Source organism: Bacillus sp. FSL K6-0923 (assembly GCF_038630825.1).
In the GTDB taxonomy this organism is placed as follows: Bacteria; Bacillota; Bacilli; order Bacillales; family Bacillaceae; genus Bacillus; species Bacillus pumilus.
In genome coordinates this window covers 574,989-627,959 of record NZ_CP152044.1, presented here as the reverse complement: position 1 = coordinate 627,959, position 52,971 = coordinate 574,989, and the positions used below count along the sequence as shown (strand labels likewise).

Annotated in this window: 67 protein-coding genes, 4 tRNA genes and 3 rRNA genes (2 of these 74 running past the window's edge); 14 read left to right on the top strand and 60 right to left on the bottom strand. The window is 41.5% G+C overall.

Going from position 1 to position 52,971, the window contains the following annotated elements; translation table 11 throughout:
• The 33 genes from MHI16_RS03210 to MHI16_RS03050 form a co-directional block, all read right to left on the bottom strand.
• On the bottom strand, window positions 1–465 hold the 5' portion of the coding sequence (locus tag MHI16_RS03210; RefSeq protein WP_342498072.1) for a phage minor head protein. Its footprint begins 453 nt before the window's first position; the window shows 465 of its 918 coding nt (coding positions 1–465); its start codon is at window positions 463–465; its stop codon lies beyond the left edge, outside the window.
• Complete coding sequence (locus MHI16_RS03205; protein WP_342498071.1) at window positions 452–1,855, bottom strand: phage portal protein; 1,404 nt, start codon at window positions 1,853–1,855, stop codon at window positions 452–454. The genes MHI16_RS03210 and MHI16_RS03205 overlap by 14 nt, the downstream gene beginning before the upstream one ends.
• A gap of 4 nt (window positions 1,856–1,859) precedes the next feature.
• On the bottom strand, window positions 1,860–3,062 hold the full coding sequence (locus tag MHI16_RS03200) for a PBSX family phage terminase large subunit (protein ID WP_342498070.1): 1,203 nt from the start codon (window positions 3,060–3,062) through the stop codon (window positions 1,860–1,862).
• Entirely contained in the window at window positions 3,049–3,780 is a 732-nt protein-coding gene (terS, locus tag MHI16_RS03195) for a phage terminase small subunit (RefSeq protein ID WP_342498069.1), read from the bottom strand. Before terS ends, MHI16_RS03200 begins: the two co-directional genes overlap by 14 nt.
• Window positions 3,781–3,828: 48 nt before the next feature.
• Window positions 3,829–4,056 carry a hypothetical protein gene (locus MHI16_RS03190; RefSeq protein WP_342498068.1) on the bottom strand — a complete coding sequence of 76 codons (228 nt, stop codon included), beginning with the start codon at window positions 4,054–4,056 and terminating at the stop codon, window positions 3,829–3,831.
• A gap of 137 nt (window positions 4,057–4,193) precedes the next feature.
• The gene (locus MHI16_RS03185) at window positions 4,194–4,856 is read right to left on the bottom strand and encodes a hypothetical protein (RefSeq protein ID WP_342498067.1); all 663 of its coding nucleotides are present in this window, start codon (window positions 4,854–4,856) and stop codon (window positions 4,194–4,196) included.
• Between the two features lie 75 nt (window positions 4,857–4,931).
• The gene (locus tag MHI16_RS03180; protein WP_342498066.1) at window positions 4,932–5,429 is read right to left on the bottom strand and encodes a hypothetical protein; all 498 of its coding nucleotides are present in this window, start codon (window positions 5,427–5,429) and stop codon (window positions 4,932–4,934) included.
• Window positions 5,430–5,597: 168 nt separating this feature from the next.
• A complete protein-coding gene (locus tag MHI16_RS03175) occupies window positions 5,598–6,053 on the bottom strand; it encodes a sigma-70 family RNA polymerase sigma factor (protein ID WP_269794391.1) in 456 nt (151 codons plus the stop codon).
• 17 nt (window positions 6,054–6,070) lie between these two features.
• On the bottom strand, window positions 6,071–6,193 hold the full coding sequence (locus MHI16_RS03170; protein WP_342498065.1) for a hypothetical protein: 123 nt from the start codon (window positions 6,191–6,193) through the stop codon (window positions 6,071–6,073).
• A gap of 242 nt (window positions 6,194–6,435) precedes the next feature.
• Window positions 6,436–7,500 (bottom strand): arginine deiminase family protein, encoded by a 1,065-nt coding sequence (locus tag MHI16_RS03165; RefSeq protein WP_200964054.1) that lies wholly within the window; start codon window positions 7,498–7,500, stop codon window positions 6,436–6,438.
• Between the two features lie 99 nt (window positions 7,501–7,599).
• Window positions 7,600–7,983, bottom strand: coding sequence for an ArpU family phage packaging/lysis transcriptional regulator (locus tag MHI16_RS03160; protein ID WP_058015869.1), 384 nt, complete (start codon window positions 7,981–7,983; stop codon window positions 7,600–7,602).
• Between the two features lie 136 nt (window positions 7,984–8,119).
• Window positions 8,120–8,545 carry a hypothetical protein gene (locus tag MHI16_RS03155; RefSeq protein ID WP_106071402.1) on the bottom strand — a complete coding sequence of 142 codons (426 nt, stop codon included), beginning with the start codon at window positions 8,543–8,545 and terminating at the stop codon, window positions 8,120–8,122.
• A gap of 2 nt (window positions 8,546–8,547) precedes the next feature.
• The gene (locus MHI16_RS03150) at window positions 8,548–8,718 is read right to left on the bottom strand and encodes a hypothetical protein (protein ID WP_268467585.1); all 171 of its coding nucleotides are present in this window, start codon (window positions 8,716–8,718) and stop codon (window positions 8,548–8,550) included.
• Entirely contained in the window at window positions 8,715–8,981 is a 267-nt protein-coding gene (locus tag MHI16_RS03145; protein ID WP_268467586.1) for a hypothetical protein, read from the bottom strand. Before MHI16_RS03145 ends, MHI16_RS03150 begins: the two co-directional genes overlap by 4 nt.
• A 1-nt stretch (window position 8,982) precedes the next feature.
• A complete protein-coding gene (locus MHI16_RS03140; protein WP_268467587.1) occupies window positions 8,983–9,357 on the bottom strand; it encodes a hypothetical protein in 375 nt (124 codons plus the stop codon).
• A complete protein-coding gene (locus MHI16_RS03135) occupies window positions 9,357–9,752 on the bottom strand; it encodes a hypothetical protein (RefSeq protein ID WP_268467588.1) in 396 nt (131 codons plus the stop codon). The genes MHI16_RS03140 and MHI16_RS03135 overlap by 1 nt, the downstream gene beginning before the upstream one ends.
• Window positions 9,753–10,346: a dUTP diphosphatase gene (locus MHI16_RS03130; RefSeq protein WP_268467589.1), complete on the bottom strand. Its 594-nt coding sequence runs from the start codon at window positions 10,344–10,346 to the stop codon at window positions 9,753–9,755.
• 28 nt (window positions 10,347–10,374) lie between these two features.
• On the bottom strand, window positions 10,375–11,634 hold the full coding sequence (locus MHI16_RS03125; RefSeq protein WP_268467590.1) for a DNA cytosine methyltransferase: 1,260 nt from the start codon (window positions 11,632–11,634) through the stop codon (window positions 10,375–10,377).
• Window positions 11,631–11,879, bottom strand: a complete 249-nt coding sequence (locus MHI16_RS03120; protein ID WP_268467591.1) for a hypothetical protein — start codon at window positions 11,877–11,879, stop codon at window positions 11,631–11,633. The genes MHI16_RS03125 and MHI16_RS03120 overlap by 4 nt, the downstream gene beginning before the upstream one ends.
• 16 nt (window positions 11,880–11,895) lie before the next feature.
• The gene (locus tag MHI16_RS03115) at window positions 11,896–12,099 is read right to left on the bottom strand and encodes an XtrA/YqaO family protein (protein ID WP_268467592.1); all 204 of its coding nucleotides are present in this window, start codon (window positions 12,097–12,099) and stop codon (window positions 11,896–11,898) included.
• Window positions 12,100–12,186: 87 nt separating this feature from the next.
• Window positions 12,187–12,342, bottom strand: a complete 156-nt coding sequence (locus MHI16_RS03110) for a hypothetical protein (protein WP_162842487.1) — start codon at window positions 12,340–12,342, stop codon at window positions 12,187–12,189.
• Between the two features lie 190 nt (window positions 12,343–12,532).
• Entirely contained in the window at window positions 12,533–12,967 is a 435-nt protein-coding gene (locus MHI16_RS03105) for a RusA family crossover junction endodeoxyribonuclease (RefSeq protein WP_268467593.1), read from the bottom strand.
• A gap of 91 nt (window positions 12,968–13,058) precedes the next feature.
• The gene (locus MHI16_RS03100; protein ID WP_322000695.1) at window positions 13,059–13,235 is read right to left on the bottom strand and encodes a hypothetical protein; all 177 of its coding nucleotides are present in this window, start codon (window positions 13,233–13,235) and stop codon (window positions 13,059–13,061) included.
• Window positions 13,236–14,168, bottom strand: coding sequence for a DnaA/Hda family protein (locus MHI16_RS03095; RefSeq protein WP_322000697.1), 933 nt, complete (start codon window positions 14,166–14,168; stop codon window positions 13,236–13,238).
• Entirely contained in the window at window positions 14,071–14,712 is a 642-nt protein-coding gene (locus tag MHI16_RS03090) for a DnaD domain protein (RefSeq protein ID WP_322000698.1), read from the bottom strand. Before MHI16_RS03090 ends, MHI16_RS03095 begins: the two co-directional genes overlap by 98 nt.
• A gap of 161 nt (window positions 14,713–14,873) precedes the next feature.
• On the bottom strand, window positions 14,874–15,713 hold the full coding sequence (locus MHI16_RS03085; RefSeq protein ID WP_322000699.1) for a recombinase RecT: 840 nt from the start codon (window positions 15,711–15,713) through the stop codon (window positions 14,874–14,876).
• Window positions 15,713–16,663: a lambda-exonuclease family protein gene (locus MHI16_RS03080; protein WP_268383855.1), complete on the bottom strand. Its 951-nt coding sequence runs from the start codon at window positions 16,661–16,663 to the stop codon at window positions 15,713–15,715. Before MHI16_RS03080 ends, MHI16_RS03085 begins: the two co-directional genes overlap by 1 nt.
• A 2-nt stretch (window positions 16,664–16,665) precedes the next feature.
• Window positions 16,666–16,845: a hypothetical protein gene (locus MHI16_RS03075; protein ID WP_025207059.1), complete on the bottom strand. Its 180-nt coding sequence runs from the start codon at window positions 16,843–16,845 to the stop codon at window positions 16,666–16,668.
• A 205-nt stretch (window positions 16,846–17,050) separates the two neighbouring features.
• Window positions 17,051–17,335, bottom strand: a complete 285-nt coding sequence (locus MHI16_RS03070) for a YqaH family protein (RefSeq protein ID WP_241503487.1) — start codon at window positions 17,333–17,335, stop codon at window positions 17,051–17,053.
• Window positions 17,332–17,901 (bottom strand): helix-turn-helix transcriptional regulator, encoded by a 570-nt coding sequence (locus MHI16_RS03065; RefSeq protein ID WP_251191596.1) that lies wholly within the window; start codon window positions 17,899–17,901, stop codon window positions 17,332–17,334. Before MHI16_RS03065 ends, MHI16_RS03070 begins: the two co-directional genes overlap by 4 nt.
• A 58-nt stretch (window positions 17,902–17,959) precedes the next feature.
• Window positions 17,960–18,706: a Rha family transcriptional regulator gene (locus tag MHI16_RS03060; protein WP_098676746.1), complete on the bottom strand. Its 747-nt coding sequence runs from the start codon at window positions 18,704–18,706 to the stop codon at window positions 17,960–17,962.
• Entirely contained in the window at window positions 18,703–19,017 is a 315-nt protein-coding gene (locus MHI16_RS03055) for a hypothetical protein (protein ID WP_024720071.1), read from the bottom strand. Before MHI16_RS03055 ends, MHI16_RS03060 begins: the two co-directional genes overlap by 4 nt.
• A 12-nt stretch (window positions 19,018–19,029) precedes the next feature.
• Window positions 19,030–19,257: a helix-turn-helix domain-containing protein gene (locus MHI16_RS03050; protein WP_342498064.1), complete on the bottom strand. Its 228-nt coding sequence runs from the start codon at window positions 19,255–19,257 to the stop codon at window positions 19,030–19,032.
• Between the two features lie 143 nt (window positions 19,258–19,400).
• Here MHI16_RS03050 and MHI16_RS03045 point away from each other — a divergent pair, with 143 nt between their 5' ends.
• The 4 genes from MHI16_RS03045 (at window position 19,401) to MHI16_RS03030 (ending at window position 23,062) form a co-directional block, all read left to right on the top strand.
• The gene (locus tag MHI16_RS03045; protein WP_024720069.1) at window positions 19,401–19,772 is read left to right on the top strand and encodes a helix-turn-helix domain-containing protein; all 372 of its coding nucleotides are present in this window, start codon (window positions 19,401–19,403) and stop codon (window positions 19,770–19,772) included.
• A 244-nt stretch (window positions 19,773–20,016) separates the two neighbouring features.
• Window positions 20,017–20,937: an SHOCT domain-containing protein gene (locus MHI16_RS03040; RefSeq protein ID WP_322000703.1), complete on the top strand. Its 921-nt coding sequence runs from the start codon at window positions 20,017–20,019 to the stop codon at window positions 20,935–20,937.
• A 441-nt stretch (window positions 20,938–21,378) separates the two neighbouring features.
• Window positions 21,379–21,858 carry an ImmA/IrrE family metallo-endopeptidase gene (locus tag MHI16_RS03035; RefSeq protein WP_322000705.1) on the top strand — a complete coding sequence of 160 codons (480 nt, stop codon included), beginning with the start codon at window positions 21,379–21,381 and terminating at the stop codon, window positions 21,856–21,858.
• Window positions 21,859–21,862: 4 nt separating this feature from the next.
• Window positions 21,863–23,062, top strand: a complete 1,200-nt coding sequence (locus MHI16_RS03030) for a tyrosine-type recombinase/integrase (protein ID WP_322000707.1) — start codon at window positions 21,863–21,865, stop codon at window positions 23,060–23,062.
• A gap of 89 nt (window positions 23,063–23,151) precedes the next feature.
• Here the strand turns inward: MHI16_RS03030 and groL are convergent, their stop codons facing one another.
• Entirely contained in the window at window positions 23,152–24,786 is a 1,635-nt protein-coding gene (gene groL / locus MHI16_RS03025) for a chaperonin GroEL (protein ID WP_034320371.1), read from the bottom strand.
• A 55-nt stretch (window positions 24,787–24,841) separates the two neighbouring features.
• The gene (gene groES, locus MHI16_RS03020; protein ID WP_003214120.1) at window positions 24,842–25,126 is read right to left on the bottom strand and encodes a co-chaperone GroES; all 285 of its coding nucleotides are present in this window, start codon (window positions 25,124–25,126) and stop codon (window positions 24,842–24,844) included.
• Window positions 25,127–25,356: 230 nt separating this feature from the next.
• Between groES and MHI16_RS03015 the strand changes: the two genes are divergently transcribed.
• From MHI16_RS03015 to MHI16_RS03005, 3 genes are read left to right on the top strand one after another with little or no spacing between them, the layout of a single operon-like run.
• Entirely contained in the window at window positions 25,357–26,091 is a 735-nt protein-coding gene (locus MHI16_RS03015) for a CPBP family intramembrane glutamic endopeptidase (protein WP_058015560.1), read from the top strand.
• On the top strand, window positions 26,088–26,282 hold the full coding sequence (locus MHI16_RS03010) for a YdiK family protein (protein ID WP_061406964.1): 195 nt from the start codon (window positions 26,088–26,090) through the stop codon (window positions 26,280–26,282). The genes MHI16_RS03015 and MHI16_RS03010 overlap by 4 nt, the downstream gene beginning before the upstream one ends.
• 57 nt (window positions 26,283–26,339) lie before the next feature.
• The gene (locus MHI16_RS03005; RefSeq protein ID WP_342498063.1) at window positions 26,340–26,963 is read left to right on the top strand and encodes an NUDIX domain-containing protein; all 624 of its coding nucleotides are present in this window, start codon (window positions 26,340–26,342) and stop codon (window positions 26,961–26,963) included.
• 42 nt (window positions 26,964–27,005) lie between these two features.
• Here MHI16_RS03005 and tatC read toward each other — a convergent pair whose 3' ends face one another.
• Genes tatC through moaC form a run of 4 tightly spaced genes read right to left on the bottom strand, consistent with a single transcriptional unit; the run spans window position 27,006 to window position 29,144 of the window.
• Window positions 27,006–27,770 (bottom strand): twin-arginine translocase subunit TatC, encoded by a 765-nt coding sequence (gene tatC, locus MHI16_RS03000; protein WP_268497766.1) that lies wholly within the window; start codon window positions 27,768–27,770, stop codon window positions 27,006–27,008.
• A 6-nt stretch (window positions 27,771–27,776) separates the two neighbouring features.
• Complete coding sequence (locus MHI16_RS02995) at window positions 27,777–27,956, bottom strand: twin-arginine translocase TatA/TatE family subunit (RefSeq protein WP_058015564.1); 180 nt, start codon at window positions 27,954–27,956, stop codon at window positions 27,777–27,779.
• Window positions 27,957–27,983: 27 nt separating this feature from the next.
• Window positions 27,984–28,637: a redox-sensing transcriptional repressor Rex gene (locus MHI16_RS02990; protein WP_012009076.1), complete on the bottom strand. Its 654-nt coding sequence runs from the start codon at window positions 28,635–28,637 to the stop codon at window positions 27,984–27,986.
• Window positions 28,638–28,652: 15 nt separating this feature from the next.
• Window positions 28,653–29,144, bottom strand: a complete 492-nt coding sequence (gene moaC / locus MHI16_RS02985; RefSeq protein WP_058015565.1) for a cyclic pyranopterin monophosphate synthase MoaC — start codon at window positions 29,142–29,144, stop codon at window positions 28,653–28,655.
• A 139-nt stretch (window positions 29,145–29,283) separates the two neighbouring features.
• Between moaC and MHI16_RS02980 the strand changes: the two genes are divergently transcribed.
• Window positions 29,284–31,206: an ABC-F family ATP-binding cassette domain-containing protein gene (locus MHI16_RS02980; protein WP_058015566.1), complete on the top strand. Its 1,923-nt coding sequence runs from the start codon at window positions 29,284–29,286 to the stop codon at window positions 31,204–31,206.
• A gap of 270 nt (window positions 31,207–31,476) precedes the next feature.
• On the opposite strand, the gene tsaD is transcribed toward MHI16_RS02980, so the two are convergent.
• The 12 genes from tsaD to MHI16_RS02920 all read right to left on the bottom strand — a co-directional run bounded on the left by tsaD (window position 31,477) and on the right by MHI16_RS02920 (window position 40,763).
• Complete coding sequence (gene tsaD / locus MHI16_RS02975) at window positions 31,477–32,505, bottom strand: tRNA (adenosine(37)-N6)-threonylcarbamoyltransferase complex transferase subunit TsaD (RefSeq protein WP_058015567.1); 1,029 nt, start codon at window positions 32,503–32,505, stop codon at window positions 31,477–31,479.
• Window positions 32,498–32,926: a ribosomal protein S18-alanine N-acetyltransferase gene (rimI, locus tag MHI16_RS02970; RefSeq protein WP_003214231.1), complete on the bottom strand. Its 429-nt coding sequence runs from the start codon at window positions 32,924–32,926 to the stop codon at window positions 32,498–32,500. Before rimI ends, tsaD begins: the two co-directional genes overlap by 8 nt.
• 25 nt (window positions 32,927–32,951) lie before the next feature.
• Window positions 32,952–33,641 carry a tRNA (adenosine(37)-N6)-threonylcarbamoyltransferase complex dimerization subunit type 1 TsaB gene (gene tsaB / locus MHI16_RS02965; RefSeq protein ID WP_058015568.1) on the bottom strand — a complete coding sequence of 230 codons (690 nt, stop codon included), beginning with the start codon at window positions 33,639–33,641 and terminating at the stop codon, window positions 32,952–32,954.
• On the bottom strand, window positions 33,622–34,089 hold the full coding sequence (tsaE, locus tag MHI16_RS02960; RefSeq protein WP_058015579.1) for a tRNA (adenosine(37)-N6)-threonylcarbamoyltransferase complex ATPase subunit type 1 TsaE: 468 nt from the start codon (window positions 34,087–34,089) through the stop codon (window positions 33,622–33,624). The genes tsaB and tsaE overlap by 20 nt, the downstream gene beginning before the upstream one ends.
• Before the next feature lie 22 nt (window positions 34,090–34,111).
• Complete coding sequence (thiL, locus tag MHI16_RS02955) at window positions 34,112–35,089, bottom strand: thiamine-phosphate kinase (RefSeq protein ID WP_058015569.1); 978 nt, start codon at window positions 35,087–35,089, stop codon at window positions 34,112–34,114.
• Window positions 35,090–35,364: 275 nt separating this feature from the next.
• A tRNA-Asp gene (locus MHI16_RS02950) sits at window positions 35,365–35,441 on the bottom strand.
• A 47-nt stretch (window positions 35,442–35,488) separates the two neighbouring features.
• A tRNA-Met gene (locus MHI16_RS02945) sits at window positions 35,489–35,565 on the bottom strand.
• Window positions 35,566–35,583: 18 nt separating this feature from the next.
• Window positions 35,584–35,699, bottom strand: a 5S ribosomal RNA gene (gene rrf / locus MHI16_RS02940).
• 61 nt (window positions 35,700–35,760) lie between these two features.
• Window positions 35,761–38,691 (bottom strand): 23S ribosomal RNA (locus tag MHI16_RS02935).
• A 182-nt stretch (window positions 38,692–38,873) separates the two neighbouring features.
• Window positions 38,874–40,422 (bottom strand): 16S ribosomal RNA (locus MHI16_RS02930).
• Together the 16S, 23S and 5S rRNA genes with 4 tRNA genes alongside form the textbook arrangement of a ribosomal RNA operon.
• 179 nt (window positions 40,423–40,601) lie before the next feature.
• Window positions 40,602–40,675, bottom strand: a tRNA-Gly gene (locus MHI16_RS02925).
• Between the two features lie 11 nt (window positions 40,676–40,686).
• Window positions 40,687–40,763: transfer RNA gene (locus MHI16_RS02920), tRNA-Arg, on the bottom strand.
• A 369-nt stretch (window positions 40,764–41,132) separates the two neighbouring features.
• Between MHI16_RS02920 and gltP the strand changes: the two genes are divergently transcribed.
• Window positions 41,133–42,383, top strand: a complete 1,251-nt coding sequence (gene gltP / locus MHI16_RS02915) for a glutamate-aspartate/proton symporter GltP (RefSeq protein ID WP_058015452.1) — start codon at window positions 41,133–41,135, stop codon at window positions 42,381–42,383.
• 36 nt (window positions 42,384–42,419) lie between these two features.
• Here the strand turns inward: gltP and MHI16_RS02910 are convergent, their stop codons facing one another.
• Together MHI16_RS02910 and MHI16_RS02905 are read right to left on the bottom strand one after the other, a co-directional pair.
• A complete protein-coding gene (locus tag MHI16_RS02910) occupies window positions 42,420–43,439 on the bottom strand; it encodes a S66 peptidase family protein (protein WP_058015448.1) in 1,020 nt (339 codons plus the stop codon).
• Between the two features lie 72 nt (window positions 43,440–43,511).
• Window positions 43,512–44,387: a DMT family transporter gene (locus MHI16_RS02905; RefSeq protein ID WP_342498062.1), complete on the bottom strand. Its 876-nt coding sequence runs from the start codon at window positions 44,385–44,387 to the stop codon at window positions 43,512–43,514.
• A 293-nt stretch (window positions 44,388–44,680) separates the two neighbouring features.
• Between MHI16_RS02905 and MHI16_RS02900 the strand changes: the two genes are divergently transcribed.
• Both MHI16_RS02900 and MHI16_RS02895 read left to right on the top strand, forming a co-directional pair.
• Window positions 44,681–45,406 (top strand): AzlC family ABC transporter permease, encoded by a 726-nt coding sequence (locus MHI16_RS02900; RefSeq protein ID WP_342498061.1) that lies wholly within the window; start codon window positions 44,681–44,683, stop codon window positions 45,404–45,406.
• A complete protein-coding gene (locus tag MHI16_RS02895; protein WP_342498060.1) occupies window positions 45,403–45,723 on the top strand; it encodes an AzlD domain-containing protein in 321 nt (106 codons plus the stop codon). The genes MHI16_RS02900 and MHI16_RS02895 overlap by 4 nt, the downstream gene beginning before the upstream one ends.
• 36 nt (window positions 45,724–45,759) lie before the next feature.
• Here MHI16_RS02895 and MHI16_RS02890 read toward each other — a convergent pair whose 3' ends face one another.
• The 3 genes from MHI16_RS02890 to MHI16_RS02880 all read right to left on the bottom strand — a co-directional run bounded on the left by MHI16_RS02890 (window position 45,760) and on the right by MHI16_RS02880 (window position 47,899).
• Window positions 45,760–46,422 carry an O-methyltransferase gene (locus MHI16_RS02890; RefSeq protein WP_342498059.1) on the bottom strand — a complete coding sequence of 221 codons (663 nt, stop codon included), beginning with the start codon at window positions 46,420–46,422 and terminating at the stop codon, window positions 45,760–45,762.
• 148 nt (window positions 46,423–46,570) lie between these two features.
• Entirely contained in the window at window positions 46,571–46,756 is a 186-nt protein-coding gene (locus tag MHI16_RS02885) for a CsbD family protein (RefSeq protein WP_061406945.1), read from the bottom strand.
• 153 nt (window positions 46,757–46,909) lie between these two features.
• Complete coding sequence (locus MHI16_RS02880) at window positions 46,910–47,899, bottom strand: aldo/keto reductase family protein (RefSeq protein ID WP_342498058.1); 990 nt, start codon at window positions 47,897–47,899, stop codon at window positions 46,910–46,912.
• 195 nt (window positions 47,900–48,094) lie between these two features.
• Here MHI16_RS02880 and MHI16_RS02875 point away from each other — a divergent pair, with 195 nt between their 5' ends.
• Both MHI16_RS02875 and MHI16_RS02870 read left to right on the top strand, forming a co-directional pair.
• Entirely contained in the window at window positions 48,095–48,988 is an 894-nt protein-coding gene (locus MHI16_RS02875; protein WP_306011770.1) for a LysR substrate-binding domain-containing protein, read from the top strand.
• Window positions 48,989–49,110: 122 nt separating this feature from the next.
• Entirely contained in the window at window positions 49,111–49,662 is a 552-nt protein-coding gene (locus MHI16_RS02870; protein ID WP_058015440.1) for a GNAT family N-acetyltransferase, read from the top strand.
• Window positions 49,663–49,666: 4 nt separating this feature from the next.
• Here MHI16_RS02870 and MHI16_RS02865 read toward each other — a convergent pair whose 3' ends face one another.
• Window positions 49,667–50,254 carry a LysE family transporter gene (locus tag MHI16_RS02865; RefSeq protein WP_061406941.1) on the bottom strand — a complete coding sequence of 196 codons (588 nt, stop codon included), beginning with the start codon at window positions 50,252–50,254 and terminating at the stop codon, window positions 49,667–49,669.
• A gap of 111 nt (window positions 50,255–50,365) precedes the next feature.
• On the opposite strand from MHI16_RS02865, the gene MHI16_RS02860 reads away from it, so the two are divergent.
• Window positions 50,366–50,920 carry an XRE family transcriptional regulator gene (locus MHI16_RS02860; protein ID WP_061406940.1) on the top strand — a complete coding sequence of 185 codons (555 nt, stop codon included), beginning with the start codon at window positions 50,366–50,368 and terminating at the stop codon, window positions 50,918–50,920.
• A 41-nt stretch (window positions 50,921–50,961) separates the two neighbouring features.
• Here MHI16_RS02860 and MHI16_RS02855 read toward each other — a convergent pair whose 3' ends face one another.
• The 3 genes from MHI16_RS02855 to MHI16_RS02845 all read right to left on the bottom strand — a co-directional run.
• Window positions 50,962–51,255: a hypothetical protein gene (locus MHI16_RS02855; protein WP_058015437.1), complete on the bottom strand. Its 294-nt coding sequence runs from the start codon at window positions 51,253–51,255 to the stop codon at window positions 50,962–50,964.
• A gap of 347 nt (window positions 51,256–51,602) precedes the next feature.
• The gene (locus MHI16_RS02850; protein WP_342498057.1) at window positions 51,603–52,655 is read right to left on the bottom strand and encodes an LLM class flavin-dependent oxidoreductase; all 1,053 of its coding nucleotides are present in this window, start codon (window positions 52,653–52,655) and stop codon (window positions 51,603–51,605) included.
• A gap of 17 nt (window positions 52,656–52,672) precedes the next feature.
• On the bottom strand, window positions 52,673–52,971 hold the final stretch of the coding sequence (locus MHI16_RS02845; RefSeq protein ID WP_058015435.1) for a nitroreductase family protein. The gene runs 325 nt beyond the window's last position; 299 of the gene's 624 nt are visible here — the last part of the coding sequence; its start codon lies off the right edge, out of view; it ends in the stop codon at window positions 52,673–52,675.

Genomic DNA, 52,971 nt, shown 5'->3' with positions numbered 1-52,971 from the left:
AATGCCTTGAGCAATAGATATTTGAATCTGCCGGACATAATCATCACGGTGACGTTTATATAAGGCTGAAAGAGTCAATTCAGCTATCGGGTTTAGAATAGCCTGTTGAATCATCGCAGTTGTCGGCAACGTATAACCTAACTTCACCGCTGCTTCTATCTCGTAGAGATAAGCGGATCGCATATAGTTCTCAAGAAATTGCTTAGCGGCTAATGCTTCGACAATGATAAGAACCGTTTTAAATGCTTTGCTTGATTCCTCTGTCATCCGCTCCATTTCTTTTTTGAAGCGGTTGTATTTGTTGAGATCAGCCATAGAGAGAGAACCATCTTTCCCGTACTTAGCAAAAAGAACGGCCATTTGCTGATTAATCTCTTTTAAACGCTTAGCAAAGACAACATCAATTTTCTTGGCATCCTCTGTGATCATGTCGTCTAGCAGCTTATCAATCTCATTTTGGTTCATCTTCATCACCGCCCGTTTCTGGTTCGATCTCAGTTAATGGCGGCATGTTGTTTCTGTACTCCTCTTCCTCCTCTTTCATCTTATGAAGCTCATACTGAACATCATCGACAAAGGATAAGAGAGAAAGCCGTGTATCTTCGCTGATTAATCCTTTAAGCTGCGATGTTGTCTGTGCCTCTTCAAGAACGTTGGCTGGAAGGTTACGCTTGAATCCGAACCATACTTTCAAATAATCTTCTGCTTTAGCTTTATTTTTCGTTGCCCATGCCGAAAAGATTAACTTGTATTGATAACGGAGGGCAGCAGTCATTTTCCGTTCCATCGTTATACACTTATTCTCAAGTGTCATCAATTTAAATTTCATTGCAACGCCAGTGACATTCCCACCAAATGACTCATCAGAGAAATTAACTGACTTTGCAAACCGGAGAATATTTTCTTCCAGACGGTTCAAGTGATTTTCAATAATCGCATCGTTTATATCCTTTGTCAGATAGCTGACATCGTCTTTTTCATCGTAAAGTTCAAGAATCCCAGTCTTTTTAAGCTGTTGGAGTGTATCGTCATCGGCTCCCAGTCCCTTTAGGATCAAGTACGCCAGTCTGTACTGTTCAATTTCGTTTGAGGCATCGGACAACGTTCGATCATAGGCATCAATAAGAGACAATACCTTCTCGGCATCGCCCTTGAGCTCTTTATTATTTGCTAGCCCGAATAATGGGCAGCCATCAAACAAATGCAATTCTTTTTTATCCAGAGTAAACGAAGAACTATCTTTCGTGCTGAAATAGTACACATATTTATCATCATAGAATTCAGCTTTTACTTGTCCTCCATAAACCGTAAAATACCTTAAGCCGAATTCCGGCTCATGAATATTCCCATCGCTAAGGAGAACCACTTCCCATGGTTCAATGCTTTTCACTCTTTCATTACCGTTTCGGTCAATATATGCCAGTCTCGCTCCATAACCGCAAATTGTCGCCATCTTTCCCCATTCACTATCTTCATCAGCAATATTATTCAGAGTGTTAAACTCATCAATCATTTGCTTTTCGTTCGAAGTAGTACCGGCCTCTCGCTTATCATCAAACTCATAAGTAATCGGATGCCCAAAGAGATAGCCCACCTTTGTATCAACTATGTCTGAATCAAACGAGTTATTGAGTTTGTTATTAACCTTATGATCAATTCGCTTAACATGACCAGTCTCGAAATCTTCATACTCAATCGCTTCTCTAGTTAAGATCGGCACGCCATTAACCTCTGCTTTGTATCGGGCATACAAGTTTTTCATTCTATCATGATCGTTTTTATGCGTTTCGATGATTTCTGCAATCAATTCAGGTGTAATGCCTGAAGTTTTGATCTTATCTATCAAATGGTTCACATGATCACCCCTTCCCTTTTCTTCTCATCGGTTTATTATGTGTATAAAGGGCATAACGCACTGAATCAAGCACATCGTCCCATTCTTTAACTGGATCACCCGTCTTTTGATTCCACACATACATGAATATCTCTTGTTTGAACCGCTCTACTTTGTCCTCAACGACAAAAAGCCTGTTCTTCTTGAACAAGCCTGCCACCTCTTCTATACCAGACACTACAGCTTTATCAGCATTCAAAGCTCTTAACCTCTCACGCCTGAATCTAACAACATGTTCTGGTCGAGCGGTATCGCAATAAAAATTAACGCTGCCGTAACGCTCTTTTATATCTTTCGCCACTTCGACCCAATAATCTATTTCTTGATGTTGCGCTGCATGCTCTTCCAAGAGATAATAATTTTGCTTATCATCCTCTCCAATAACGACGATGGAACCAAAATGCTCATACCCCCAGTCAACGCCAGCGAAGTATTTTACAAAGTTGACGTTCTCTAATTGATCTGACCTGATGTAATGCACATCTTTATTGAAATCTTTGTATATCACGCCTTCAGGCGCAACCCAATAACCATGAATATCCCTGTCCGTAAACATGCCACTCGGTGTCGATGCCACTATACTTTCAACATATTCAGGATCAAGAAAGTTATTATCAAACAAAGAAAAGTGAAAAGCCCTAATGTTAAGGCGGCCACTCTTTAGTCTTTGTCCGTCTTTGTCGATGTAATCCTTTTTTACGGTGTGCATTGGGTTTTCAGGGTTTGTATCCATCAAGACCATTGCGCCTTTGTACGAACAACGGGATATAACTTCCTTCACGAATGAATCATGTAGAGCGGTTGCTTCGTTTAAAAATGCGCCAGCTGATGTAAAACCCCTCGCTTTTTTCCAAGCATCCACATTGGCACCATCGAAACAGTAAACTCGGTTGCCAAATATCTCAATGGCATTTGCTTTGTCTAGTTTAAGCTCTTTCTCTAATATCAATTCAAGATCATTCAATACGTTACGCTTGATGGCTGCTTGAGTAGCACCACCGATGATAAATGAAAGACCCTTGTTTTGATATTTACTAATGTGAGCAAGGAATGCTAAAAGTAGCACGAATGTTTTCCCTGCTCTCTTTGCCCCGCTACATAAAAGAATTTTAGGACGCTCTTTTACGAAGCTATCCCATACCTCTTTTTGCTTTTTATTCAATTCCATGTTCATTCACCATCTTTTGAAGCATTGAAGCAATTTTGTTTTCTCCGCTACTTTCACTACCGCCATCAATAGCCTTCTTAGTCTTCTCGATATTTAAGCGCATCTGCTCCAGTTTAAGCCGTCTTTCGTCTGTCTCATGTGCTATGTTGTCAAACTGCTTTATCAAGCCCCTAAGCTCAGACATTGCCCTAGATTGAGCGTTTAGGAATGTAGCATGACGATCCCAAGCAAACTGAAATTCGTATTCCTCTTCTTCGATGTCAGCTGAATCTGAAACGACTGATTTTTTCTTTTTCAGTTCTTTAATCATTTCACCTTTGCTTTCAACAAACATGATCTTTTGCGCTCTTACAATTGCAGTGAACTGAATCTGTATTTGCTCCCACAGCAGATCAACAGGTGAAAACTCCTGAATGTCCTGCATGATCTCAAACGCTTCTGCTGGCATGTGTTTAGAATAAAATCCATGAGTCTTTGCGTTTTGGTTTCGTATTGGTGCTGCTCCCCCGCTATTACCTAACGCATTAACGTTACCGGGTTGACCACCCTTTTTTGTGTGCACACTTTTTCTTTTGGGTGCACCCTTTTTTCTTTCCCAACCATGCCGCTTTTTCCATGACTTTATGGTGTTGATCGACACCCCGTATTTCTCGGCAAGGTCCTTGTATTTCATGCCTTTGACGTAATCTTTCTCCGCCTGAATGTGCTTGGATTCCATTTACATTCACCTGCCGCCTCCTTCTGATTCGTGTTTGTTTCGTGATTTTTATTTCGTGACAAACTCATCATCTTTTGCTGCTTGATGAAGAGATTCTTTAGCAATTTCAGCTATTCCAACAGCTTCTAAGTATGATTCGTTATGGTAAATGGTCTTTAATGTCCCGTCTTTCATCTTGAATGTAGTAACAAAGCTGTCTATCTCATGAAAGTTCTTTTCGATCCAATTAATCAAGCCGTTCACCGCTCCTGGGAACACTCTTTCAACTTCGCCCATTTGATCACTCCCTTTGTTTTATTCACTCTAAACTGCCGCCGCACTCTACCTTTAAGCCGATACTTTTTATAGAGATTCTTCACCGGAAGCAGTTTACAGGGAACAAAAAAACTCTCCACATATAGGAGAGTTATCTTTTATTCATGATTAGCTGTATACATCCAACTAGCATCGTTCCCATTATACTTATGTATCTTTTGGTACTTGAAAAACTTTAATATTTCATAAGAATCTGTTCTGGTTTCTCCGTGATCTTGTTGAGTTCTTTTGCTCATGAATCTCATGCTTTGACCAGTCTGAAGCCTATATTTTATTTCAATCTCTTTAATAGGTTCTGGATTTCCCCATAAATTATTGAAAGAAATATCTAAAGGGATATAAATCTCTTCGTTTGGTTGTAGCAGGGGAAGATTCATTTCAATTAATGTATTCTCGTTATTTTCAAATATTATCTTCACTTCTCCACCAATAATGATGCTTTTACCTAAGATTCTAATTTTCAAATAGTTGAATCGATTACTTTTAGTGAAATCCGGATCCGAATCCAACCGTTTTTCCATCAAAAAATTCAATAATTTTTTATAACTTAATGGCAAAAGAAGCTTTGTACCAACTTTAGCTGTAGGTGAATTTCCTACGTTGTAAGAAGACAGTATTTCTTCAATATCAAGAAATGTTCTATATTCTAAATTAGTTTTATATTTTTCATTAAGTCTTCCCGTTATAAACGAAATAATGGCAACTATTATCATAGCCATCGCAGTTATTACTGGCATTGATACGAGCGTCATAAAGTCCATATTCTCACCCCCTACCACTAATTATCGGCAGAAAGTGAGCAAATGGAACTATTCGCAAAATTTGTCGAACGAAAATCACTTTTCATCCTTTTCTTTTCTTGCCTTTACTTGCTCAAATGTTTTTAACATTGAGACAGCAACACTTCTGGCTCGTTTTTCTTTAATTATTATTCTTATAATCAAAATAAGTGATATAGCTGTGCCAAAGAATGCTAAAATTTTACTTGCATTAACATTAAATGCCATAGTTAAATATACAGCCAATAAAGGGACAAATGCTGGATAGTACTTAGAGACATCTCTTATGTTCTCAATATGTGCAAACCTCGATATAGCAAACTCTAGACATTCAATATCTAAATTATAGAGAGTTGCTACACTCTTTTTATAATGTTCCTTCTTTTGACCGTATATAAATTCTTTTAAAAAGTATTCAAGTAACTCTTTTTCTGAATATGTGTAGATAACATCTTCTAACTCTATTAATTTCTTTGAGTATATTTCATTATCTAATTTTTTAATTTTTTCATTTTGTCTTTTATTTTTAATTGCACGTTTATTTTTTTTACCCAACTCTACTCACTCCTCGATTTTATTATCGGATAAGATTGATAAAGTTGAGGAGTCTACGAAATTTGTCGAACGAATCCCAAGCTCGCAAGAGCAAGTGCAAGTGCAAGTGAAAATATATTAATTTGTGGTGACGCGGGTAAATTATGCCTCCCCGTCCTGCCTTCCATTTTACACTACGGATTTTTCGTCTTTCAACAAGTGCACAAAGTGGCAATATTGGCATAATTGGTCGATGATATTATCTTTCATCTGCCGTACCTTTTCACGAGACAGCCCCAAGTGAAGTCCGATGGCTCGATAACTCATACCTTCCATCATGCAGTCATAGACAACTCTGTGCTTTTCCCCTTCGATCTTGCATGCTGCCGTTTCTATTGCGTACACACGCTCTTCAAACTTACATAGCCGCTTATAAAGCCTTTCTTCTCGTAAATCCATGTCACGTAATTCAGCTTGGCTTTTTCCTTTGCTCCCTTTTGGCAGTGTGGCCTCGATGCCGTATTGAGCAACGCCCCAACTTCGCATAGGAATGTCAGTACCATATATAACACGCTGGAGCCGCTGAACCTCTTTCGCCATCCAGTGATAATTGTGAATGAGTCCTTCAATCTCTTTTTTGTTCATGTTGTTTCACCTCTCCGTTATTTACGCTTGTACGCCCCGCCTTTGGTTCTTTTTAACCGTTGCATGTTTTGCCCCATAAGCTCTCCTAAATCTCTATCAGTGAGCTTCTGTGTGTTCTTTTTGGGCTTGTCCTTCTTCATGGTGCTGCTCCTTTCTGACAAAAAGAAAACGGACACCAACCAGCACCCATAAAAGGTGTTGATCAGTGTCCGCAGGCTCTCCGTCTTGGACAAAATATTCACGTTCGTTTTGCTTGTCTCTATCATACGATGATCCACACAGGAAAAAAGGTCCCCTTTTTATCCCCCATTTTGTCGGCTTTTTCTTATTTAAATAAAAAAACATCCTTAACAAGGATGTTTAAGGATGTTTCGTCTCTAGTTTATTTACGGAGTAATGGTTGAGTAGTACATCGGAAAGCGCCACCATAGCTTCTTGTTATTTTAAAATCTACATATTCCACCTTGATATTTCTTTTTTCTAGTTCTTTTCCAATCGTATTTTTATATGCAGAATCCGTTACATATACTTTTTCATCAATAGGTAAACCATTTATGGCCAAATCTTGCGCATCTTTGTAACTTACTTTTATTTTATCCCAATCCTTTAATTCATCTGGAATCCCGTTTGGTAGTGAATCTTCATTCACAATCATCAGTCCGTCTCGGACAAAACTAATAGCACAATCTAGATGAAGTGTATTTTTTTCGAGTTTTACTTCAACTACTTTATAACCATCTGGTGTTAAATAATTACGGAGCCAATCGATTCCTTCTTTATTAGATGCTTGACCAGAGTTCCCAACAAAAATTGTTTTCCCGTACACAAGAATATCTCCACCCTCTAAAAATGGACCATTCTTGGAATTTATGCCTTTTGAAACATCGGGCTGTGGAACAGCAACATATGGATTTTTGTTCGCTTTTACCTCTTTTAAAAGGATATCCCTTGCGGGAAGCACTTCAAGTCTGCGGTAAGTTGATAAAAACGATCCTTCGATTATGTGATCTCCAATTGTAAAGAATGGATCTCTAACAAAGAAATTCGTAGCACCAGCTCCACCAGTTATACCATTTTCAGCTATACCTAATTTCTTTTCATCCTCCGTTAAAAGGCGTGGCATTTGGATGTCTACATCGTATTTCTGGAGTATTTTCTTAAACTCATCACGTTCTTTTTCCATTTTGATTTGAATATCGTTCATATCTTCCATCATGTTTGAGCCGCTATCTTCTGGAAAATAGACTTCAGATTGAGACATAACGACACGTTTTAATGGAGCAAATTCACTTTCAACATACACATTCCCTTTATTTTTTTCGTTTTCAGCTGAGACTTTTTCTGCTTTTGCTTTCACACCGTCTGAGCTTTTTGACTGCGAACAACCTGTTAAAATAACAGCCATTACCGCAGCAAAGCCAACTAAATTAATAAATTTTTTTCTCATTTCAATTAATCCTCCATTTTATTGTTTTGTCACTAATTAAAGATAGTAACTATTAAATCTTAAATATTTCTTAACTAATAGGATTTGGTGTTTTTTGTATTAAATTATGCCCAGTGCTGTTGAGAGGTTAAATGTGGCTTGCTTTTTCAACCTATAGTACCGGTCCTTTTTCAATCCCAATTCTTCGCTTATTTCTAAATCTTTTACGAATCGTGATGTAAGATATTTCATCCTGATAATATCTTGTTCAATTTCGTCTAAACTATTTTTTAACGCCCTTTCTATCTGCCGTACCTTCAGTTCATTTAAAACTTCCTGATTCCTGAGAGAAGGAAAAAGGCCTGTTGCACCGTTTGCCTCTTGTTCCTTTCTGTTTTCTTCCTTCACCTTGAGAGCTCTATAAACCTTCAGCTCCTTTATCAGAGCATTCCGGACTTGTTTCTCATCGATCCCTGGCAGTAAACACAATTGTTCAGCTCCCATGTTTCTCAACCTCCTCCTATAAACAATGAAAGACATAGACCAGGGCAATTTTGCACCGATCTATGTCGTATGATTTATTCTTCTAATGGAATGTCGATTCCGTAATTCTCTCCAATCTTCAATATACTCTTTCAGACTATCGGATACTGAATTTAACGGACTCAAAGGTCCCGATGTATTTTTTCTTTGCTGACTCCGTGTAGCAATCAAGCTGGATCACGTATGTTCCTTTGCCGGTACGTTTGCGAATTTCACTTACACTAAACGACTTTAGAGGCGTTGACGCTTTGAAGCTGCCCCTTTGTACAAGATTCGTATCTGTTAAGCCACCACCGCTTCTTTTTTTGTAAACGCCAGCGGTGTAATGGATTGTACTCGATCCCTTCTTTTCCGCTCTCCAATCGACTGTGGAGGCATCCTTATAGTAATTGGTGTCATCCGTAAAGACTCTCGCTTGATGACCGTATCCCTCGGTTTGCCAGTTTGACCAAACAGCTTGAGCAGACGGCGCATAAAGCACCGCTGCAATAATAATAGTTAGTGTGATTAGTAGTTTTTTCATAATTAATCCCCCTTAGTGATCCCATACCGGTTTTTCAGTTCATTAACTTCACATGTAATCTTTTGAAGTAAACGTTCTTCCTCTGTTATCTCTTTATCAGTTGCATTCGGTCTAGTAATGTAAAACTGCAATGAATGTTTGATGATCTGTAATTCTTTGTATTCCTTCCTCATAGCAAGCTCCCGTCAATGATCAGTACCATTTCTTCTTCGTTTGTTAAATGCTCAAGCACTTCTTTGACCGGGATCACATTGTTGTCCTCTCCATTTACTCGGCTGTATAAGATTGTTGCATATGCTTCTGTAACTTCGGTTATTTCTTCTGATAATTCGCCATCATCATCAGCGACAACATCAGTATAGATTGTCATAGCATTCTCTTTAGTTTTTGCTTTGATCAATGCGTAATATGGATCATGCACCTCATAAAATTTCATCTTATTCACCCTCCGCTTTCAATCTAATTCCCGCTGTCAAAGCGTCTTGATAAACTAGGCTTGCACACAATGCGTGATGAGTTCTGGCATCTGTACTACTGCTCCAGCCTTCATAAAAACCTGCCATCGCTTCATATTTTTGTGATATATGGTGATCATAACGAGCTTGAAAAGCCTGTTCTTGTTCCTGTAGCAACTGAATTGCCGTTTCAAGGTATGTCGCAAGATCCAATGTTTCTTCAAGTCCGTGCTGCAACCAGCCTTTCAGATCATAGGAGGAGGTTTTGACATAAGCCCCGTACTTTTGCAGCCCTTTTTCCTGCTGGCGGTGTAGTTTTTCAATTACTGCTGAAATGATCGGGTTATTTTCGTTCATTAGGCTTGCTCCTTCGCTGGTTGTTCATTTGGTAATACCGTCAGGTCATAACCGGATTCAATAAAACTAATGCTCAATTCTCTATTAACATCATTTCCTAAGTTAGTATAAACATTGTCCATTTCTTCTTTAGAGAAGTTAGTCCCTAAAAACTCGTTGAATATATGAAGCACTCTCTTTTGCCAGTAGTGGCTTACTCCTTTGCAACTTGGTCGAGATAGCCAAGCTAAAACCTTACATTTTAAATCAAGGTCTGTTTTGACATCCTCTAATCTAAAATAAATATTTTTGGTTGGGACTAAGATCAACTCATTATTGTGATTAATAAATACTTTAGGTGATACTTTCTCAGTAATTTCTATGAGCCTATTTAATTCAGTTTTTACGCTCGTCATTCAGTACCCCTCCTGCTGCCGCTTATGATTGACGGCGTTCTTGTCCATGTATGCTTTTTCTATTTGTTCCGGTGTGAAGCCGAAGCCAACGATTCCAATTGCCAAGAACAAGCCCCAAGCTATATGGAAGTGTTGTTTTTTACTTTCTTCATCCTTGAGCATTCGAGAATTCAATAAGCTCCATTGCATCTCCACGAAAACTCCTGAAAGCCCTCCGTCAAATCCTGCTTCTTTGAAATCCTCAATCGCTTCTTCTTGAATGTGCAATTCTTCTTTCCATCCCTTTTTAATCGCAATTGATAAGAAGAAGTGCAGGCAGTCTGCGTATTCTTCTAGCAATGGATAAGATTTATATCCATATTCAGGCTTCCATTCAAGATCATCCTTATTAATCATCCAATTGTATTTAGGTTGTTCCGGCTCTTGAATATTACTCCAATGCTTGAACCAGCGGCCTTCATTAGCAAACTCGCCTAGTTCGGTGATAAGTGCAACATATGTGTTAGGCAGCAGATCTTGACCTTCCAGCCCTTTTTCTTTAATGATTCGGCGGTCTAACTCCGCCTGCATTTTAAACATTTTTTCAAGGTTCATTATTTTTTCCTCCTAAGCCGCAAGGCTGTTAATTTGCTTTGCTATAATATTTGTTCATGTGTACAGGTACGCATAGTTCAGGTAAATTTGCCCTCACCAGCTGCTCTGCGAATTGAGGTGGAACACTATTCCCCACTCTGCGTATTTGGTCCGATTTATTACCAATGTTAAATGTATATCCAGGCGGGAACCCCTGACCTGCAAATAGTTCATTTGGTTGCAACATACGCAATCCGATGTCTGCAATCCTCTGACCATTTGTGCAAACAGTAGTTAAGGCAAAACGGTCTTTGGTTGTAATCGTATGCAATGGCTCGTCTAGTCGTTGTCCTACGCCTTGACCGTAATACTTCGTCAGAAAGGCAACGGTTACTAATCCGAATCTATTCCCGCCAGCGGTGATTGTGTGTAATGGACGATCAAGCGAAAGGCCTCTTACCTCTTTATCTGATTGCTCAGTATAATAGCTGATCAAGAATGCCGCTTTGCTCTTATCCGGCACCATTACAGGACTTGGATTGTTCACAATGAATTTATCAATGCCTCGTTTGATTCGTTTCATCGTATTTTCAACAAGGGGCCGTTTTCTGCTGAATATACTAGGCACCCCTATGGACCAATCTATAATTTCGTAAGACGATCGCCACGGCTTGAGCTTTCCCGTTTGAACAAGAAGACTCTTAGGATCACCATGTGTTGGCTTCGGCCATACGATTTCTTTTCCGTCACATCTTGCAACCATGAAGAATCTTTTTCTTATGGTTGGCGCTCCATAGTCGCAGGCTGTTAACTCTCTGAACTGCACTTCATACCCAAGTGATTCCAGCGTTTTGACGAATGATTGAAATGTCTGTCCCTTTTGTTCCTTGATCGGTTTACCTTCTTTAGAGACAGGCCCCCAATCTTTGAATTCCTCAACGTTCTCAAGCATGATGACGCGTGGTTTTACCGCTATCGCCCATCTAACAGCAATCCACGCAAGCCCCCTGATACTCTGTTTTACAGGCTTGCCGCCTTTGGCCTTTGAATGATGTGTACAGTCAGGGGAAAACCATGCTAGACCAACTTTTCGCCCTTTCACTGCTTGTTTCGGATCAACATCCCACACAGATTCACAATAATGTTCCGTGTCAGGATGGTTCACCTCATGCATTGCAATGGCAGCAGGATCATGATTGATGGCAATATCAACTGATAACCCTGTCGCAAGCTCGATGCCTGTGCTTGCTCCGCCTCCTCCTGCAAAATTGTCCACTATGATTTCTCTAAAAAGATCAATCTGTTTCATTGCATCAACCCAGCGACAGCAATGATCCCCATGAAAAACAGAAGAGTGAATATGACAGGTCCGTTTGACTCACGCTTTGCCATGACGACATTGCCCTCTATGATCAGATCAGGACAATAATCAGCAAGCACTGGTACGAAAAATTTGGGCACTCCTATATATGCTGCTGCATCATCAATCGTCATCGCTTGATTTTTGCAGGCTTTGACGGCCTGCGACAGTTCAACGTGTTTTGGTAGACTCATATCTCTCAACCTCCGATTATTTGATCTTGAATCCTATTTCATGATCGACCCTAGCAAAAGCACCCTTGGCCGTTTGAATGATTGTTTTTCCGTGTTCAGGTGCGTCTGTGATGTGGGCTGTTCCTTCGTTCCCATCAATCACGATTATGCGGACCTTCCCAGGTTCTAAATTCTGATCAATTGTTGTAGCAAAATCCTTTATTTCTTTTGGCTGGTTCATCCGCTCCGCCCCGCTTCCATGTGTTATAATTAAAGTGTGAGATTTAATTAGAGCACTGGAGCAACGGCTTCGGTGTTTTTTTATGCCCTATGCCCATTTATCCATTTGGTATGATGGTGACGGTTTTAGTTCTTCTCGATATACGATAGGATGTTTTGCTAGATATGCCTCAAGCTCTTCTTTGGTCATCTTCCACTCGATGACCGGACCCGCAGCATATGGGTTGTTAGGCTTTCCACTCATGTTTTCCCCCTCCTATTTTCGGTATTTCTGCTCCGCCCATCCTTTTACAATCTGATCCGAAACGGCTTGAGCATTGTTTGAACTGCTTGCAACGTGTCATACAGGCCATAAGCTTATCTTCCTGCCTTACCCACAACGGACGGTCGTCTGCTATTACCACGTTTAACAGTTGGTTTCCCCGCCTTCCTTTTCAGTTCGTCAATTCAGTAATAATAATTTCGACTCTTGGATTTTCGCTGTAGAACTTACAGACTTTCAATTCCACTACTTGACTATCATCCTTGTAAATTAGATTGTTTAATGCGTCTTTAATGCCTTTTGAATAGTTATCAACATCCGGCTTTGTTGTGGGCCTTAGAATTCCTTTTTCAGCACATGCTTTTTGCTTCTTAGAATCTGAAATCTTCTTGGTCATTGGTCTGAATACTCTGATATCCATTGAGACAGGTCCCGTTATGAGTTGATTTGGTTTATGTTGTGAAGCGACTAAAGCCACGTAATGCTTAAAATCTTTTGATTTCTGTGGATCATGCATAACGATTTTTCTTTTTCCAGTATTCCTTGTAGAGGCTCTTGGTCTTCCTTGTGCTACTGGCTCGCCATAAACTGTGAATGCTATTGTCATATTTACCTCCCATCATCCCGCAGCCATTGCAGGAGATTCCTTTCTCTGAATCTAGCAGTGAAAGCGATAGTGATTAGTGCTGCCATCGTCTTCATGCTGTCTTTCCTTCCAACGCCCTTGCTTTCGCCAGCATTTGATCTAACATTTCGATGACTGGCTTTAGGCTCTGCTTACGTCCTGTGGTGTTACATTCAGGACATGGATAGTAGCCTGCCATAAATGAAGTTTCACCTATGATGACCTTCGATCCGTTACATGTTTCACACATTTAAAACGCTCCTTCTAGTCGATGATTCAACTTTATATTCTTCTCAATCGTTACAGTGAAGTTCTTACACATTGAGAAAAGTCGTGTGCCGAATGCTTCATCCATTTGTATGAAGTCCTCAAATGTTAGTTCAGATGAAAGCATGATCGGTTTTTGATGTTGATAACGATAATTAATGATTTCTTGCATTTGCAGAAACGGCCATGTCTTCAGCTCGTCATTTTCATTTGTTCTTGATTTGAATAGATCATCAATAAAAAGCACGTCTATGTTTTTTAAAAGGTCCATCTTCTCTGGTAACTTATCGAAATTTTTTCTAAGATCCGTCATGCCTTCAAGGTACGGAAAATACAGAACGGGAATTTTATATGTTTCAATAAATCCGTTGGCAACAGCTGATAGTAGATGTGTTTTACCGACACCCGACTGACCTAATAAAGCAATGCTGTTTTCATCAGTGTTCTTTATATCTTGAAATGCTTTAGCGTACTCAAAGGCGCATTCCCGCATTTCCTGAATCACTTGAGGTTTTCCAGCTGTTTTAAAACTACTGAATGTCATTTTCTTAAATCGTTCAGATATATTGCTGGCACTCAAAAGTTGCATTTGTATTTTCTGCGCCGCTCTTTCAGCAACACAAGGACACTGGCGGGAAAATGTCGTTTTCCATTCCTTTGCTTCTTGAGGGCTGCATACTTTACCAGCTAGAAAGTCATCTTCACGAACCATTTCATGAGCTGCAAGGTCAAAGCGTTTCCCCTCGTTTTTCATGCGCTCTTCCGTGCTTTTGTGAATCCGATATACGATGATTCCCTTGTCCTTGCACTCATTGCATTCATACGTTTCTTCTGAGCCGTCCTTTGTTGAAGATTGGCGTGACTTTAGATTGGCCTTCATTCTTTGAAACACTTCGTCTAGCGTTGTCTTTGGCATCCTGCTTGCCTCCTTTGTTGATAGGGTTGTACAACACCGCAGACACCCACCCTATTGACTTTTTGTCCTTCTCAACAGCTTCTTTCATGACTTCAATCACTCTAGCTTCTCCATGATCGTCAATCATTTGATTGATCTTTTCAGCATTAATCGGGCTTAATGTTCCACCAAAATGACTTTCAAAAAAAACGAATGGGTTCATTGGCTTGTCCTCCTGTCGTGTTGGTTTTTCTTCTTTTGGCTTTTCAGGTACAGGGCTTGCGGCGTTTTCAAGGCTGATTATGTGGTAGCGTCCAGCTTTCTTTCCTTGCGGGATGTATTCGATTCTCCCTACTTCGACTAGGATCTTTCGATGCTCAAGAACCGTTTTCTCCGAGACATTTAATCGTGCTACTAATGTTGTGTTACTTACGGTAAACCACTCTCGCCAGCTGCAACCGTTGTTTATATCCATCAAGTGAAACCACAGTGCTTGAGTGGTAGGTTTTAATTCTGTTGTTTCGAGAAATCTCATAAAGCCGTTAATTTCTTTCAGGTAGTTCACTTACTCACGCCCTTTCGCATAGAGCTGTCATTCCGTCGATGCGGACAAGCTGTAAATTTGGTTCAGTTCTTTTGATGTAACCCTCGACATAGTTTCGGAACAACTCAGACCTATTGGGTGCCCCTTCTGTCATCCATACATAACAGAAGGGAATAGGCACTCTAATTAAATGGGAGATCGTCATCTTTTATATCAACCGCTTCGCCGTCAAAAGGATCAGCATCATTTGCGCTCGGCTTTTCATCAGCATCAATGATTTCCGTTTCCGGCATTTCATCCGTAATGTCAATTCGTTCACGCTGTTCTTCTCCGTCTTCTTTCAGGGCTGACTGCATTTCAACCGACAAGATGCCCCACTTGCTCAAGATTGCTTTTAATACCGTTTTCAGCGCCATAGCATCCCAATCGTTTTTCCAACCGAAATCGGACTTACTGAAACGCTTTTTATGCTTCTCAACGTCTGCTTTGGTCCAATATGTTGTTTTTCTAAAGCCGTTTAGCAGCTCAAAATATGCGGCATATCCAATGACTGATTCTGATTCACGTTTTTCAAAATCTATTTCAATTTCTTCCGTCAAAGGGTTCCATTTTTGAAGCTCCCCCTCACGAATAGGTATACAGTTGATAAATTTGTATTGTCCTGTTCTTAAAGCAAGCTGGATATAACCTTTGTAGCCTAGTTGAAATTGCGCTTTTCCACCGTAGGGAACAATCCAGGCATAACCCAAGTTCTTATCTACAGGTAAATCAAGCGTTGCTGCTACCATTGCAGATGAAATAACGCTCATTGGCTCCGCTTTTTGAAGCATTTTCTCGCTGTTATATAGACCTAAAATTGACGCTGTGAACTGTGGTGCTCGCTTCCCTAAAACCTCTTCAAAACGGTTCATGACTGTTGGTGAAGAAAGTAGTGATTTTAGTGTTGTTCCTTGTGAAGCGGGTGCCGCTGCGTTATTCTGCCGTTTCTGTATGTTGTTTTTTAATGATTGATTAGTTGCCATCATTCGACCTCCTTGATTGCGAAACGCCTTGATCTCGTTTCTTTTATGACTTTTTGGTAAATATCGGGGAAGTGCTCTTTCAGTTTGTTTGTGTCTACTCTGTTAGAAACAACAGGCTTCCAAGTTGCTTGATACTTCCCGACAAACCCCGTTTCAGCATCTTTCAATTCTTGCTTAATCTGATTCTCAAGCTCTTTCGCTTGCTCTTGTAAAGCCGCAATTTCTGCTTTAAGTCTTAGATAGTGTTGAATGCGCTCTTTATTTGCGCTTGTGAGATCAACAATTTTGGTGCTATCTGATTCAGCATATTTCTTCTTCAAGAACTCTTCTGCTGCGCTCGATCCGTCTAGTGCTGGAGCAACACCTTTTAGCACATGATCATTCCAAAAATTCACGACTGATGAAAAAATCATTTGAATCAGTTCTTCATCACGCTCAACCTCTTTCCACACGAACCGATTACCGCCAATCAGTACAGCGAAGTAACCTTTTTTGTATTCAGGGCCTAAAATCCCTAGATAGTATTGAACCTGAACAATGTAACTGGCGGGAATCTCATCATCTATCCATTCCTTTGCGTTATAGGCAGATGTAGTCTTGCATTCGAGAATGGCTTTTTCTCCAACGATCATCCGATCAATGTTTGCTAGAATCATAGAGTATTCAGGATGCTGTAAAATGGCGTTTTTTTTACGAACCTTTTTGCCGCTCCTAATCTCAAATTCTTTCGCAACAATGTCTTCAAGAATGGTTCCAAAATAGGCTGCGTCGCTTTGCTCATCATCCAGCAAGACTTGCCCTGTCTTTTCAAGCCATAATTCAAATGGTGTTTTCCATTTACTCAAGCCAAGCACGACAGCAGCATCAGACCCACCTATGCCCTTTTGCCGAGAGAGAAGCCATTCTTCTCTCGACATTTCAGCTGTAGATGACAGGACCTTCGCTTGCATGGCTACATACCTACCTTTTGGCGATATGCCGCTTGTCCTAGCTGAATGTATTTTTGTTTTGCTTGAGCGTTCGGGAAACAGAAGACCGGTAAACCTTTTTTATAGTCGATCCAACCGCCTGCTTCCTCCAAACGCTCCTGCGCTTCTCTTCTGTGGTCAAAGCTGATTTGATATTTTGACATCTTGTATACCTCCATTGAATTTTTGTGAAAGATTTGGTATACTGTCGGTACCTAATCGAAGCAGTACACCTTAAAACTCGCTATGCCAAGCGGGTTTTTTTATTTGTCTTCGTCTTCTTCCTCTTCATATCCGTTGCGCTCCGCTTCGTCCTTCCAGTAGTCTTTCGGATAACCAAAGCTATTAATTTGGGTTACCATCGGATGCTCAATATTCAATGATTTCAGTCCTTTCAGTGCGTGTGACAACTTCAAGCCGTACACCGTGTTTTTTCTGTATTTCCTCAGCCGCTTTGATTAAGCGCCCCTTGTTATTCATCCGTACAAGATCCTCGCTAATGTTTCTAATACTGCCAGCCATACTTGCCACTTCTTCGTAATCTCCATCTTTTAGTGCTTGATGAGCAAGGTATAAAAGCTCTTTTACACTGTCAATTTTTGATTCCGCCAGCGGAATATCTTCACTTAAAAACTGTTTTTCAATCATGCTCATGCCAGCACAGCCTCCCTATCCTGTCTTTTGTGCATTGCGACCTCTGCGACAATGGCTTTTTTCGACCATTTTTCCGTCAGGTCTTGTATCTTCAAACCAAACTCTCTCGACATTGAGTACATGAGCGTTTTATTCGCTTGTGTCAGGTCGTATATTTGCTTGATAGCCTGCATCGGAAGCTCGCCAGTTTTCCCTGGCCGGGTATTGTTCAGCCATTCCGCAAGATCATTGATAGCCTTTTGTGCGTCCTTCATTTCCTGCACTAAATTGATCAAGGCCTTATGAGGACTATCATTTAAGGCGGGATCAATTGGCGCGGCTGCCATTGGATGAAGCTTGAATATGAAATGAACAAGGTCAATATGTTCATAGGCACCGCATATCTCAAACCAACGGATACAAATTTCAGGGGAAATAGTGGTAAGACCATTTTCAACGTTTGATACATACTTTTGATTCCTCCCACCTAACAGTTTTCCCATCGCTATTTGTGAAAGTCCTATCTCAAGACGCTTCTTATGCATCATCTTGCATAGGTTCGCTACGTTATAAGGGCTGTTCGCCATATGTTCTCCTCCTGCTTTATACCTTTTGTGGTGCTAAAATATTAATGAAGGGACAGGCTCAGCTGGCCTGCTGTTTTTTCAAACGGTTGATGATGTAAGCTTGTCCCTTTGGCGTGATCTTCATTGTGAGCCATGCTTTCGATGACCCGTTTACTTCTCGGACTCCTTGAGCAATTTCGAAGTAACCACGGTTTACATACTCTTGATAAGGCTCGTTCTTTTGGCTGAAAATCATTTTCCAATCTCGCAGTTTTTGAAATAGTTTTCTTTCGCCTATGATGATGCCTTGCTTCGAAGCCAGCTTCGCAACCTCACGAACTAATAGTGACTTTTCTGAGGCCATACAGCTTTCAGCAAAGTTGACAAGCGGTTCTTGAATTTGCAGTGTTCGTTGTAACTGCTGTTTCTCTTCCTGTTCGGCGATCCATCGCTTTGCACGGCTGACTGGATCTTCAATCATGTAAGATGGTGCATTCATTTCTTGGATGTAGTTTTTCATTTTCTTGAATTCATTGATGAATCGGATTTTCATTTTCATTGCTGCTGGTGTTGTATATGACATAGCAACCAAAGCAAAAGCATCTTCTGTTAAGTTGTATTTGCGGTATTTTCTCTTTCGTTCATTCTCGTAAGTTGACTCCTCAAAGTTGAGGAGTGAAAAATCTGTTTCACCAGCTTGTTTCAACTTTTCGATTTGAACCTCAATGTCTCGTAAAACAAAATCATGTCTTTTATCAAAAACTTTTGAGATCGTGAGGCTGTCTGTAACAACTTGATTTCCTTCAACGAAAACGAGTTCGCTCATGCTGTGACTCCTTTCTTGAAATACTTGGTGTTGTCCTCAACCCATCTTGTGTTGTTCTCAATCCATTTAAATAACATGGCAGTAGGAATCTTTTTCCCGAACTCATGGTTCACAGGGAAATCTGGTCTAGCCATTAATTCAGCCATTTTAGTTGGACCGCATCGTAAAACCTTCATTGCTTCCTCTCTTGTGAGGATTTTTGGAAGCTCGTTAAGCGATGATAGTCTTTCAGTCAGAATCTCTGTTGCACGATCGGCAATCTTGTTGGCAACAGCATCAATGAATTTTTCGTCATACTGCATCGTAAACATTGTCTTTACCTCCTATGCGGTGTTTGATTTTTGTTTCGTTTCGACGACTTCTTCTTCAAAAAAAAGAGTCCAATCAAAATTCAAAGTGTCACCGATTCTTTTTGCAAGAGTTACAGAAGGGTTTCTCTTTCCTAATTCGATATTGGCATAAGCCCCTCTTGTTATACCAATAGATTTTGCGGTACTTTCTTGGCTTCTGTTACCGCGTAATTCAATAAGCCAATGTCTCAATTTTTTCACCTCCAAAATGTTTCTTAACGAATCATTTGACTTAATAATATCGTCATTAAGAAACAATGTCAACAACTTTCTCGTCTTTTTGACACAAAACTTTATTTGTTTCATTTTGACACGTTATAATGATTTTGAAATGAGGTGTTAGTATGTTTAAGGACCGCTTGATACAACTAAGAAAAAACAAAAAATTAACACAAGAACAAATGGCAGAAAAAATTGGTATTCACAGAGGTACTTATGCAAACTATGAAAGAGGTCATCGTCAACCGGATTATGACACTTTACTTAAGATTGCGGATTTCTTTGATGTTACAACCGATTACTTGTTAAGAGGCGAAGAACATTATAAAGAATTAGCAAGTGAAATAAATAAAAGACCTGACACTCGTTATGCTGCCATTGACGGGCATGACTTTGAAGATGATGAAAAAGATGAAATTCTAGTGAATGCTTTAAAACAGATTGACGGTCTTGAAAAAATCATCAAAGAACACCTTGAGAAAAAAAATAAAGGTTAATTATTCTTAAACAAAAGTTTTGCAAGTCAGATTATATCTTTTAATTATTTATATATATTATTTAGTTTAGTTTAATTAATGCTGAAGGTTCTGCTGTAAAAATTACAGTAATACCTACAATTGAACGACCATTCAACTGTAAAAATTACAGTAGAGTCTACAATCATTTTTTCTCAACTGAAGGTTGTGCTGTAATTTTTACAGTAAAACTTTTCTTTATTTGGCTTGCTTGGAGGGTGATTATATGGCTTCACTTCTGGAAAATGGGGAAATTTATAACTGTCAATTCAAGAAGAAAATGAAAGCATCAAAAAACTTCATTAAAATTTATGAAGCAGCAACAAGTTATTTAAATGAAAAAGACGAATCAATCCATGAGGTAGTTTTTGGTGTTTTAAAAGGTGAATCTTCATGGGGTCTATTTATTGCTACAGACAAAGCGCTTTATCACATTAATTTAAAAAAGAAAATAACAACCGTTAAACAGTGGATATACAGTGAGCTGCTAGATATAAGTTTTAATCACAAACCACTAATAGGAAGTAAAATCAGTTTTAGAACATCAAGTGAAGATTTGAATGTTAATTCTATAACTGAGGGTGATCCACAGAGTTTCACCGATTTTGTTACTAGCAAAATCACTGGTAATCTCGAAGAATATAATGAAAAACAAGCAAAATTAAAAAGTGACATAAAAGAGTTCTATTTTAAGACATCTAAAACAAGGGTTATAATAGATGGCAATTATGTCAGAGTCGATAAAAAAGGTGCAATTAATGCAATTACTAGAGGTTTTAGTGGTGAAAAATCTTATAGAATTGACAAACTATCAGGCATACAAATAAAAAAGCCTGGTTTAGTTACAACTGGTTATTTTCAGTTTTTAACCGCAGCAGCTAACGAAACTGGCGGTTTGTGGAACGCGATACAAGATGATAATTCATTCACGTTTAGCCCCCTAGAATTAGCGATGGCAGAGGAATTAAAAGAATCTATTGAAACCGAACAAAGTAATCAAATTATACAAAAGCAAATTCAGCCAATGAATTCCGAAAAAATTTCAGTTGCGGATGAGCTTAAAAAATTCAAAGAACTTTTGGATATGGATGCAATTACTTCGGAAGAATACAATCAAAAGAAAAAAGAATTACTTAACTTGAAGTAGACTGGATTTTATTATTGATTCTCGCTGTTGATTTTATCCTAATATTGAAATATTATTAAATAAATAGCTTATACAAATAATGGTTTCTGATAGGATTAAGTGATGGGAGAATGATTAATGTTTGGTTTCCTTTTACAATTTTTCTTTTTGATTATCGGAGCAGCCTTCTGGATCTATCATCAATCTCTTTACAGACCAGACATAAGAGAAAACATTGTCCTTCTAATTATCATCATAAGTTTCACAGCGATCTCCTTTTTTAAAGACATTGAATGGAAAAAAGCTGAATAAGCCCTTAAACACTGGGCTATTTTTTAGAACAAAAAACAGAACACACGTTCTTTTTTGTGATTGGAAAATAAGTCGTCATCCTCAATTATTTTTTTCTAAACCATATTTTTATCCAGTGTTAATGCAGTAAATTTGGAGGGGATGCTTCACATGATAAACACATATACTCAAAGCCATTTAGAAGACTGGATCGAAAGGTTTTTAAGAGGTAAACAGATTACTTCTCCATCAGACTTAGAACTAATAGAACTATGCCGAAAAATGAATATTTTCATCGTGCAACATGAAAAACGAACCTGTATGACTGAGATATGCGGTGTCTATGTTGTAAGCATTGATAGTAGGTCAGATCCATTTCAACAAAGATGTGAATTGGCGCATGAACTATGGCACATTTTGATTGAAGGCGGCAACAATGCCGCAATGCCACTTCAATGGAAGCAATACCAAGAGTACAAGGCCAATTATTTTTCATATCATTTCTGCATTCCAACATTCATGCTGAAAAATTTAAGCCTACCCGCTGACCAAAACAAAGCAGCGCTACTTGTCGCCGATATTTTCAAAGTTACTTGTGAATTTGCTAAGCATAGACTTAAAATTTACTTTAACAAACTGTCTAGGAGGTAAAACGATGCATTTCAAAGAGTTAGTCAAGGGTAAAAAATGGCTCGCTGTTGGAGATGGCCCGCCTGATCCCGTTACCGGTAAACGTAAACAAATACCCAGAAGAGGGAAAACAAAAAAAGAAGCAGAACAAAGAGTTCTGAAAGCAATTGCAGCATTAGAAGAAGACGGAATTGATGAATCTGTTGTAAAAAAGATGACGTTTGAAAAGCTGGCTGCTGATTGGATTCGTGATTATACCCTTACCACTGGCAACAAGAAAGGCACCATTAGGATTAGAACAAAAGAAATTAAGATTCTCAACCGATATATTGCCAAAACAAACATTGCAAAGATCACAACAAGAAAGTACCAAAAAATATTAAATGATCTAACGGAACAAGGTTATGCTCGGAATACAATAAGTGGGGTCCATACTACAGCAGGGCTGATTTTTAAATATGCCATACAACAAAAGTTATTGAAACATAGCCCAACTGAAGGCGCTGTCGTTCCCAAAAAACGTTTAACTGTAGAAGATATCGAAAATAACCCGATTGAAGAAAAGTATTTTGAAAAAGAGGAACTTGAAGAATTCCTTTTGACTGTGAAAGAATTTGGATTAGATATGGATCTTGAAAGATTTTATTTACTCGCTTTTTCCGGAATGCGTTCAGGTGAATTATGTGCCTTAAAATGGACCGATATCAATTTTGAAACCAAGGAAATTCGTATAACCAAAACCATATACTCAGAAACTAACAACATGAAAGAGTATGAGTTGGTACCACCTAAAACAGCCGGCTCAGTCCGTACAATCGAAGTAGAAGGTCAGATCATGGACATGCTAAAGGAATATCAAATGCGGCAGAAAAAAAGAAGGCTTCAGTCACGCATAAAGCCAGAGGAATACCATGATGGAAATTTTGTTTTTGCGAGAGAAAATGGATATCCATTCCTGCCTAAAAATATCATTGTCCGTATGGAAAGGTTACTCGAGAAAACATCTATTAAGAAGCATGCAACACCTCATATTTTCAGACACACACATATCAGCATGTTGACCGAAGCCCGGGTAGACATTACAACGATCATGAAAAGAGTTGGTCATGATGATATGAAAACTACAATGAGAATTTACACACACGTTACTGAAAAAATGAAAGAGGATGCTTCGCAAAAAGTCCAGAAGACTTTCGGAAACATCCTCAATATCGGGATTTCATAAAGAAATGTTATCAAAATGTTATTTTTTTGAGCATTTCAGATGAAATCAACGGTCAAACCCTTGGTATATCAAGGATTTCCGCCGTTTGATTACATCATTCCACCCATACCGCCCATGCCGCCCATATCCGGCATTCCGCCGCCTGAGCCGCCTTCTTCTGGTTTGTCAGCAACGACTGCTTCAGTTGTTAGAAGCATTGCTGCAACAGAAGCTGCGTTTTGAAGTGCAGAGCGAGTTACTTTTGTTGGGTCAACGATTCCTTTTTCGATCATGTTTACCCATTCGTTTGTTGCTGCGTTGAAGCCTACACCAATTTCTTCGTTTTTCAAGCGCTCAACGATGACTGATCCTTCAAGACCTGCGTTGTGAGCGATTTGACGGATTGGCTCTTCAAGAGAACGTAGAACGATGTTTACACCTGTTTGAACGTCACCATCTGCTTCGATTGAAGCGACTTTTTTGTATACATTCACAAGTGCTGTACCACCACCGGATACGATACCTTCTTCAACTGCTGCACGAGTTGAGTTCAAGGCATCCTCGATACGTAGTTTACGCTCTTTTAGTTCTGTTTCAGTTGCAGCACCAACTTTGATGACAGCGACGCCACCAGCTAGTTTTGCAAGACGTTCTTGTAATTTTTCTTTATCGAATTCAGAAGTTGTTTCTTCAACTTGCGCACGGATTTGGTTGACGCGTGCTGCGATTTGAGCAGAATCTCCTGAGCCTTCTACGATCGTTGTGTTTTCTTTAGTCACAACGACTTTAGACGCGCGGCCAAGCTGACCGATTTCAGTTGATTTTAGGTCAAGTCCTAGGTCTTCTGTGATTAACTCTCCGCCAGTTAGAACAGAGATATCTTCAAGCATTGCTTTACGACGGTCACCGAATCCAGGTGCTTTTACTGCCACTGCGTTGAATGTTCCACGAAGTTTGTTCACAACAAGTGTTGCAAGTGCTTCGCCTTCTACATCTTCAGCAATGATCAACAATGGTTTTCCTTGTTGTACAACTTGCTCAAGTACAGGAAGGATTTCTTGAATGTTTGTGATCTTTTTATCCGTGATTAAGATGTAAGGATTTTCAAGAACTGCTTCCATCTTATCAGAATCCGTCACCATGTATGGTGAAGCATATCCGCGGTCAAACTGCATTCCTTCAACCACTTCAAGCTCAGTTGTGAACCCTTTAGATTCTTCGATTGTGATCACGCCGTCGTTACCTACACGCTCCATTGCTTCCGCGATTAGGCTTCCAACTTCTTCATCTGCTGCAGAAATAGACGCAACTTGAGCAATTGATTCTTTGCCTTCGATTGGTTTAGAAATCTCGTGCAAGCCTTCAAGTGCTACTTTCACTGCTTCTTCGATCCCTTTACGAACGCCAACAGGGTTTGCACCAGCTGTTACGTTTTTAAGACCTTCACGGATCATCGCTTGAGCTAGAACTGTTGCAGTCGTTGTACCGTCACCAGCTACGTCGTTTGTTTTGCTTGCAACTTCAGCCACAAGTTTTGCACCCATGTTTTCAAATGCATCTTCTAATTCGATTTCTTTTGCAATCGTTACACCATCATTTGTGATAAGTGGAGAACCGAATTTTTTCTCAAGAACCACGTTACGTCCTTTAGGTCCTAAAGTTACTTTTACAGCATCTGCAAGTGCATCTACACCACGTAACATCGCGCGACGTGCTTCTTCACTGAACTTAATATCTTTTGCCATAATAACGAAACCTCCTCAGTCTTTTTAAAAATGTATCTCAATGTTTTTTATGTGATTAACCAATAACAGCTAAAATGTCGCTCTCACGAAGGATTAAATATTCTTTGCCTTCATATTTCACTTCAGTGCCTGCATATTTTGAGAAGATAATGCGGTCGCCTGTGTTTACTTCTAACGCAACGCGCTCACCACTTTCAAGTACACGGCCTGAACCTGCTGCAACAATTTTACCTTCTTGCGGTTTTTCTTTTGCAGAATCCGGTAACACAATACCGCTAGCGGTTTTTTCCTCAGATTCAACGAGTTCAATGATTACGCGATCGCCTAATGGCTTTAACATAAGAAACAACCTCCTCAATTTTTATATGTAGTCTTTTTTTAGCACTCATCACCAGTGAGTGCTAACACATTTATTATAATAAAGAATGTCTTCTGTAATTTCAAGTAAAAACCTTTAAAAATTTTTACGCTTTCATGATCTTTTTTCAACTCAGATTCTTTCCTTTTCATCGAAAAAGAAGACTTGTGTTACAATAAATCTAGTTCTTTTAGTAAAGGGGTTTTCGTTACTTGAAAAAACAATATTGGTACATCATCTTAACGTATATATTGGTGCAGGTTTCTGCGTTTCCGTATGTGTTCATTATGAAGTGGTTAGGTTACATTCAGACACCGATGACACAAGCAGAGCTCTCTAAATTGTCAGGTACATGGACAATCATCAGCTTCTGTGTCGGATTAATCATTATTCTGCTCATCCTTCGGACTGTACCAAGAGCTTCACTTCGAAATGAAGCACCGGTTTCAGTCGGCGCGGCAATCGTTTGGATCATTGTCGGTTTCTTTCTTTCCCTCTTAGCACAATCAATTGCGGGGGCGATTGAACAATATGCATTTGGCATTGGCCGAGAATCCGAAAATACTCAAAACATTTTAGCCATTATGGATGCAGTTCCATGGCTTGTGATCGTCATCGCCCTGATTGGACCGATATTAGAGGAAATTATTTTTCGAAAAATCATCTTTGGTGTGGTTTATGAAAAAACGAATTTTTTCATTGGAGCACTTGTCAGTTCAGTGGTTTTCGCTGCTGTACACAATGATTTTCCCCACATCTTGCTCTATACCGCAATGGGCTTTACCTTTGCCTTTTTATATGCGAAAACAAAACGAATCATTGTTCCAATCGGTGCTCATATGCTGATGAACTCGCTCGTTATTCTTGTGCAGATTGAGCCAGTAAGAAAAATGATTGAAGAACAATCTCAAACAATGCAAATGATTATTGGAGGCTTTTTCTCATGAGAAACCCTGTTATATGGGGCATCATTTATTTTGCCGTAGGTGTGGCTTTCACCTATATGGCCATTCAAAATCCAGGTGACATGTGGTCATTTTACAGCATTTTGCTGATGGTGTTTGCGGCCTATAATATCAATATCGCGCTTAAAATGTTTGCCTTCTCTGTCAAACTCAAAAAACAGCAGCAAAAATAAATCAAAAACCATTTTCCGTACGTGGGAAATGGTTTTTTTATGGGGGGACAAGTTTTCATGGAACAAGAAAAACTGAACATCTTAAATGAGCAGCATGAAACGATTGGAGTCGCTGCTCGATCAGATATCCACGCCCAAGGCCTTTGGCATGAAACCTTTCATTTCTGGCTTCTCAAAAAGGAACATGACACCATGTATCTCTATTTTCAGCTAAGAAGTCCCGCCAAAAAGGATTTCCCTTCTCTTTTTGATATCACCGCAGCAGGTCACCTTCTTGCAAATGAACAGCCTTCTGACGGTATGAGAGAGGTAGAAGAAGAGATTGGTTTTACTATACCTTTTGAGGATTTGACCTTTGCAGGAGTTATACAGGATGAAATCCATCTACCCGATTTGACTGATCGTGAATTTTGCCATGTCTATCTTTACGTCCATCAAGAAGAGCAGATGAACATTCAATTACAAAAAGAAGAAGTCGCTGGACTTTACAGAGCAAAGCTAATGGATGCACAGCAGCTTTTCACAAGAAAATGTGAAAACATGCAGCTGGAGGGCTTTGAAATTGATGAAACCGGAGAACGATGTGAGGAAAGCAGAGTAGTCTGTATACAAGATTTTGTACCGCATAAGCCTTCCTATTATCAGCATCTATTTCAAGCGATCAATCAATTCCTTTCATAATAGAAAAAGCATCGTGACCCTTATTTGGATCACGATGCTTTTTTATGAGACATCATAACTTTCTTTCTCCTCTGTCTCTGTTTGCTGCATTTTGCGATAGGTCACTCTCGAAATGACGATACTCACTTCGTATAAAACGAGCAGCGGCAAGGTAACCATGAGGTGAGAAACGATCTCTGGCGGTGTAATGAGTGCGGCAATGACAAGGAGGACAAAATAGGCATACTTCCGTATTTTTGATAAAAACATCGGTGTGATGATGCCAAGTCTTGTGAGAAACATCAACACGACGGGCATCTGAAACAAAAAGCCAAATGGAAGTGTTAACTGCATCAGAAATGTAAAATACTCATGAATCCCAATCACTTGCTCTACATTTAAATCATTCGACATCCGCATCAGAAAATCGACGACAAACGGAAACAAAATAAAATAAGAGAAAGCCACACCGCTCAAAAATAAAAGCAGTGCAATCGGAATATAAGCAAGTGTCACCTTTCTTTCTTTTTCATATAAGCCAGGACTCACAAACGCCCACAGCTGATACAAAATCACGGGACACGTCAAAATCAAAGCAATGACAAATGCGAACTGCATAAACACGTACAGCGGATCTGTGAGCTTAAATGCATTTAGTGTCAGTGTGGCCGCTTCATCGGTATTTTGTAAATACACAATGACCGGCTTAGCAAGAAAAAAACCAGCCACCATAAAGGCGACAAAAAACATCGCAATGATCACTAAACGTTTTCGCAGTTCCACAATATGCTCCATAAGCGGCATATCTTTGACATTCATGAAGCTCATCCTATTCTACTGATCTTCTTTTTTCTTACTTTCTTCCTGATCATCAGCTAAACCCTTTGTGGCATTTTTGAATTCACGTAATGTATCTCCTGCTGCTCTTCCTAATTGAGGAAGCTTTTTCGGCCCAAAAATAATGAGCGCAACAATCGCAATCAGAACCAAACTTCCAGGACCAATCGGACCCATTTGCTCCACCCCCTTTACCCCTTTTCGTCAATCCTCCTGTGTAATAGAGTAATGCTTTAAGAAATACACAAGAGACTGAAGTTCAACCGCCAAATCTATATGATGAATTCGAATGTGTTCCGGCACATTCAATCGGGCCGGCGTAAAATTAAGGATCCCTTTGATGCCAAGGGCAATCAAACGATCTGTAATGGGTTGAGCTGCTACGGCAGGTACTGTCAAAATGGCAACAGGAATATCTCCTACCTCTTGAACATGCTCTTCAAGCTTATCCAAATCATAGACAGGCACGCCGCCTATCTCACTTCCTATTTTACTCTCATTGACATCAAAAGCCATTGAAATTTTTGTATTATTGTTTTTGATGAAATTATAGTGTAAAAATGCAGTCCCTAAATTCCCGACACCGATGAGCATGACATTGGTCATTTCATCTTGGTCAAGTGTTTTTCTAAAGAAGGTCAAAAGGTAATCGACATTATAGCCATACCCTTTCTTCCCAAGTGCACCAAAGTACGAAAAATCTCGGCGAATGGTAGCAGAATCCACTTTGACTGCATCACTAAGCTCTGCTGATGACACCCTTTGTTTTCCTGATGCATGCAGATTTTTTAAAAAACGGTAATATAGCGGCAAACGTTTGGCTGTCGCTTGTGGAATTTTTGACTGATCTATATTCATATAAGGTCCTCCAACTTAAATATCAGATGCTCTGTGAAAATCACCGTTTTTCCCGCCTGTCTTTTCAATTAAATAGGTAGGACCGATGATCATGCCTTTATCAATCGCTTTGCACATGTCGTAAACAGTCAGTGCACATACTGAAGCAGAAGTGAGCGCTTCCATCTCCACACCCGTACTTCCTTTTGTTTTCACTTGTACTTGTATGTTCAGAATGTGCGCATTTCCGTCTTCCTCCCAATCAAAGGAGATATCCACACCTTTTAGTGCAAGCGGATGACACATTGGAATGATGGTAGATGTTTGCTTTGCTGCCATGATGCCAGCAACCTGTGCAACAGACAGCACATCCCCTTTTCCAATTTCACGTTGCTCTATTTTATGAAACACTTCTTTTATCATACGAACACTTGAAACAGCAACAGCGGTTCTCACGGTAGACGATTTTTCACTAATGTCGACCATCTTTGCTCTTCCTTGTTCGTTAAAGTGGCTAAATTGACTCATCTTTTCAACGCTCCCTCACTCAAATGATACACTATTTTTTCCTATCTGTCTTTCATTTGAATATGGCGATTGTATGTATCATTTGCTGGTTTACTGCTGATAAGCTACACTTAACATATTATAGCAGAGGTGAAGTTACATGATGATTCTACAAGTGAATCAGCTGTCCAAATCGTTTGGTGCTGATACCGTTTTAACGAATATAAAATTGGAAGTCAAAGCAAGGGATCGGATTGCCATTGTAGGTCGTAACGGCGCAGGCAAATCCACCCTTTTGAAAATCATCGCCGGTCAATTGTCTTACGAGCAAGGTGAGATCATCAAACCGAAGGACCTATCGATTGGCTATTTAGCACAGCATACCGATGTGACGTCTACACGTACGTTAAAAGACGAATTATTATCGGTTTTTGATCATTTGAAAAAGATGGAACAAGAGATGAGAACCATCGAGGAGAAAATGGCTTCCTCCACAAGTTCGGAGCTGGATTCCCTCATGAAAACCTATGACAGGCTACAGCAGGAATTTAAAGATCAAGGCGGCTATCAATACGAAGCAGACGTCCGCTCCATTCTTCATGGACTCGGCTTTAGTCACTTTGAAGATGAGACAACCGTTCAATCCTTAAGCGGCGGCCAGAAAACCCGTCTAGCACTTGGAAAGCTCTTATTAATGAAACCGGAGCTCTTAATTCTGGACGAGCCGACAAACCATTTAGATATTGATACCTTATCATGGCTGGAGCATTATTTGCAAAATTATACAGGCGCCATTCTGATCGTGTCCCATGACCGCTACTTCTTAGACAAAGTGGTGAACCATGTATATGAAGTCTCAAGAACTGCCATGAAAAAGTTTGCAGGCAACTATAGTAAGTATCTTGATCTGAAAGCTGAGCAGCTAGAGCGCGATATGAAACTTTACGAAAAGCAGCAAGAAGAAATCTCAAAACTTCAAGATTTCGTAGATCGCAACCTAGCAAGAGCCTCAACCACAAAGCGCGCTCAGAGCAGACGCAAGCAGCTGGAACGGTTGGATCGTATAGATAAGCCATTAGGTGATGAAAAATCGGCAAACTTTCATTTTGATATTGCGAGACAAAGCGGCAATGATGTGCTGAAGGTACATGATCTCGACATTCGTTATGATGAAAAAACACCGCTTCTATCCTCTCTTTCTTTTCAGATCAAACGAGAGGATAGCGTAGCACTCATTGGTCCTAATGGAATCGGGAAATCAACCCTTTTAAAAACGTTAACGAACACATTAAAGCCTGTAAAAGGCGACATCACCTTTGGATCTCATGTCACAATCGGCTACTATGACCAAGAACAAGCCAAACTGACATCCTCCAAAAAAGTGCTCAATGAGCTTTGGGATGACTATCCTCATATGAATGAAAAAGAAATTCGGACATGTTTAGGGAACTTCCTCTTTTCCGGTGACGACGTCTTAAAGCCCGTTCATGCATTAAGCGGTGGAGAAAAAGCGCGCCTTGCCCTCGCAAAGCTGATGCTCCAAAAAGCCAATTTCCTGATACTTGATGAGCCTACGAACCATTTGGACTTAGATAGTAAGGAAATTCTAGAAAATGCACTGATTGATTATCCAGGAACCATCTTATTTGTCTCGCATGACCGTTATTTTATCAACCGTCTGGCAACGAAAGTATTCGAGCTGTCGCCAACAGAAACAAAAGAGTATCTCGGTGATTATGACTACTACCTTGAAAAGAAAAATGAACAATTAGAGCTTGAGGCGATTCAAGAAAATGAGGCGCTTAAAAAACAAGCAGCAAAGCCCGTTGAAACGGCAAAGCTTTCTTATGCGGAAGAAAAAGAACTGAAAAAGAAAGAAAGACAAAAGCAGCGCAGAATCGAGGAAATTGAAGAGCGGATTGCTAACATTGAAGCGAAGCTTGGTGAAAATGAAGAGCTTCTATGTGATCCTGCCATTTTTCAAGATCACGAGAAGGTCCAAAACATTCAAACAGAAAATGATACGCTTCATCAAGAGCTGGAATCCCTTTTCGCAGAGTGGGAAGAGCTATCCGAATCTTAAAGAGTGCCCTAATGGGTGCTCTTTTTTCTTTTAGTGAAAATTTATTATCCACATTAGTATCCACAATAATTTCTTTATTATTCTTTTAAAAATTGGACTTATCCACTTTATCCACAGAGATTTAATCACATATCCACATGAAAGACCGTGTTTGTGCACATCCACTTCATTTTAAAACGAAATTTTCTAATAATTGTGGATATATCACGTTTACATGTGAATAAATCACTTTCATTAAAAATGAAAAAACCTGTGTATCCACAGGAGTTTTCATTCATATGAGACAAGCGGTAAGCCCGGCTGGCCATTCATTGCCATATCGCCTCTTATACCTTTTTCAAACGCAATGGTTCCAGCAGCAGCGATCATGGCTGCATTGTCTGTGCAAAGAGATAACGGTGGAATGATGACCTTCACGTCAGGAAGTTTTGTGAATGCTGTCGTTAAGGCTTCTCTCAGTCCTTTATTGGCAGCGACTCCACCAGCTAGGACAACCTGCTTGACGCCATAGGCCTCAGCCGCTTTTAATGTTTTCCCAACAAGCACCTCAATGACACTTGCTTGAAAGCTTGCTGCCAAATTCTCTGGAGCAATTGTTTCTCCTTTTTGAGATGCGTTGTGTAGTGTGTTAATAACAGCTGATTTTAATCCACTAAAGCTAAAGTGGTAGGAACCTTCTTCAAGCCATGCACGAGGAAGCTTAATCGTTGGCTCTCCTTCATGTGCTAACCGATCAATATGAGGTCCGCCTGGATACGGAAGACCCATCGTCCGGGCCACTTTATCGTAAGCTTCTCCAGCCGCATCATCTAATGTTTCTCCGATCACCTCAAAAGAGCCGTGCTCTTTCATTAGTACAAGCTCAGTATGTCCACCAGAGACAACAAGAGCTAAGCACGGAAACTGCAATTCATCTACAAGTTGGTTTGCATAAATATGCCCCGCAATATGATGGACACCAACAACAGGAATTTGATGGGCAAAGCTCAGTGCCTTGGCTGCATTGACACCGATCAGAAGGGCACCGACTAAGCCTGGTCCTTCTGTAACAGCAATGGCATCTAAATCCTGAAAGCTCATATTGGCCTGTGCCATTACTTCTTCTAACACGATGGTGACTTGCTCCACGTGATGCCTTGAAGCAATTTCTGGCACAACTCCGCCAAACCGTTTATGGCTTTCTATTTGCGACGCGACCACATTCGCTACTATTTCTTTTCCATTTTTCACAATAGATGCAGCTGTTTCATCACAGCTTGTCTCTATACCTAATATGAATCGATCTGTTTGTTCATTCATTTATATTCACCCACATAACCAATGCATCTTCTCCATTATCCGTATAATAATTCTTTCGAATAGAAGCTGGTCTGAAACCAAGCTTTTCATAAAGGGATTGTGCAGGTGTATTTGAAACCCGCACCTCTAAAGAAAGATGATCTGTCTTTTTTTCTTTACAAAACTCCATGACATATCGCAGCAATGCTTCCCCGTAACCCTTTCCTCTATGCTCAGGGAGAATCGCAATGTTCGTAATTTGTGCATCGTCCATGACGATCCAGACCCCGCAATACCCAACAGGCTGCTCATCTTCTTCAATGAGGAAATAATGGCTGTACTGGTTATGAAGAATCTCATAGACAAATGATTCTTTTTTCCAAGGGGCAGTAAACGAATGCACTTCAATCGTATACACCTCTGGAATGTCCGCTACCGTCATTTTTCGAATCTCGGTTATGTTGAGATTATTTTTGTCCTTCAAGCCATTTCACTTCCGCTTCTGCCATACGAATATAGTTAGGAACAAGCTGATGGACATCTTCAGCAGGACGATCTGCCCCTAAAAACGCAAGCATTGAAGGTCTTGGGTTATGAAAAGCTCCCTCTGCTATCACAGCCGTTTCTCCTAAAATGGAGCGAATGCTCTCTTCATGAAGATGCACATCCTGTCCAAGGAATAGGACAGGCTTTCCTGTCTGCTTCAGCTCATAAAGCCAATCCGTGAGCAAGATATTTTGGTCTTGTTTGATCTCTTGGATCTTTCCTTCTTCAAACGTATATAGCCCAGTATAAACTTGTCCTCTTCTCGCATCAAATAGTGGTGAGATCCATCCATCAAAGTATTGACCATTTGCCGCAAGTGTTTCTAAACTCGAAACAGCCGATATCGGGATAGACAGCGTCCATGCGAGTGTTTTTGCAATGGTCACACCGATTCGAACACCAGTGTAGGAACCAGGTCCTTTCGCTACAACAATTTTACTTAGCTCACTTGGGGCTACACCACATTCTTTCATCAATGCCTCAACAGTCGGCATTGCTCGGACGGAATGGTTCTTTTTTAAATACGTAATGCTCTCACCAATCACTGTGGAATTTTTGACAAGGGCAATTCCTAGTGTATGGTTTGACGTATCAATTGCCAGTATGGTCAAATTCTTTCATCTCCTTACAAAGGGCCTCATAGCGGTCCCCTTTTGCACTAAACGTGAGATGACGTTCTTCTTCACGTTCTGTTCTTAGCATTTCTATTTTCAAATAGGAGGAAGGCAATTGAGGCCCAATGAGATGTGCCCACTCAACCAAGCATACACCTTCGCCCTCAAAATATTCTTCGAGCCCGATATCTTCTTCCGCATCTTCCATGCGGTACACATCCATATGATAAAGTGGCAGTCTGCCATCGGTATATTCTTTAATAATCGTAAAGGTAGGGCTGTTGACGATACGGGTAATCCCTAAGCCTTCTGCAAAACCTTTTGAAAAAGTCGTTTTGCCTGCGCCTAAATCCCCTTCTAATGTCAAAACATCGCCTGGCATCACAAGTTTGGCCAATGCAGCGGCAATTCGTTTCGTCTCATCCGCACCTTTTGTCGTCCACATTAATTTCACTGTGGTTGTCACCTCATTTCTTAAAATGATTATATCCTTTTTTCGTTAACATTGTTTGCTGTTCATTGTCTTTTAATAGAACGCTTGCTGTTTGGCCACCTTTGACTTGTCCAATACGGGTGATGTAAATGTGTTCTTTTCTGCATTGCATTTCAAAGCTTTCCCAATCAGCCTCTGGAATCGTACCAGTTAATACAAAGTCTTCCCCGCCAAATAACACCCATTCCAGCCAGTCTTTACGCAGCACTGGTAAATCTGGATGTATGGGGAGCTTGTTTGTTTCTATTTCTATCGTCACATGACTCGCTTCGGCTATCTCATTCAGCTCACTCGCTAATCCATCACTCACATCATTCAAGGCGACCCTCGGGAAGCTTGAGCAAATGAGACCAGCAGCAATGTGTGGCTGAGGCTTTTTATGACGCTCAAGAAAAAAGGCTGTGTCGACTGCCTTGGAAGGGGCTACTTCGTTCATTAAAAGTGATAAGCCCGCAGCTGATGAACCCAGCTCACCTGTCACAAAGACGACGTCTCCTGTCTGAGCACTGTGACGATAACAAGCTTTTCCCTTTGGTACTTCGCCAATGACCGTTACTGTAATGACAAAGTCACTGCGAGTGGCCACCGTATCTCCACCAATCAAATCCATTTGATAAGTATCAGCGAGTGCTTTCATTCCCTCGTAAAGAGCTGAAACGACCGTCTCATCACCATGAGGCGGAATCGCAATTGATACAAGATAATACTTTGGGGTTCCTCCCATTGCGGCGATATCACTGACATTGACCGCTAGTGCTTTAAAGCCAATCTCAAAAGGTGTGGAAAAATCAAAGCGAAAATGGACATGCTCCACCATTGTATCAACACAAACGACCTCTTCACAATGTGAATGAGGTTGATAAACACTTGCATCATCTCCGATGCCCATAATTAAAGAACGCTGATGTGTTTCTTTTGGTGTAATTCGGCGAATAAGATCAAATTCATCCATAAAAAGACAGCCCCTTCATGCAATCAATTGATTGAATAGACACGATGTCAGACATAATTAATATTAGTGTAAGCCAATATGAGTTTCAGTTTCAATTAAAAATGATATAAAGAAAGCCTGGTATGAAAAAACCAGGCTGGGTTGAAGTGATCTATCTTTTTTTTACATAACGTGTAGCCAAACACAAACCCATTCAATGTATCTTGGATACGTATGAAAAGAAAAAGACATAAAAAAAAACGAAACTATACGTTTTCGTTTACAAGTCATAAAAATGGCGGTCCGGACGGGACTCGAACCCGCGACCTCCTGCGTGACAGGCAGGCATTCTAACCAACTGAACTACCGGACCATTTTGGTTGCACTCAATGAGCACTCCCATTGGTATATAAAATAATTTGGTTGCGGGGGCAGGATTTGAACCTGCGACCTTCGGGTTATGAGCCCGACGAGCTACCGAACTGCTCCACCCCGCGACGATATAAATTTAACAAGCTTGGCGGCGTCCTACTCTCACAGGGGGAGACCCCCAACTACCATCGGCGCTGAAGAGCTTAACTTCCGTGTTCGGTATGGGAACGGGTGTGACCTCTTCGCTATCGCCACCAAACCTGATGGAGAGAATGTTCTCTCAAAACTAGATAACAATGTTCAAACTTCACAATAGAATATAGGTTAAGTCCTCGATCTATTAGTATCTGTCAGCTCCACGTGTCACCACGCTTCCACCTCAGACCTATCAACCTGATCATCTTTCAGGGATCTTACTTCCTTGCGGAATGGGAAATCTCATCTTGAGGGGGGCTTCATGCTTAGATGCTTTCAGCACTTATCCCGTCCGCACATAGCTACCCAGCGATGCCCTTGGCAGAACAACTGGTACACCAGCGGTGCGTCCATCCCGGTCCTCTCGTACTAAGGACAGCTCCTCTCAAATTTCCTGCGCCCGCGACGGATAGGGACCGAACTGTCTCACGACGTTCTGAACCCAGCTCGCGTACCGCTTTAATGGGCGAACAGCCCAACCCTTGGGACCGACTACAGCCCCAGGATGCGATGAGCCGACATCGAGGTGCCAAACCTCCCCGTCGATGTGGACTCTTGGGGGAGATAAGCCTGTTATCCCCGGGGTAGCTTTTATCCGTTGAGCGATGGCCCTTCCATGCGGAACCACCGGATCACTAAGCCCGACTTTCGTCCCTGCTCGACTTGTAGGTCTCGCAGTCAAGCTCCCTTGTGCCTTTACACTCTGCGAATGATTTCCAACCATTCTGAGGGAACCTTTGGGCGCCTCCGTTACATTTTAGGAGGCGACCGCCCCAGTCAAACTGCCCACCTGACACTGTCTCCCTGCCCGATAAGGGCAGCGGGTTAGAAGGTCAATACAGCCAGGGTAGTATCCCACCGATGCCTCCACCGAAGCTAGCGCTCCGGTTTCCAAGGCTCCTACCTATCCTGTACAAGCTGTACCAACATTCAATATCAGGCTGCAGTAAAGCTCCACGGGGTCTTTCCGTCCTGTCGCGGGTAACCTGCATCTTCACAGGTACTATAATTTCACCGAGTCTCTCGTTGAGACAGTGCCCAGATCGTTGCGCCTTTCGTGCGGGTCGGAACTTACCCGACAAGGAATTTCGCTACCTTAGGACCGTTATAGTTACGGCCGCCGTTTACTGGGGCTTCAATTCGCACCTTCGCTTACGCTAAGCGCTCCTCTTAACCTTCCAGCACCGGGCAGGCGTCAGCCCCTATACTTCGCCTTACGGCTTCGCAGAGACCTGTGTTTTTGCTAAACAGTCGCCTGGGCCTATTCACTGCGGCTTCTCGGGGCTTTAACACCCTAAGAAGCACCCCTTCTCCCGAAGTTACGGGGTCATTTTGCCGAGTTCCTTAACGAGAGTTCTCTCGATCACCTTAGGATTCTCTCCTCGCCTACCTGTGTCGGTTTGCGGTACGGGCACCTCTCACCTCGCTAGAGGCTTTTCTTGGCAGTGTGGAATCAGGAACTTCGCTACTAAATTTCGCTCGCCATCACAGCTCAGCCTTCACGGGAAACGGATTTGCCTATTTCCCAGCCTAACTGCTTGGACGCGGATATCCAATACCGCGCTTACCCTATCCTCCTGCGTCCCCCCATTGCTCAAATGGTGAGGAGGTGGTACAGGAATATCAACCTGTTGTCCATCGCCTACGCCTTTCGGCCTCGGCTTAGGTCCCGACTAACCCTGAGCGGACGAGCCTTCCTCAGGAAACCTTAGGCATTCGGTGGACGGGATTCTCACCCGTCTTTCGCTACTCATACCGGCATTCTCACTTCTAAGCGCTCCACCAGTCCTTCCGGTCTGACTTCACAGCACTTAGAACGCTCTCCTACCACTGTTCGTAAGAACAGTCCGCAGCTTCGGTGATACGTTTAGCCCCGGTACATTTTCGGCGCAGAGTCACTCGACCAGTGAGCTATTACGCACTCTTTAAATGGTGGCTGCTTCTAAGCCAACATCCTGGTTGTCTAAGCAACTCCACATCCTTTTCCACTTAACGTATACTTTGGGACCTTAGCTGGCGGTCTGGGCTGTTTCCCTTTCGACTACGGATCTTATCACTCGCAGTCTGACTCCCAAGGATAAGTCATCGGCATTCGGAGTTTGACTGAATTCGGTAACCCGGTAGGGGCCCCTAGTCCAATCAGTGCTCTACCTCCGAGACTCTTACCTTGAGGCTAGCCCTAAAGCTATTTCGGAGAGAACCAGCTATCTCCAGGTTCGATTGGCATTTCACCCCTACCCACACCTCATCCCCGCACTTTTCAACGTGCGTGGGTTCGGGCCTCCATTCAGTGTTACCTGAACTTCACCCTGGACATGGGTAGATCACCTGGTTTCGGGTCTACGACCACGTACTCATGCGCCCTATTCAGACTCGCTTTCGCTGCGGCTCCGCATCTTCTGCTTAACCTTGCACGGGATCGTAACTCGCCGGTTCATTCTACAAAAGGCACGCCATCACCCTTTAACGGGCTCTGACTACTTGTAGGCACACGGTTTCAGGATCTATTTCACTCCCCTTCCGGGGTGCTTTTCACCTTTCCCTCACGGTACTGGTTCACTATCGGTCACTAGGGAGTATTTAGCCTTGGGAGATGGTCCTCCCGGATTCCGACGGAATTTCACGTGTTCCGCCGTACTCAGGATCCACTCTGGAGAGAACAACATTTCAGTTACAGGGCTGTTACCTTCTTTGGCGGGCCTTTCCAGACCTCTTCGCTTATATCGTTCCTTTGTAACTCCGTATAGAGTGTCCTACAACCCCAAGAGGCAAGCCTCTTGGTTTGGGCTGTTCCCGTTTCGCTCGCCGCTACTCAGGGAATCGCATTTGCTTTCTCTTCCTCCGGGTACTTAGATGTTTCAGTTCCCCGGGTATGCCTTCTCATACTCTATGTATTCAAGTATGGATACTACTCCATTACGAGCAGTGGGTTTCCCCATTCGGAAATCTCCGGATCAAAGCTTGCTTACAGCTCCCCGAAGCATATCGGTGTTCGTCCCGTCCTTCATCGGCTCCTAGTGCCAAGGCATCCACCGTGCGCCCTTTCTAACTTAACCATTTCTTACTTTAGAAAGAATCACTATGTGTGATGAACTTTGCATTGCATTCAATGTGAATGTATTACTTATTGTTATCTAGTTTTCAAAGAACAATCCTGTCTCGCTAGAGACATGTCTTGAAGGAATGATCCTTCAAAACTAAACAAGACGAAAACGCACACTGCTCCATATATCCTTAGAAAGGAGGTGATCCAGCCGCACCTTCCGATACGGCTACCTTGTTACGACTTCACCCCAATCATCTGCCCCACCTTCGGCGGCTGGCTCCATAAAGGTTACCTCACCGACTTCGGGTGTTGCAAACTCTCGTGGTGTGACGGGCGGTGTGTACAAGGCCCGGGAACGTATTCACCGCGGCATGCTGATCCGCGATTACTAGCGATTCCAGCTTCACGCAGTCGAGTTGCAGACTGCGATCCGAACTGAGAACAGATTTATGGGATTGGCTAAACCTTGCGGTCTCGCAGCCCTTTGTTCTGTCCATTGTAGCACGTGTGTAGCCCAGGTCATAAGGGGCATGATGATTTGACGTCATCCCCACCTTCCTCCGGTTTGTCACCGGCAGTCACCTTAGAGTGCCCAACTAAATGCTGGCAACTAAGATCAAGGGTTGCGCTCGTTGCGGGACTTAACCCAACATCTCACGACACGAGCTGACGACAACCATGCACCACCTGTCACTCTGTCCCCGAAGGGAAAGCCCTATCTCTAGGGTTGTCAGAGGATGTCAAGACCTGGTAAGGTTCTTCGCGTTGCTTCGAATTAAACCACATGCTCCACCGCTTGTGCGGGCCCCCGTCAATTCCTTTGAGTTTCAGTCTTGCGACCGTACTCCCCAGGCGGAGTGCTTAATGCGTTAGCTGCAGCACTAAGGGGCGGAAACCCCCTAACACTTAGCACTCATCGTTTACGGCGTGGACTACCAGGGTATCTAATCCTGTTCGCTCCCCACGCTTTCGCTCCTCAGCGTCAGTTACAGACCAGAGAGTCGCCTTCGCCACTGGTGTTCCTCCACATCTCTACGCATTTCACCGCTACACGTGGAATTCCACTCTCCTCTTCTGCACTCAAGTTTCCCAGTTTCCAATGACCCTCCCCGGTTGAGCCGGGGGCTTTCACATCAGACTTAAGAAACCGCCTGCGAGCCCTTTACGCCCAATAATTCCGGACAACGCTTGCCACCTACGTATTACCGCGGCTGCTGGCACGTAGTTAGCCGTGGCTTTCTGGTTAGGTACCGTCAAGGTGCGAGCAGTTACTCTCGCACTTGTTCTTCCCTAACAACAGAGCTTTACGATCCGAAAACCTTCATCACTCACGCGGCGTTGCTCCGTCAGACTTTCGTCCATTGCGGAAGATTCCCTACTGCTGCCTCCCGTAGGAGTCTGGGCCGTGTCTCAGTCCCAGTGTGGCCGATCACCCTCTCAGGTCGGCTACGCATCGTCGCCTTGGTGAGCCATTACCCCACCAACTAGCTAATGCGCCGCGGGTCCATCTGTAAGTGACAGCCGAAACCGTCTTTCATCCTTGAACCATGCGGTTCAAGGAACTATCCGGTATTAGCTCCGGTTTCCCGGAGTTATCCCAGTCTTACAGGCAGGTTACCCACGTGTTACTCACCCGTCCGCCGCTAACATCCGGGAGCAAGCTCCCTTCTGTTCGCTCGACTTGCATGTATTAGGCACGCCGCCAGCGTTCGTCCTGAGCCAGGATCAAACTCTCCGAGGTATGCAGGATGCATATCACACATGCGTTGCTACACGATGTAGCGAACTTAGCATGTGATCATCTCCTGCCTCGTCAGCGTTTGACTGACTACCTATGATATTACATAGGATTTTTTATAAAAACTCGAATTAACAGGTACGTTTTGTCTTGTTTAGTTTTCAAAGATCATATTTAAAAAATGGAGCGGGTGATGAGAATCGAACTCACGACATCAGCTTGGAAGGCTGAGGTTTTACCACTAAACTACACCCGCGTGATTTGTATTGGCGCGCCCGAGAGGAGTCGAACCCCTAACCTTTTGATCCGTAGTCAAACGCTCTATCCAATTGAGCTACGGGCGCTTAATCAGGCGACTTAATTATCTTAACATATCGTTTTTATCAAGTCAACATCTTTTTAAAATTTGTTTGCCGCATGTGTTTGAATGTCTTTGTTTCAAATACGTCATCAGCGACGAATAAAAATATACCATGGATCATATAAAAGGGTCAATACATTTTTCTAAAAAAGTTTCATGTTTTTTAAGAAGTGGTTTTTTCTTAGATAACTAGAGATGCGATAGCCCTATTTTCTTCTCTTTCTTCATAATTCTAATGATTCTTAAATAAAATCTTTCTAAATCCAAAGGAGGACAAAACATGGTCACATAGAATTTTTATTTATTGGAAAATTCTTAAAATTTTCCAAGCAATTAAAGGGGGTAGGAGATGATGAAAAAGTTCGTCGCTTTTCAAATCATGATCGCTTTGGTGATAGGAGCTCTTATCGGCCATTTCTTTCCTGACTTCGGGATGGCCCTCAGGCCAATTGGGGATGGATTCATCAGATTGATTAAAATGATCGTTGTTCCTATCGTTTTCTCTACCATTGTTATTGGTGCAGCTGGCAGTGGTGGTATGAAGAAAATGGGCAGCCTAGGATTAAAGACGATCATTTGGTTTGAGGTTATCACAACCATCGTTCTAGGAATTGGTCTATTGCTGGCTAATGTTCTTAAACCAGGCGTTGGCCTTGATTTCTCTAAATTAGCTAAGAAAGATATTGGTGAATTAGACGGTTATACGCAAAAAGTCGTCGACTTTAAACAAATGGTACTCGATATCATTCCAACGAATATCGTCGATGTCATGGCTCAAAATGATTTACTTGCTGTCATTTTCTTCGCCATATTATTTGGTGTAGCGGCAAGCGGTATCGGTAAGGCATCCGCTCCTGTTCTCAACTTCTTTGAATCAGTGGCACAAATTATGTTTAAGCTAACGCAGATGGTCATGGTGACAGCACCTATTGGAGTACTTGCATTAATGGCTGCTTCTGTTGGTCAATATGGCATTGTGTTATTAATCCCGATGATGAAACTTGTTGGGACTGTATTTTTAGGATTATTCATTATTCTCTTTGCTTTGTTCCCTCTAGTCGCACTGATCTTCCGTTTTAATTACTTCGAAGTTTTAAAAATGATTTGGGATTTGTTCTTGGTTGCCTTCTCTACTACAAGTACAGAAACTGTCCTTCCTCAGCTTATGTCAAGAATGGAAAAATACGGATGTCCAAAAAGAATTGTCTCCTTTGTCATTCCATCTGGTCTTTCTCTCAATTGTGATGGCTCCAGTTTATATTTATCGGTTTCCTGTGTGTTCCTTGCACAAGCGTTTGGTGTCGACATGAGTTTGTCACAGCAGCTTTTGATGATGCTTGTTCTTGTGTTAACGAGTAAAGGGATTGCAGCGGTGCCATCCGGTTCACTCGTCGTTCTTTTGGCAACTGCCCATGCAGTAGGTCTTCCAGCAGAAGGCGTCGCCATTATCGCCGGAGTTGATCGAATTATGGATATGGCACGAACTGGTGTGAACGTTCCAGGTCATGCCGTTGCATGTATTGTCGTATCGAAATGGGAGAAAGTATTCCGTGAGTCTGCTTGGGAAGTTCCAAAAGCAGGTGAAGAAACCACAGGAATGTAGTGTTATATGAAGGAAAGGGCTTCCCCTTTCCTTTTCTTATGATAAAAATGCTTGCTTTAGGACCGCTTTGCCTTGAGGTTGCAGCTGCACTTCTGCATATGCGCCATTAATCAGCGTCATTTGCGGCGGTACATGTCCACAATCTATATCGTAAAAAATAGGGATTTGTAATTCCTTTTGTAATTCTTCATATACATCCTGATACTGATACCCTTCCACAGGCACATCTACTGCACTTCGCCCAAACATAATACCTGAACAGTGATCAAACCATCCTGCTAGTTTTAATTGAACGAGCGATCTCTTCACGCTTGCAGCATTTAATTCGCAGTTTTCAAAATACCAGAGAATTGGTTCATCCTTTAAGAATGTTTTTTGAAAAGCTTTGACGTCTCCAAAAGGCGTCCCCGCTAAGTGGCGAATGACATCAATACAGCCGCCCATCAGTCTCCCCTTTACCATCTTTTCTTGTCGATCAACCGTTTGCCATGCGGTCGGTTCTGTTAAATGAAAAACATGTTCAATCGGATTGTCAAACTGCCATTCCTTTTGATACATTGATGAAGAATATTGGCTGATGTCCATTTCCCCTTTTGTTGAAAGTACTTCTTCCCACATGACAGTCGTTTGATCAAGCTCTTCTCCCTGAAGATCTACTAGATTCGGCCCATGCGCAGTAGCAATACCTGTTTTGAATGTCAACGCGAGCAGGAGAGCACTAGTATCTGAATAACCAAGAATCCACTTTTTTTGCATCGATGAGAAATCAAGGTGCTCTAGCACTTCCATAAGCAGCTGCCCTCCCCATGGCGGGATGATATGATCAATCTCATCACATGTCATCATGTACTGAAGCTCCTTTGCTCGTTCTACGGCAGGGGCAGATTTCGCCTTTTCCTGCTTCCAGACCGTCTCTCCACATATGACATCATAGCCTCTTTTTTTCATTCGTTCGCATGAGAGCTGAAACATGTCATGCAATGATGGCTGTACACCTGAGGAAGGTGCTGTGACACCAATCGTTTGTCCTTTTTGTAATTGTGGAAATTGTATCATCCTAGTTCCCTCCATCCTCTCTCAATCTCTCATTTATAAAGAAGATGCCCCTATTACAAGGGACATCTTCTTTTATTCCTTTTGACGCAGTACAGTATAGACACCTGCAAAGATACATAGAATGCCAATGAATGAGCGTAATCCCATTTCTTCTCCCAAAAGCATCCAGCCCAGAACGGCACCTACGATCGGTTGAAAGAAAAAGAACAAACCGCCGCTTGAGGCATCCATTAATTGAAGCCCTCTATTCCATAAAAAGAATGCTAGAGCTGTTGAGATGATGCCTAGATATAGAATACCGCCCCAAATCTCAGGCCTTGCTATCTGTTCCACATCTAGGTGAGGTAAACGAAATAATACAGGCGGTGTTAAAACAATGAATGCAATGATGATCGCATATGTGGTTGTCACCACCTGAGGGTACTTTCCTGGAACACGTTTGAGCAAAACAGACATCAGCGCCCATGTTAAAGCAGCGAAGACCAATGAAAGACCACCAACAAATTCATCTGTCTGTACTGCAACTGGTCCAATCATGAGCCATACACCTGCTGTAGCAAGCAAGATGGATGCGCACTTTCGAACAGTCATGGCTTCTTTTAATAGAAAGAAAGCAAACAGCACCATAAACGCAGGAGTTGCAGATGTAATAACAGCCCCCATTTGTGCAGAGGTATACATCGTCCCCATTTCTTGGGTCACGATTGAAAGGAAATTTCCAATCAGCCCAATCAAAACCATAAACGGGATATCTTTTTTATCTAATCGAAAGGAATAGCCCAAGCGCCAAATGGTGAACACCAAAACGACTCCTGCTACAGCATATCTCATCCAGACGAGCTCAAGTGGTGGGACAACCGCTACTGTTACTTTGACAACAACGTACATGCCGCCCCAAATACTTGCTGCGATTGCTAGGTAAAGGGCGCCTATATATTTTTCATTCATCATTTTCCCTCCGTTTGGATATTTTGAGTACCATATCCACAAACGGAGATCACTCTCCGTTATGGACGGAGGGCATTTGGAACATCATGTTCAAACAAAGGTTTCCACAGCATTTGTCGTCACTCCAATTATTTTTATTTTCTGATACTTTATAACAAATTCTGGTTGACTTCAATCCTTTTTGCACCTTTTTTCTTCATATAATAGAAGATAAGCGGCTATTGACATGCTAAATTCGTTTTCATATAGTAAGTAAAACTATAGGTGGCCACGCAGAAAAGGAGTAGAGGTCGTTGGATATTGAAGCTAGAAAACAGATTCCCACCACGGAACATGAACCATTTCTCGAGGGAATAAAAGATTGTGTGCCAACCCTGCTTGGTTATATGAGTATAGGGTTTGCCTTTGGAATTGTTGGAATTAGCGCACAGTTGAGCTTATGGGACATTGCGCTTCTATCAATCTTTATTTACGCAGGTGCTTCACAGTTTATTATCTGCGCACTGCTTGTTACGGGGAGTCCCCTTTCCGCTATTATTCTCACTACATTTATTGTGAATCTGCGTCATTTATTGCTAAGCCTGACGCTGGCTCCTCATTTTACACGCTACTCTTTAAAACAAAATATTGGATTCGGTCTATTGCTGACTGATGAATCCTTTGGCGTAGCCATGAATAAATTAGCTCAGCATGGAAAGCTGAATAACCGGTGGATGCACGGGCTGAACATAACGGCTTATTTATGCTGGATTGCTGCCTGTGTACTTGGCGGCATTTTTGGACACTGGATTTCAAATCCTGAAGCACTTGGTCTTGATTTTGCTCTTTCCGCTATGTTTGTTGCACTGTTGGTTCTTTCTTTGCAAACTGTGCCTAAAAGTAAGTTAACCCATCGCCTGTCACTTGTTTTGTATATGGTCGTTGCGATGTTTCTCCTGCTTCATTTTGTTCCCTCACACGTGGCTGTTCTGTTAGCCACCATGATTGTCGCAACCATTGGGGTGGTGACAGATAAATGATCAGCGGTTTTATGATGTGGCTCATTCTCGGCTGTATGATTGTCACCGTTATTCCAAGGGTCGTTCCCTTTATATTTGTACGAAGTATCGAGCTGCCTGAAGTGATGCTTAAATGGTTATCGTTTATTCCGATTTGTATCTTTACGGCTTTGATTGCAGAGCATTTGTTCATTCATACTACAACGGGCGTTACCATTCACTGGATGTACCTTGCTGTCTTGGTTCCGACCGTCGTAATCGCTGTTTGGACAAAGAGCTTGTCACTTACTGTTCTTGTAGGCGTCATGCTGATGGGGACTGCCAGATGGTTTTTCTAAAAGAAAAAGCTTAACCGCATGTGGTTAAGCTTTGTTTCATTTTACGATTCCGTATACAAATCCATCGTAACCCTTTTCACCAACAGTTTGAATGGCTGTAGCCTCTATTCTTGACTCTTGTTTGAGTAAATTGAAAAATTCACGAGTTCCTTGCACTCGCTCATCCCCATCAGAGTCATGAAGGACTGCTCCATTTCTGACGACATTGTCTGCAATAATGACTGTTCCCTTTTTCGAGAAGTGTAACGCCCACTTTAGATAATTCGGGTTGTTCGGTTTATCTGCATCAATGAAAATCAAATCGAATGGAAGCACAGCCCTCTCTTTTAACTGAGATAGCGTATCCAATGCCTTTCCTTGCAAAATGCTCACTCGTTCCGATAAGCCCGCTCTGCTGATGTTTTGCTGCGCAATCTGTACATGGTGGCTGACAGCCTCTAATGTGATGAGTTCTCCATCCTCTTCAAGAGCACGCGCCAACCAAATGGTACTGTATCCACCGAGTGTCCCGATCTCTAAAATGCGCTTTGCATTCTTGGTTTTTGCTAATAAATATAGCATTTTCCCTTGAGCTGGTGACACATCAATTTCTGGCAGGCCTGCTTCCTTATTATGAGTAAGAGCTTGCTCCAAAACATCATCTTTAGGAATCAACTTGTCTGTGATATACTCGTCAACTTTCTCCCACACTTGCTTCATCTCATCCATCTCCCTTGATCATGTCTTCTGTTTTCAGTCTACATGATGATAGCGAGCGCGTATAATCAATTCTTTTCACACATCTATTCATTTTATTGATGAAAGACATGTCATGATGGAGACATGAAGCAGTGTCATGTTTTCGAATTTACTCGTTCAGGTGATTTTTCAAATCCCCTTTTTTATCTTGAAGCTTTCCTTTGGCTTGATCCTTTTTCCCTTCTGCTTTCAGGTTTTGATGATCTGTTGCTTCGCCAAGCTTCTCCTTCAATTGACCTTTGGCTTGATTTGTTTTTCCTTTCGCTTTATCCATATGTCCTTTTTCTTCACTCATTTGTTCCACCTCCACGTTTGATACTATTCATTTAGCCTTTTTGACAGATACAAAACATCTGAATGTGCGATCCAAGAAACTACAGCAACATAAAAATCCAGCCAAGGTCGGCTGGATTAAAAAATAATGATCTATAAGATAGACTTAAAAGCTTTAACCTGTTTTACTCTGATCGTACTCGACCAGATCACCTAGAATTTCGTCAATTTGATTCATCATCTCAGTTTCAATTTTCACCTCAGATGCTAAAGCATTCTCCCTCACCTGTTCTGGACTAGAAGCACCGATAATTGCTGCAGAAACGTTCTGATTTTGCAGTACCCATGCTATCGCAAGCTGAGCGAGAGTAAGATCAACCTTTTGTGCGACGGGCTTAAGCTTTTGGATCGCCTCTAAGGTGTTATTATTCATCCAGCGTTGAGCAAGGTTTTTAAAAAAAGGTTTTCCAGCAGTTGAGTTAGCACGCGAATTAGTCGGAAGTGATTTTCCTGGGAGATACTTTCCAGTGAGGACTCCCTGGGCCAAAGGCGACCATACTACCTGGCCAAGTCCTTCACGCTGGCAGGTCGGTATTACATCACTTTCAATGATTCTCCATAACATGGAGTATTGAGGTTGGCTGGCGATTAGGGGGACATTTAGCTCTCGTGCAAGCGCTGCCCCTCGAGTAATTTGTTCTGCTGTCCACTCACTTACACCAATATAGTTCACTTTACCCTGTCTTACTAGATCTGCGAAAGCTAACATCGTTTCTTCCAGAGGTGTAGTTGGATCAAACCTGTGTGCATAGTAAATATCAATATAATCCGTTTGTAAACGCCGCAAAGAGGCATGACAGTTTTCCAAAATATGCTTGCGTGATAATCCTCTATCGTTTTTCCCAGTACCGGTTGGATGACATACTTTTGTACATAGTTCAATGCTCTCCCGACGAATCCCTTTTAAAGACCTGCCTAGTATCTCTTCAGCCTTGGTGTCTGAATAAACATCGGCAGTATCAAACGTCGTAATACCCACATCAAGAGCAGCTTTCACACAATCATGGGCAGTTTCCTCATTTATCTTACCACCATGATTAATCCAATTTCCGTATGCGAGTTTACTAATTGTTAATCCACTATTTCCAAGTTTACTATACTCCATAACAATGTCCTCCTTTGAAAGAATACTTTCATTATAAAAAGAGGGTATTAATATGTATAATATATATATTCAGATAATTATATATATATTTTATATAATTAAAATATTTCCATTAAAAAAGCGCAAAACTGTTTGATCACAATCCTTTGAAATCATTTTACACAATAAGCAAGTATGAAATAGGGGGGCTTAAAAATGGATCTGAGACAAATACGTTATTTTATAATGGTTGCTGAAGAACTAAATTTTAGCCGGGCAGCTGAACGTCTTAAAATGGCACAGCCTCCATTAAGTCAAGAAATCCGAAAATTAGAAGAAGAGTTAGGTGTTACGCTTTTTCATAGAACGAGAAGACAGGTTGAACTTTCAGATGCGGGGAGAGTATTTTTAGAAGAAGCCCGTCGTACGCTCCTTCAAGTAGATAGAACGATTAACGCAACACAACTTGCAGATGACGGAAGAATAGGTCATTTAACGATCGGTTTCGTTGATTCTACTGATATTGTGATTGATATTATTAAAAGGTTTCGAGAAAGTTTCCCTAATATCCATCTTGTCTTATGTGAAATGGCTACAGAACAGCAGTTAAAGGCACTATATAAGAAAGAAATTCAAATTGGATTTATTCGTTCTAACCAAAATAATAAGATACTTACCTCAGAAATTTGTTGTGAGGAATCATTAAGCTTGGTTTTGCCAGAAAATCATCCTTTAGCTTCATTTTCCAAAGTTCCAATTCATTTATTAGCCAATGAACCATTTATCATGTTTCCACGTCATCTAGGTGCAGCATTTTATGATTTAATTATCAGCTACTTTTGGGAAAATAGCATAAGTTTAAACGTAGTTCAGGAAGCTATTCAAATGCATACGATTGTGAATTTAGTTGCTGCAGGAATGGGAATCTCTGTCGTCCCATCCTCAGTAGAAAGCGTAAAACGCTCAGGGGTTGTTTATAGAAAAATCCAAGAAACTACGCCAAAAGTAAATTTATATGTTTCATGGAGACAAGATGAAACGTCAACCGTCGCTGAGCACTTTTTAACAGTTGTGAGAGAAGCTTATTTAAGTTCTCAGTCTAAATCATGAGAATCCAGCCAAAGCCAGCTGGATTAAAAAATTATGATCTATAAGACAGGCTTTAAAACTTCCACCTGATATGTACACGTTTCAGGTATGATAGACATAACGAAAAGAAAGGTTGGTGTTCTATGATTATCGCTGAAAACTTATTCACCGTTCGTGACTTGACCTACTGTATTCGGTCTGCTGCAATCGGCGATGCCAAGCAGTTATCAGCGCTCAGACTGAAAATTGATGGTGAAACAGAATATTTAGACCGTGAACCAGGCGAAGCCTTTCTTCATGAAAAAGATTTTGAGGTGTTGATTCAAGAGGATACCAAACAAAGCAGGCATTTATTTTTGGTCGCTGATATTGAAGGAGAAATTGTTGGTTTCTCCAGATGTGAAGGACATTCACTCAAACGCTCTGCTCACAAAGTGACTTTTGGCGTCGCCATTCAAAAGGATGCTTGGGGCTATCACATTGGCAAAGAGCTATTAGCCGCTTCTATTGACTGGGCTGATCAGCAAGGCATCCAGAAGATGTCACTTCAAGTGCTGGAAACGAACCAAAAAGCCATTCGCTTATATGAGCACCATGGCTTTCTGATTGAAGGGATATTAAAAAATGATAAACGTCTGGCAGATGGACTTTATTACAATACTGTTGTGATGGGCAGGCAGCGGCCAAGCTTCTGACACCTTACATCACATAGCCCCATACCATTGAAACCGCACTGTATATCAGAAGCAGCCCCATGACATACTGGAACGGTCTTTCGTAAGCAGTCAAAAAGCGCTTATACAAAGAGCCAAATAAGCTCCAGCTGAATGTACCGAGAAATCCAATAAGTGCGAGAATCAGCGTCCATATGACATACTGCATATGAGATTGTCCATATGGTAAAACAAATGTTGAAATCACAGTCAATCCATACAAGATCGCTTTCGGGTTGATAAATTGCAGCATCATACCAGGGACAAAATGATTGTAACGATCAAGTGTTTCGTCATCCCCGCCTTTACTTTTCATGATTTTGACCGCTAAATAAATCATGTATGCAGCCCCGATGAACGCCATGACCCAGCCTATTTTCGGCATCACTTGATAAAGTATGATATTAAAGAAGCAACTCAAACACAAAATAACGAGAAATCCAATACCCACACCTAAACAAAATCGAAATGTTTGCTTGACCCCATATTTATTCGTAAAGACCATGGCCATGATGTTATTTGGTCCTGGGGTAAAGCTGCTCACAAAAGCATAGATCAACATAGAAAGAATCATAGTTGCCGCCTCCCTTATACGTTATTAAGACTTTAATTACTTTATTGCGTATGTTACGCTTTATTGTAACGTTTGGTCTTTATAAAGTAAATAGAGAAAGGAGTTTTTTTCATGGAAGATGTACAATCGATTATTTCTAAAAATGTGAGGCTTCTTAGAGACCAAAAGAAATTAAGCCTTGAAAAGATGGCAGAATTAACTGGTGTCAGCAAAACCATGATTGGACAAATTGAAAGAGGAGAATCAACCCCCACCATTACGACTTTGTGGAAAATCGCCAACGGATTAAAGGTATCTTTTAGTGAGCTCATTCACGCACCACAGCCTGAAATCAAAGTAGTACGCAATGAGGATGCACAGATTTTAAAGGAAGATGATGGGCGATATCGCGTGTATACGACTTTTCCTTTTGATGACCGAGGGAAATTTGAAGTGTACCGAGTAGAAATTGATCCTGGCGGGTCGCTGCATGCAAATGAACACATTGGCGGGACAGAGGAATTGATTACCGTTTTTGAGGGAGCGCTTGATATATCCATTGGAGATGAACAGTACAGCTTAAAAACTGGCGACTCCATTCGTTTTAAAGCAGACCGTACGCATACGTATAAACAAACCGGAGAGCAAATGGTCCGGCTGCAAATGATTCTTTATTATCCTCAATAAAAAAGCTGACAGGCTTGTCCACCTGTCAGCTTTTCGTTTATTTAATTAAATCCCGGATCACGTACAACCGTTCCAGTATATGTGACTCTGTATTTGCCTAATCCTAATTCTTCAATAGACGATTGTTTTAAAATACCGACCCAGCCATCCTTTGCATATGTAATACTTGATGGGATGTTCGATGTCGTATACGTTCTTGTTTCTGAGACAGTTCGACTTGCCTGAACCGTTATTTCACTTTTTGTTTGTTCCTTTGCTTCCACCGGAGCAGTTGTGACCCCAGCACCCGTTAAGACAATTGCTCCAACCAAAACAGAAGACATGACCTTTTTCATAAAAAATCCCTCCCTTTTTTTGTTGAACATATTAACCATACCATAATTTAGTTCTTTTATAAGTTATTTTTTCACTTTTTTGAAAATTATGATATGATTGTCTTATGTTGGATAGAGAGTGTTCTATACTTCTATGCTTTTATCCTCATCTCATTCCGTCAAACAATTGTGAACGGAGGTGATTTCATGAAAAAATGGCTCATCTGTTTTCAACTTGTTTTCCTCTTCACCTTGACGACCACACCACTTGCTTCTGCTGCTTCATGTCCTACAGTGAAACCTTGTGTCATTGATCCTTAAGCATCAAAAAGGTCGATCAAGCCTATTCACTTGATCGACCTTTTTCGTTATGCTTGCTCTGCTTCCCAGCGGTCAACCTCTTCTCTTACTTTAGGAGCGACTTCTTTTCCAAATAACTCAATGGCTTTTAATACTTGATCATGCGGCATTGAACCAACCGGTACATGAAGCATAAAACGCGTGATTCCTACATTTTTTCTAAGGTGAATCACTTTCTCTGCCACTGCATCTGGATCTCCTACATACAGCGCGCCTTCTAACGTTCTCGCTGCATCAAATGTAGAACGAGTATATGGACCCCAGCCTCTCTCTCTTGCTAACGTGTTCATCACATGCTGTGTGGAAGGGAAGAATTGGTCTGCTGCAAGATCTGTTTCTTGTGCAACAAATCCATGCGAATGGGATGCTACGGTTAATTTCTCTGGGTCGTGTCCAGCGTGTACTGCCGCTTGCTTGTACAGCTGAACAAGTGGTGCGAACTGTCTAGGACTTCCGCCAATAATGGCAAGTACTAAAGGCAATCCCAATAATCCAGCACGTACGACAGATTCACGGTTTCCCCCACTGCCGATCCAAATTGGAAGCGGATCTTGAACAGGTCTTGGATATACGCCGACATCTTGAATAGCCGGGCGATGCTTTCCGCTCCATGTGACACGCTCGGACTGCTGTAATTTGAGCAGCAAATCAAGCTTTTCTTCAAATAATTCTTCATAATCATTCAGATCATAGCCAAACAGTGGGAATGATTCAATAAATGAGCCACGACCTGCCATGATCTCTGCACGTCCGTTTGATAGTCCATCTAATGTGGCAAAATCCTGAAAGACACGAACAGGATCTGCTGATGAAAGAACTGTCACTGCACTTGTCAGGCGGATATTCTTTGTCTGTGTTGCCGCAGCCGCCAAGACGACAGCGGGATTCGATGCAGCGAAATCTTGTCGATGATGCTCACCTACACCAAATACATCAAGACCGACTTGATCTGCTAAAATAATTTCTTCCACTACTTCTCGAATACGCTGTGCGTGACTGACTGTTTTTCCTGTTTGAAAATCAGGTGTTGTTTCTACAAATGTACTAATCCCTAGTTCCATGAGTGGAACCCCCTATCTTATAAGTATGTTACGAATTCAGAGACTGGCTTTCTGTAGCCTCTCACTTGTCTGCTCTCTACTTTTTCTTTTCCGAGTGTGATCATTAATACAGGAACCAAATCCGATTCGATGTTTAACACCTTTTTCATGACATCAGGGTCAAAACCGATCATTGGGCACGTATCCCAGCCCTTGTTTTTGGCGGCGAGCATAAATAGCATCGCAGATAATGAAGCATTGCGGATTGCCTCTTCTTTCTGAAAATCCGCCCCTCTCTTTTCATAAAAGCTCATCGTCTCTCTGACCATTTCTTCGT

What these genes read in the sequence shown, in the direction of transcription:
- MHI16_RS02870 (WP_058015440.1), top strand. Translation starts at nt 49,111, where the DNA reads ATGATTATCGCTGAAAACTTATTCACCGTTCGTGACTTGACCTACTGT.
- MHI16_RS03185 (WP_342498067.1), bottom strand. Translation starts at nt 4,856, where the DNA reads ATGGACTTTATGACGCTCGTATCAATGCCAGTAATAACTGCGATGGCT.
- MHI16_RS03030 (WP_322000707.1), top strand. Translation starts at nt 21,863, where the DNA reads ATGCATTTCAAAGAGTTAGTCAAGGGTAAAAAATGGCTCGCTGTTGGA.
- MHI16_RS03120 (WP_268467591.1), bottom strand. Translation starts at nt 11,879, where the DNA reads ATGAGTCTACCAAAACACGTTGAACTGTCGCAGGCCGTCAAAGCCTGC.
- MHI16_RS03200 (WP_342498070.1), bottom strand. Translation starts at nt 3,062, where the DNA reads ATGGAATTGAATAAAAAGCAAAAAGAGGTATGGGATAGCTTCGTAAAA.
- MHI16_RS02910 (WP_058015448.1), bottom strand. Translation starts at nt 43,439, where the DNA reads ATGATACAATTTCCACAATTACAAAAAGGACAAACGATTGGTGTCACA.
- MHI16_RS03100 (WP_322000695.1), bottom strand. Translation starts at nt 13,235, where the DNA reads ATGTGTGAAACATGTAACGGATCGAAGGTCATCATAGGTGAAACTTCA.
- terS (WP_342498069.1), bottom strand. Translation starts at nt 3,780, where the DNA reads ATGGAATCCAAGCACATTCAGGCGGAGAAAGATTACGTCAAAGGCATG.
- MHI16_RS02990 (WP_012009076.1), bottom strand. Translation starts at nt 28,637, where the DNA reads ATGAATATAGATCAGTCAAAAATTCCACAAGCGACAGCCAAACGTTTG.
- MHI16_RS03040 (WP_322000703.1), top strand. Translation starts at nt 20,017, where the DNA reads ATGGCTTCACTTCTGGAAAATGGGGAAATTTATAACTGTCAATTCAAG.
- MHI16_RS02855 (WP_058015437.1), bottom strand. Translation starts at nt 51,255, where the DNA reads ATGAAAAAGGTCATGTCTTCTGTTTTGGTTGGAGCAATTGTCTTAACG.
- MHI16_RS03155 (WP_106071402.1), bottom strand. Translation starts at nt 8,545, where the DNA reads ATGAAAAAACTACTAATCACACTAACTATTATTATTGCAGCGGTGCTT.
- tatC (WP_268497766.1), bottom strand. Translation starts at nt 27,770, where the DNA reads ATGAGCTTCATGAATGTCAAAGATATGCCGCTTATGGAGCATATTGTG.
- MHI16_RS02860 (WP_061406940.1), top strand. Translation starts at nt 50,366, where the DNA reads ATGGAAGATGTACAATCGATTATTTCTAAAAATGTGAGGCTTCTTAGA.
- MHI16_RS02995 (WP_058015564.1), bottom strand. Translation starts at nt 27,956, where the DNA reads ATGGGTCCGATTGGTCCTGGAAGTTTGGTTCTGATTGCGATTGTTGCG.
- MHI16_RS02850 (WP_342498057.1), bottom strand. Translation starts at nt 52,655, where the DNA reads ATGGAACTAGGGATTAGTACATTTGTAGAAACAACACCTGATTTTCAA.
- tsaD (WP_058015567.1), bottom strand. Translation starts at nt 32,505, where the DNA reads ATGAATGAACAAACAGATCGATTCATATTAGGTATAGAGACAAGCTGT.
- MHI16_RS03145 (WP_268467586.1), bottom strand. Translation starts at nt 8,981, where the DNA reads ATGAAATTTTATGAGGTGCATGATCCATATTACGCATTGATCAAAGCA.
- MHI16_RS02980 (WP_058015566.1), top strand. Translation starts at nt 29,284, where the DNA reads ATGATGATTCTACAAGTGAATCAGCTGTCCAAATCGTTTGGTGCTGAT.
- MHI16_RS02895 (WP_342498060.1), top strand. Translation starts at nt 45,403, where the DNA reads ATGATCAGCGGTTTTATGATGTGGCTCATTCTCGGCTGTATGATTGTC.
- MHI16_RS03140 (WP_268467587.1), bottom strand. Translation starts at nt 9,357, where the DNA reads ATGAACGAAAATAACCCGATCATTTCAGCAGTAATTGAAAAACTACAC.
- MHI16_RS03170 (WP_342498065.1), bottom strand. Translation starts at nt 6,193, where the DNA reads ATGAAGAAGGACAAGCCCAAAAAGAACACACAGAAGCTCACTGATAGA.
- MHI16_RS03125 (WP_268467590.1), bottom strand. Translation starts at nt 11,634, where the DNA reads ATGAAACAGATTGATCTTTTTAGAGAAATCATAGTGGACAATTTTGCA.
- MHI16_RS03135 (WP_268467588.1), bottom strand. Translation starts at nt 9,752, where the DNA reads ATGACGAGCGTAAAAACTGAATTAAATAGGCTCATAGAAATTACTGAG.
- MHI16_RS03045 (WP_024720069.1), top strand. Translation starts at nt 19,401, where the DNA reads ATGTTTAAGGACCGCTTGATACAACTAAGAAAAAACAAAAAATTAACA.
- MHI16_RS03150 (WP_268467585.1), bottom strand. Translation starts at nt 8,718, where the DNA reads ATGAGGAAGGAATACAAAGAATTACAGATCATCAAACATTCATTGCAG.
- MHI16_RS03060 (WP_098676746.1), bottom strand. Translation starts at nt 18,706, where the DNA reads ATGAGCGAACTCGTTTTCGTTGAAGGAAATCAAGTTGTTACAGACAGC.
- MHI16_RS03055 (WP_024720071.1), bottom strand. Translation starts at nt 19,017, where the DNA reads ATGTTTACGATGCAGTATGACGAAAAATTCATTGATGCTGTTGCCAAC.
- MHI16_RS03095 (WP_322000697.1), bottom strand. Translation starts at nt 14,168, where the DNA reads ATGCCAAAGACAACGCTAGACGAAGTGTTTCAAAGAATGAAGGCCAAT.
- MHI16_RS03165 (WP_200964054.1), bottom strand. Translation starts at nt 7,500, where the DNA reads ATGAGAAAAAAATTTATTAATTTAGTTGGCTTTGCTGCGGTAATGGCT.
- MHI16_RS03130 (WP_268467589.1), bottom strand. Translation starts at nt 10,346, where the DNA reads ATGAACCTTGAAAAAATGTTTAAAATGCAGGCGGAGTTAGACCGCCGA.
- MHI16_RS03035 (WP_322000705.1), top strand. Translation starts at nt 21,379, where the DNA reads ATGATAAACACATATACTCAAAGCCATTTAGAAGACTGGATCGAAAGG.
- gltP (WP_058015452.1), top strand. Translation starts at nt 41,133, where the DNA reads ATGAAAAAGTTCGTCGCTTTTCAAATCATGATCGCTTTGGTGATAGGA.
- MHI16_RS03190 (WP_342498068.1), bottom strand. Translation starts at nt 4,056, where the DNA reads ATGGGCGAAGTTGAAAGAGTGTTCCCAGGAGCGGTGAACGGCTTGATT.
- thiL (WP_058015569.1), bottom strand. Translation starts at nt 35,089, where the DNA reads ATGGATGAATTTGATCTTATTCGCCGAATTACACCAAAAGAAACACAT.
- MHI16_RS03110 (WP_162842487.1), bottom strand. Translation starts at nt 12,342, where the DNA reads ATGAGTGGAAAGCCTAACAACCCATATGCTGCGGGTCCGGTCATCGAG.
- MHI16_RS02890 (WP_342498059.1), bottom strand. Translation starts at nt 46,422, where the DNA reads ATGAAGCAAGTGTGGGAGAAAGTTGACGAGTATATCACAGACAAGTTG.
- MHI16_RS03105 (WP_268467593.1), bottom strand. Translation starts at nt 12,967, where the DNA reads ATGACAATAGCATTCACAGTTTATGGCGAGCCAGTAGCACAAGGAAGA.
- MHI16_RS02880 (WP_342498058.1), bottom strand. Translation starts at nt 47,899, where the DNA reads ATGGAGTATAGTAAACTTGGAAATAGTGGATTAACAATTAGTAAACTC.
- MHI16_RS03175 (WP_269794391.1), bottom strand. Translation starts at nt 6,053, where the DNA reads ATGAACAAAAAAGAGATTGAAGGACTCATTCACAATTATCACTGGATG.
- rimI (WP_003214231.1), bottom strand. Translation starts at nt 32,926, where the DNA reads ATGACGGTAGCGGACATTCCAGAGGTGTATACGATTGAAGTGCATTCG.
- groL (WP_034320371.1), bottom strand. Translation starts at nt 24,786, where the DNA reads ATGGCAAAAGATATTAAGTTCAGTGAAGAAGCACGTCGCGCGATGTTA.
- MHI16_RS02885 (WP_061406945.1), bottom strand. Translation starts at nt 46,756, where the DNA reads ATGAGTGAAGAAAAAGGACATATGGATAAAGCGAAAGGAAAAACAAAT.
- MHI16_RS03005 (WP_342498063.1), top strand. Translation starts at nt 26,340, where the DNA reads ATGGAACAAGAAAAACTGAACATCTTAAATGAGCAGCATGAAACGATT.
- MHI16_RS03160 (WP_058015869.1), bottom strand. Translation starts at nt 7,983, where the DNA reads ATGGGAGCTGAACAATTGTGTTTACTGCCAGGGATCGATGAGAAACAA.
- MHI16_RS03065 (WP_251191596.1), bottom strand. Translation starts at nt 17,901, where the DNA reads ATGGCGAACAGCCCTTATAACGTAGCGAACCTATGCAAGATGATGCAT.
- MHI16_RS03085 (WP_322000699.1), bottom strand. Translation starts at nt 15,713, where the DNA reads ATGGCAACTAATCAATCATTAAAAAACAACATACAGAAACGGCAGAAT.
- MHI16_RS02905 (WP_342498062.1), bottom strand. Translation starts at nt 44,387, where the DNA reads ATGAATGAAAAATATATAGGCGCCCTTTACCTAGCAATCGCAGCAAGT.
- MHI16_RS03070 (WP_241503487.1), bottom strand. Translation starts at nt 17,335, where the DNA reads ATGAGCATGATTGAAAAACAGTTTTTAAGTGAAGATATTCCGCTGGCG.
- MHI16_RS02875 (WP_306011770.1), top strand. Translation starts at nt 48,095, where the DNA reads ATGGATCTGAGACAAATACGTTATTTTATAATGGTTGCTGAAGAACTA.
- MHI16_RS03010 (WP_061406964.1), top strand. Translation starts at nt 26,088, where the DNA reads ATGAGAAACCCTGTTATATGGGGCATCATTTATTTTGCCGTAGGTGTG.
- MHI16_RS03115 (WP_268467592.1), bottom strand. Translation starts at nt 12,099, where the DNA reads ATGAACCAGCCAAAAGAAATAAAGGATTTTGCTACAACAATTGATCAG.
- tsaE (WP_058015579.1), bottom strand. Translation starts at nt 34,089, where the DNA reads ATGTGGACGACAAAAGGTGCGGATGAGACGAAACGAATTGCCGCTGCA.
- MHI16_RS03080 (WP_268383855.1), bottom strand. Translation starts at nt 16,663, where the DNA reads ATGCAAGCGAAGGTCCTGTCATCTACAGCTGAAATGTCGAGAGAAGAA.
- MHI16_RS02865 (WP_061406941.1), bottom strand. Translation starts at nt 50,254, where the DNA reads ATGATTCTTTCTATGTTGATCTATGCTTTTGTGAGCAGCTTTACCCCA.
- groES (WP_003214120.1), bottom strand. Translation starts at nt 25,126, where the DNA reads ATGTTAAAGCCATTAGGCGATCGCGTAATCATTGAACTCGTTGAATCT.
- moaC (WP_058015565.1), bottom strand. Translation starts at nt 29,144, where the DNA reads ATGAGTCAATTTAGCCACTTTAACGAACAAGGAAGAGCAAAGATGGTC.
- MHI16_RS03075 (WP_025207059.1), bottom strand. Translation starts at nt 16,845, where the DNA reads ATGTCAAAATATCAAATCAGCTTTGACCACAGAAGAGAAGCGCAGGAG.